This window comes from Clostridium sp. 1001270J_160509_D11, from assembly GCF_015667935.1.
In the GTDB taxonomy this organism is placed as follows: domain Bacteria; phylum Bacillota; class Clostridia; order Peptostreptococcales; family Peptostreptococcaceae; genus Intestinibacter.
The window spans coordinates 1-43505 of the sequence record NZ_JADPET010000004.1 but is presented as its reverse complement, the minus strand read 5'-3'; the positions used below and the strand labels follow the sequence as shown (position 1 = coordinate 43505).

Genomic DNA, 43505 nt, shown 5'->3' with positions numbered 1-43505 from the left:
TTTCTATAAATCTAAATTCTTGAGAACTCCACAGTATTAATTCTTCACTTAATCTACTTAAGTGCATCATTATTATTAAAAAATCCTCTCTGTGATATTTATCTAAAATAGATTTTTATCATAAAGAGGATTTTTTATTCTTTTAAAATATATTTATTTTTTATTAAAGTATATTTTCTGCTAGTCGTTTTAACATTTGTAAGTAACTTGCTTTTTCTATAGGCTTATTGTTTACAAGTTCTACTTCATCTACTAATTTATTATCTTGATAAATCATAGCTTTTCCTAATACAGTTCCTTTTTTTATAGGAAGTTTTATATCGTCGTTTATTTTTATCTTTTTAGTAAATTCTTTAGAATCTCCTTTTTTAATTAATATTCCTAAATCATCTTTTGCCACTAAATCGATATTTTCTTCATCTGCTTTTCTCATTTTTAATGTATATAGTTTTTCATCTTTAGAGCATATTTTTATACTTTCATAATTTGCAAATCCATAATCTAAAAGTGTAGATGCATCTTTAAATCGCTCTTGAGAAGTTTCTCCTCTCAATACGACTGCAACAAGGTGAGTTTTGCCTCGTTTTGCAGATGCTGATACACAGTATTTTGCAGCCCCTGTAAATCCAGTTTTTACTCCTGTTGCACCATTGTAGTATTTTATCATCTTATTTGTATTAGCAAGACCTATTTTCGCTTGTTTTTTACCTACAACAACGCTATCCATCCATGTAGTTAAATATTTTTCTATCATTTGATGTTTTAATAACTCTCTCGACATAAGTGCTATATCATATGCTGATGTATAGTGGTTATCTACTGGCAATCCATTTGTGTTAACGAAATTTGTATCCTTCATTCCAAGTTCTTTTGCTTTATTATTCATCATATCCACAAATTCTTCTACACTGCCACCTATATATTCAGCCATAGCTACACAAGCATCGTTTGCTGACGCTACAGCTATTCCTTTTAAAAGTGTATCTACAGTTTGAGTTTCATTTGGTTCTAAGAAAATTTGACTTCCGCCCATTGAAGATGCAGTCTCGCTTATTGTAACCTCATCTGTCAATTTTATTTTTCCACTTTCTATAGCTTCACATATAAGTAGCATAGTCATAACTTTTGTTACACTAGCAGGAGGTAGTTTTTCGTGACAATCTTTTTCATATAAGACTTGTCCACTTGTAACATCCATAAGGACAGCAGATTTACACTTTAGATTTAAGTTGGCTGAATTGTTATCTGCAAATACTAGAGTACTTTGGCTAATAATAAGTATTATTGCTAAAAATACGCCTATAAATTTCTTCATAATGTCACCTCTTCAAATGATTATTCTATATATAGTATATTTTCCAAAATCAGAAATTTATAATTAGTGTATTATTGGCAAGCAAAAAGGGATGCTAAAAATTAGCATCCCTTTAATCTATTTCTATACTTCCATTATGATCGGTAATATCATTGGATTTCTCTTAGTTTTTGTGTACAGATATTCTTTAAGATTTTCTTTTATATTATTTTTTAAATAAGCCCATTCTTTTATATTTTTTTCTTCACATTCATTTAAGACGTCTTTTATTACAGTTTTTGCTCCATCCATTAGATCTTCTGATTCTCTAACATATACAAATCCTCTTGAGATTATATCTGGACCTGCTAAAACTTTTCCGTCTTCTTTTGAAATAGTTACAACAACTATCATTAATCCATCTTCTGATAGATGTTTTCTATCTCTTAAAACTATATTTCCAACATCTCCAACACCTAAACCATCTACTAAAACATTTCCTATTGGAACTGTAGTAGTAACTTTCGCAGAATTTTTATCTAATTCTAGAACTTGGCCTGTTTGCATTACAAATATATTTTCTGCTGGCATTCCCACTTCTTGAGCTAGCTCAGAATGTCTTTTTAACATTCTGTACTCACCATGCACTGGCATAAAGAATTTAGGTTTTGCCATAACATTTATTAATTTTAATTCTTCTTGAGATGCATGACCAGAAACGTGTATATCAGCGATATCGTTGTATACTACTCTTGCACCTTTTTCGAATAATAAATTTATAACTTTTGAAATTAATTTTTCATTTCCTGGTATTGGATGAGCTGATATTATTACTAAATCCCCAGCTTTAATTTCTACTTTTTTGTGTTCGCTACTTGCCATTCTCGCAAGTGCAGACATAGGCTCTCCTTGAGTCCCTGTAGTTATAATTACAAGCTCACTATCATTATATTTAGATATATCGTTTAAATCAACTAACATTTCATCTTCTATATCTAAATACCCCAATTCTCTAGCAACACCTATCACGTTAACCATAGATCTACCTGATATAGCTACTTTTCTGTTGCATTTTTTAGCCATATCTATTATTTGTTGTAGTCTGTGTATATTAGAAGAGAATGTTGCTACTATTATTCTACTATCACCAGCTCTTCTAAATAAATCATCTAGTCCAGCTCCTACTGTTCTCTCTGACATAGTATATCCAGGTCTTTCAACATTAGTACTATCTGCTAGTAATAAAAGTACTCCTTCTTGACCTAATTCGCATATTCTATGTAAGTCCATAATATCTCCATCGATTGGAGTTAAATCTATTTTGAAATCCCCTGTATGGTATATAATACCTTGGTCTGTATGAACTGCTATAGAACATGCCCCTGGTATACTATGGTTGTTTTTAATAAACTCAACGCTCATATTTGCAAGTTTAATTATTTGTCTAGGAGTAACTACATTTAATTTAGCTGTACTTAATTTATGCTCCTTTAATTTAACTTGTATTAATCCTATACTAAGCATCGTCCCATATACAGGTACATCGATTTTCTTTAGGATGTATGGAAGAGCTCCTATATGATCCTCATGACCGTGTGTTATAAAAATACCTTTAATCTTGTCGCGGTTTTGAAGTAGGTAAGTGATATCTGGTATAACGATATCCACCCCTAGCATCTCGTCTTCTGGGAAACTAAGACCTGCATCGATTACAATTATCTCGTCTTTGTATTCGATTAAAGTCATGTTTTTACCTATCTCGTTAAGACCACCTAAAGCCATCACCTTTATCTTGTTGGTGTTTTTCTTAAACAATTGCATCCTCTCCTCTGTCTATTCAATTTTAAATTTACAAAAAAAAATAATATTAAATCACGTACACTTTTACCAGCTGATTTTATTGTATCATAAATTCGAAGATATTTTAACCCATAATCGTAATACATTTCTCTAATTATTATGACAAGACTTATAATCATTTAAATTTCAATCAATAAAATCTTTAATCTATAAAAATAAAAAATTATTTATTCTAAAATTACTCTAAAAAATTTTTAAGTTGTATGTTTTTAATTTATTAGTTTATATTTTATTTTCAAAAAATATAAGCCCCGTTCAGGACTTATATTTTTTGACAATCTTCACATATTCCGAAAAACTTAATATCATGGTCTGTAACATTGAATTTATATTGTTGACGGATTAACTCTTCTATTCCATCTAATAAATCCTCTTTTGTTTCTATAATCCTACCACATTTTTCGCATATTAAGTGATGATGATTATGTTTTTCGTCTTTATTAAGACGTATTTCATATCTTATGCATCCATCATCTAAATTTAATTTAGAAAGTAACCCTACTTCACTTAAAAGTTGTATTGTTCTATAAACGGTTGCTAGTCCTATTTCTGGACAAGAAACTCTTACCATGTCATATATCTCTTCACTACTTAAATGTTTATCGTCATTTTCTAATAGTATTTCTAATATAGCCCTTCTCTGTGGTGTAATTTTAAAACCAGTTTCCTTAAGTCTACCTTTTATGCTTTCTATTGATTCTTTCATAAACTCACCTATTTTCAACTGATAATCTCTTTTAATTATTTTACGATATTTTATTTATTTTGTCAACGTTTCATTTGATTTTAACTTCTGATAATTCAAGTAATTTCAACTATTGAAGATATTTATTTTTTGATATTAAATCTTATTTAAAACAAAAAATGAGGAGCATAAGCCCCCCATTTGTAATCAATTCTCAATTAGAATTGGTCGTCATTTAATCCTTCTTCGTCCATTAATGTATTGTAAACATCAACAACTATTTGATATTCTTCTTCATCTTCTAATGGAACTAATATATCTCCATTTTCATCAGAATCAATTCTAAATACTAATGCTACATCTTCATCATCGTCATAAGATTCTTCATCTAATGGTAATAATATAGCGTATTCTTTCCCTTCTGCTTCTAAAGTTAAGCATACTTCAAATTGAACCTCTTGGCCATCTTCATCTAATAATGTTATTATATTTTCGTTCATTTCGTTCATGTCTTTCTCCTTTTATAAATAAATTTATTGATATAATTTTTCATTTTTTATCATGATATATAATTATATATCATAAATAGAAATTTTAACATATTTTATTTAATATAATTTAAAATTTTGACTTGCTATCTAAATAACCTTGTAATATTATTACTGCAGCTAACATATCTATTACTTTTTTTCTCTTTTTACGGCTTACATCACCTTCTATAAGAGATCTTTCTGCTGCTACTGTTGTCAATCTTTCATCCCAAAAATCAATTTCTAATCCTGTTTCTTCTTTTATTAAATCACAGAATTTTAAAACTTTTTCTCCTTGTGGTCCTAAAGTACCATTCATATTTTTTGGAAGACCTGATACAATTTTATTTACTTGTCTTTCTTTTATTATGTTTTTTAATTCTTCGATGTCTTTTTTCTTAGACTCTCTTCTTATAGTTTTTACACCTTGTGCTGTTATACCCATTATATCACTTACAGCAACTCCTATTGTCTTGTCACCTATATCTAGGCCCATTATTCTTCCATCTAACATATTGTTCTCCTTAATCAATTAATTATTCGTATATTTAGTTTAGCTTTGTCTTAAAAAAATTAGTCAGGTTAATCCTGACTAATTTTTGATTTTCAGAAAAATTTATTCTGTATCTTTATTTTTATCAAATAAACTCATATTAATACTAATTATTATAAGAGGAATTAGTATATAAATCGCCGCTGTAGATGCAGCTACTATTCCTGAATCATTTACTAGTAATGTTACTATACATCCTACAAATGAAGCCATAAATCCTTTAAATATCATAGGATATCTGTCATGGATTTTTTTGAAGTATCCAGATGGTTTAAATATAAGAGCTCCAATTATAACAATACTTACAATTAGTATATTTACCCATACACTTGATTTAGCTAACTTCATATTCATTTGTATTTTTCTTCCAAATGTATTGATTATAGCTGCTGGACCTTCTTGAATTATTTGATTAGTAAATACTGATAAATGAGATTCACTTCCCATTAAGAAATCTAATCCTGCAAATGCTACAACAACTAATACTGTAGCTACTCCTATCATAATTATTTTCTTTAAGTCTAACTTAACATCAAATATAAGAAGTATAAATAATAAATAAGCTACACATTCTGATATAGCCCCTCCAACATTTGCTCCCATTGAAGGCATCGCACTAGTAACTAGTATAATTATAGATAATACGACTGCTAACCATTTAGGTATTTTTTTGTAGTTTAATAAAACAGCTAATGCAAATACAGCACTTGCGATAGTAACACCTTCATATTCGTTACCTACGCCATAATATCTAGCTCCATTTATAGCATCATAACTCATTATATTGCTCTTCATAAGTGGAGTTCCTATTATACAGTCAAGTATAATCAATCCTATTGTTAAAAACGCATAGAATCCCATTTGTTTAATATCATCCTTTTTAAATACTGTAGATCCTATTACGTAGTAGATAATTGTTGCTATTAATACTCCTGTTACTAATCCAGTTTGAGTTTTAAATTGGAATATTGGTGCAGTTAAAAATGCTAACGGCATTATAAGTCCTAATTTTATAAACTCTTTTAGAATTTTAAATATTTGGTCTCTACCTAGACCTTTTTCTTTTTTAGGTATTTTATTTTTAAATAATAATGCTATCATAGCTATAACCCATGATGCAGATACTATTCCTACATAAGTGTTTACAACTGATGCTCTTATGCTGTTTATTGAGACAATTCTCTTAAAGTCATTTGTCAGTTTTTCGATTCCATTTTCAGCTTGTACAGTTTTAAATGGTTTTCCTATCATTAACTCATTTTTTATTCCAAATTCATTTAAAATATCTACACCTATATCGATATTACTCACTATACCGTTATTTCTAGTTGTAGCTGATTCTAACAGGCCATATCCGTCTTTTGTAAACTTCATAACTGGCGCTAATCTTCTTTTATTTAGATTATCTAAGTTACTTTGGAATTCACTTACTATATATACAGTATCATTTTCACCTACCATATCAAAGACTTCTGTCAAGTAATCGCTAACTCTTTTATATATTTCGTCTTGCATAGATTTGTAAGTATTTTCGTTTAGATTTTTTCTAAACTCATCTAATCTGTATGTATCTCCAAGTTCAACAAAAGTAATATCACTGTTTTCATAATATTTTTTTGTCTCTTTTTTTAGTTTTTCATAGTCAGTTGAGATACCATATGGCATAGTATTATCATTTTTATTTATGTCGTCGACATTTCCAGATTTAACTCTACCATACTTATCCATACATGTTAAAGCTAGATTTCTTATCTTTTTAAGTTCACCGTTTTTGATTATATCACTATTTCCAAGAAGCGCAACTTTTAAACCATTTTCGTTTAATGTTGTTCCTAAAGTACCAAGAGTTGCACCATAACTTCCATAATCAGAGTTTTGATTTAAATCTCTATTTATTCTTAGATTATTGATAGCCCAAGGAGTTGCGCCTGTTACAGCTTTAAATTGTTCCTTTCCATCCTTATCTAAAGATTCAAATATTGTATAATCTTGGTCTAAAACATTAGCTCTTACACCTGCACCTATACTTGCAAAAGATTTTTGATCACTATTTGATCCATCACCACGAGTAGTCATAAGGGCAACATAACCACTATCAGATGTCTTTTTTTGTATTATAGGTATCTCAAGTAAATGTTCTAAGCTTGTTCTATTTAAACTAATATATATTATTTTTCCTTGTTGGTTGGTGTCAGCATATACACTAGACATAGAAAAACTTAAAATTACCATTAGTGATAATAAAAGTGATATTAATTTTTTCTTCATTAAGTCAACCTCTTTCTATCCTACCTTGTAAGGTAAGCTGTTCTATTCTTTTGATAGATAGCTTTTTAATAGTTCTTTTAATAACTCATCTCTTTCGTATTTTTTTATTATGCTTCTTGCATTTCTATTGCTTGTTATATAGCTTGAGTCCCCAGAAAGTATATATCCTATAATTTGGTCAATAGGGTCATAACGTTTCTTTTCTTCTAATGCTTCATAAACATATTGTAAAGTTTCTTTTATGCTCAGTTTTTCTTCTGATATACCCTCAAATTTCATTGTGTAATCTAAATTTCTATCCATACTTAAAGCCCTCCATTAGTTAAAATCCCCAAAAGCTCAAATTATATAAGAGCTTTTGGTTATTTATAGACTATTATTTTATTTGGCTTTTTATAACCTCACAAGCATAGCTTAGAGCTTCATCTATTTTTGTAGCGTCAGTTGCTCCAGCTTGAGCCATGTTAGGTCTTCCGCCACCTTTACCGCCTGCAATTTGTGCTATTTCTTTTACTATGTTTCCACTGTGAATTCCTTTTTCTATAACATCTTTAGTTGCTGTAACTACGAAGTTAACTTTAGAATCACTAACATTAGAGATAGCTACTACACCGCTTTGTAATTTATCTCTTAAATTATCTGCCATTTCTTTTAATGAATTCATATCCATATCTTCAAATTTTGCAGTAAGTAAGCTTACTCCATTTATATCAACTTTTGAATCCATAAGTTTGTCAGCTGATTGTAAACTCATTTTAGCTTTTACTTCATGAAGTTCTTTTGCTAAAGATTTATTTTCTTCTACTATAGCTTGTGCTCTATTTACTAAGTTATCTTCTTTAGTTTTTAATGCAGAGCATGCTTCTTCGATTAATTCATCTCTTGAATTTAAGTATTCATATACGCTTCTTCCTGTAATAGCTTCTATTCTTCTTACTCCAGCTGCTACTCCACCTTCAGATAATATTTTAAATAATCCTACTTGAGAAGTGTTTGTTAAGTGAGTACCACCACAAAGTTCTATAGAATAATCTCCCATAGATACAACTCTTACTTCATTTCCATATTTTTCACCAAATAGAGCCATTGCCCCTTTTTCTTTAGCTTCGTTTATTCCCATTACTTCACATTCTATATCAAGAGATTGTAAAATAACGTCATTTACTTTTCTTTCTATTATATCTAACTCTTCTTTTGATATTGGCTCAAAGTGAGTTATATCGAATCTTAATCTATCTGGAGTTACTAATGAACCAGCTTGGTTAACATGTTCTCCTAAAGTTTCTTTTAAAGCTTTGTGTAATAAGTGTGTAGCTGAATGGTTTCTAGCTGATGCCATTCTTATTTCTCTATTTACTAATGATTTTAATGCATCTTTAGTATTTATGCTACCTTTTTTAACAACACCTATGTGTTTTATTGTATTGTTTGCACCTTTTTTAGTAGTTATTACTTCAAATAATGCATTTTCGTTTTCTAATATACCAGAGTCACCTACTTGTCCCCCACCTTCAGCATAGAAAGTAGTTCTATCAAGTACTATTACTGCTTCATCACCTTCAGTTATAGTGTCTACTATTTCGTCACCTTTAACTATAGCAGTTACAACTCCTGTAGTAGATAAATGTTTATATCCTTCAAAAGTAGATGCTACTGAAGCGTCTAATGTAGAAAGTGGATCTTCTTTCCAGCTTTCACCTTCCATATTTCCTCTTGCACTTCTAGCTCTTTCTCTTTGTTTATCCATTTCTGCGTTGAATCCTTCTTCATCTAAATCAAATCCAACTTCTTCTAATATTTCTTGAGTTAAGTCCATTGGGAATCCATAAGTATCGTATAATTTGAATACTTTTTCTCCAGCTAATGTACTTTCGTTGTTTGCTTTTAATTCTTCTATATATCCGTTTAGTATTTCACTACCTTGGTCTATAGTTTCATTGAATTTTTCTTCTTCTATTTTTATAACTTTTTTGATGTAACCTTCTTTTTCTATAAGTTCTGGATAAGCTTCTCCACTTACTTCTTTAACTACATCAAATAAGTTGTATAAGTAATCTTCTTTTATTCCTAATAATTTACCGTGTCTTGCAGCTCTTCTTAATAATCTTCTAAGAACATATCCACGACCTTCGTTTGATGGAAGTATTCCATCAGCTATCATAAAGCTTGTTGCTCTTATGTGGTCAGTTATTATTCTTATTGATACATCACTTTTAGCATCTGAACCGTATTTAACACCTGATATTTTTTCTATTTCATCTATTATAGCTCTTATAGTGTCAACTTCGAATATATTGTCAACACCTTGCATTATACAACCTATTCTTTCAAGACCCATACCTGTATCTATATTTTTATGAGTAAGTTCTGGATAACTTCCATCTTCTTGTCTATCAAATTGAGTGAAAACTAAGTTCCAGAATTCTAAGTATCTATCACAGTCACATCCTGGTTTACAATCTGGATTATCACATCCGTATTCTTCACCTCTGTCATAGTATAATTCTGAACAAGGTCCACATGGTCCTAATCCTATTTCCCAGAAGTTATCGTCTTTTCCTAATCTAACTATTCTTTCTTGTGGTATAGTTGAGTATTTTAACCATAAGTCACGAGCTTCATCGTCATTTAAGTATACTGTAGCCCATATTTTTTCTTCTGGTATTTCTAAATGTTTAGTTACGAATTCCCAAGCCCATTTTATAGCATCTTCTTTGAAGTAATCTCCAAATGAGAAGTTACCCATCATTTCGAAGAATGTACCGTGTCTTGCAGTTTTACCTACGTTTTCTATATCTCCCGTTCTTATACATTTTTGAACTGTACTCATTCTATTTCTTGGTGGAACTTCAACTCCTGAGAAATAGTTTTTAAGTGGAGCCATCCCTGAGTTTATTAATAATAAACTTTTATCGTTTTTTGGTATTAAAGATGAACTCTTACCTACATAATGTCCTTTAGATTCGAAGAAATCTGTAAAAGATTTTCTAATCTCGTTGCAACCCATTTTTTTCATATTGCATTACCTCCTAAAATTTTCAAATATTATTTTCATAAAAAAAACCTCACGCCTATAAATAAATTATAGGGGCGAGGTATATTCGCGGTACCACCCTAATTACCACTAAAAAGTGGCATCTTCGGAAAACCTTAGCTATAACGTAACTACCGGCAATTCATACTAAGCTCCGAATTGCTACTCCAAGACTGCTTCAAATATCCTGTACTTAAAGGTTCTCACCATTTCCTTTTCTCTGTAAAGTCATATAAATATTTTACTACTTCTCTTCATTGTATTTTTATTTTATAAATTACTAATACTAATTTAAAGTATAAATCATATTTTGTCAATAAATAATTTACTTTTAAATTTGTCTTAATAAATTTGTCATCATAAATAATTATTTATGTCTTTTTATGTTAGAAACTACTTTCTATAATTCCTCCACCGACAACTTTATCTCCGTCATACATAACAACAGATTGTCCTTTTGTTATCGCTCTTTGAGCTTCGTCAAATACGATTTTTATTTTATCTTCAGCAACTTTATAAACTGTCGCATCAGCTGGTTTTGCTGCATATCTTACTTTTGCTTTTACTCTTATAGGTTCTTTTATATCTTCTATTGATATAAAGTTAACGTCTTTTGCGATTAAGTTGTATTGGAATAAGTCTGAGTTATCACCTAGGATAACTGTTTTGTTTTTAGCATTTATGTCTATTACAAACATAGGCTTACCAAATGCTATTCCTAGACCTTTTCTTTGGCCTATTGTGTAGTTTACTATTCCTTTATGTCTTCCTAAAACATTACCTTTAGTATCTACAAAATTACCTTCTTTTATACTTGTGTTTGAATGTCTTTTTACGTAGTTTGCATAGTCGTTGTCTTTTACGAAACATATTTCTTGACTATCTGGTTTATTGTGAACTACTAAGCCAAGTTCTTTAGCCATTTCTCTTACTTTTTCTTTTTCGAACTCACCTATTGGCAGTAGTGTATGTTCTAATTGATCTTGTGTTAGATTATATAGCGCATATGTTTGGTCTTTTTTATCTGTAACAGATTTAGTAAGAAGATATCTTCCTGTTTCTTCGTCTTTTTCTATTCTAGCGTAGTGACCTGTTGCTACATAATCACATCCTATTTGTCTAGCTCTTCTATATAAATCGTCAAATTTTATATGTTTATTACATGCTATACATGGATTTGGAGTTCTACCATTTATATATTCATCTATAAAATAATCGATTACTTTCTCTTTAAATACTTCTTTGAAGTTTAATACATAAAACGGTATGCCTAACTTTTGCGCAACGCTTCTAGCATCTTCTACGGCTTCTAAAGAGCAACATCCGCCATCATTTTCTATTAATTCGTACTCTTCATCATCTTGCCATAACTTCATAGTTACACCGATTACATCATATCCTTGTTCTTTTAATAAATAGGCAGCAACAGAACTATCTACTCCACCACTCATACCTATCATTACTTTCTTTTTCATATTTGTTTATCACCTCGTTTTTATATTATATCTATTTTGCAATAATTTTAAAAGCATTAAAACATTAATTATTAAAAAATCTATAAACAAGAAAAAATCTTTGAGATTATCCCAAAGATTTTTCTTATATTTATTTTAAAAATTTTCTTAGTCTTCGTCTTCTACTCCGTGGTCATGATCATGGTCATGGTCTGGTTCGAATCCTTCTAATTCTGGTATATCTATGTTATTTTTTTGAGCGTAGTCTACAAGTGCAGCTTTTATAGCTTGTTCTGCTAAAACTGAACAGTGCATTTTTACTGGTGGAAGTCCATCTAAAGCTTCTGCTACTGCTTTGTTAGTTAAAGCTAAAGCTTCATGTATACTTTTACCTTTTATAAGTTCTGTAGCCATTGATGAACTTGCTATTGCAGAACCGCATCCAAATGTTTGGAATTTAACGTCTTTTATTATATCATCTTCTACGTCTAAGAATATTTTCATTATATCCCCACATTTTGCGTTTCCTACTTCACCTACACCACTTGCATCTTCTATTTCTCCAACATTTCTTGGATGTAAGAAATGGTCCATTACTTTATCACTATATTGCATAATCTTAATCCTCCTAATTTTACTAATTTTTTATTTTTATCTATGAGTTAATATAAGTTAATTTCAATTTAAGCCCTATTTTGTGTATTTATTTTAATGTCATTTATTTCTTTTGTATATTTATTTTTTACCCATTATATCTATACATTAATCACTTATTTTTTTTCTTCTGGATGTTCTTTTATATATGTTTGATATAATGGAGATAATTCTCTAAGTCTAGCTATGATTGGTGGTAATGTTTCTAATACATAGTCTACATCTTCTTCAGTTGTAAAGTCACCAACTACAAGTCTTAAAGATCCATGAGCTAATTCATGTGGTAAACCTAAAGCCATAAGTACATGTGATGGATCTAATGAACCTGATGTACAAGCAGAACCTGAAGAACCAGCTATTCCAGCTTGGTCAAGAAGTAATAATATACCTTCACCTTCTATAAATTGGAATGATACATTTGCAGTACCTGGTAATCTATCTGTTTTATGACCGTTTATTCTTGTATGAGGTATTCTTTCTTGTAAACCATACATTAATTTATCTCTAAGTCTTGTAAGTTCTCTAACATGGTTTTCCATGTTGTTTTTAGCCATTTCAGCAGCTTTTCCATATCCTACTATTGCAGGAACATTTTCAGTACCAGCTCTTTTTCTTCTTTCTTGAGCTCCACCGTGCATGAAATTATGGATTTTTACACCTTTTTTGATGTATAAAGCTCCGATCCCTTTAGGTCCGTATATTTTATGTCCAGACATACTCATTAAGTCTACACCTAAATCTTTAACATCAACTGGTATATTACCACATGCTTGAACAGCATCTGTATGCATTAAAGCGCCATGTGCATGAGCTATTTCTGTTATTTCTTTTATAGGTTGTATAGTACCTATTTCGTTATTAGCATACATTACACTTACAAGTATTGTTTTGTCAGTTATAACGTTTTTTAATTGTTCTAAATCTACTTTACCATCAGCATCTACATCTAAGTATGTTACTTCAAATCCGTGAACTTTTTCTAAGTATTCACAAGTATGTAGTACTGCATGATGTTCTATTTTACTAGTTATTATATGATTTCCTTTATTTCTTCTAGCAAAAGCAGTTCCTTCTAAAGCCCAGTTATCACTTTCAGATCCACCGTTAGTGAAATATACTTCTCTTGGGTCTGCATTTATTAATGAAGCTACTTGAGCTCTCCCTTTATCTAAACCTTCTTTTGCTTCTCTACCGAATTGATGGAAACTTGAAGCATTTCCAAAGTAAGTAGTGTAATAAGGCATCATAGCCTCTAATACTTCAGACTTAACTGGAGTAGTTGCTGCATAGTCCATATATATTCTTCTTTTTTCCATGATTGTCATCTCCTATTTTTTTATTTCATTATTCATTAAACAATAAATATCATTCTCTAACCTATTTATATTATGAGTTTCATTATAATTGTTTACCATATCACAAAGTGTAATAGATTTCATAACATTGTCCATGGCATCTCTCATCTTTTCCCAGACTAATTTTGTTACACAACTGTCTGAGTTTTGACATGAGTCTTTATCTAGCAAACAATCAGATATTGATACAGGCCCTTCAAGTACAGTCAATATGTCATATACTGTTATTTCACTTGCTTTTCTAGATAATAGATACCCTCCTTGGGCACCTCTTACACTTTTTATTAAATTTGCTTTTTTTAGTTTTGAAAAAATCTGTTCTAAGTATTGCTCTGGTATATTTTGTTTGGCAGCAATATTTTTTATAGATACTGGCCCCTTACTATGATTAAGTGATAATTCAAACATAGCCTTGAGCCCATATCTACCTTTAGTTGATAGTTTCATTTTATCACCCTTTTTATTCCTACTTTTTTAGTAGGATTTATCTTACTGTTATAATTGTATTATACTCGAGTAATTTTGTCAACATTAATTTAGACTATTTTAGTCAGAATTAAATTATTTTTTCAATCTATTGAAATTACTGTATTTGAAGTACTATTTTTTTAATCTTTATAATATACTGTCCACTCATCTATTCTTTTAAACCCCAATTTTCGATATAGTTTTCCAGCTTCCTCATTGTCATAAAATAAACATGGCTTTATCCCTTCTTTTAAGAGTTCTTCGCATAATTTAATAAGACATTTTGTTGCTAGGCCTTGATTTCTATATTTGGGATGTGTTCCAACACCTATAATCATAGCTGTATTTTTATTTTCTGCAGTAGATTTTGCCATTGATATTATTTTTTTTCTATACTCAATGCAATAACCTCTACCGCTTTTTAAATTTGATCTTAAACCTTCTAAAGTCGTATTTTGAAATTCAGTTATTTGCTCATATAAATTCACTACTCTCTTTATATTAAATACATTTATTTTTTTTAATTTCAAATTACAATCAAGATCCTTATCCTCTTCATTTATCTCTTCAAGCTCACATAGATGTACTTTTCTATATTTTAATAATCCTAATTTTTCTGCAATTATATCGACACAACTGGATTTTCCACTTATCTCGCTAAATTCCATATCAGATATAAATTCACAAAATCCATCAACATCAAAGTCTTTATAAGCATAAAAAGTAAGATATTCAAAACATTTAAACAATATCCCTTTTATGTTCCCAAATTCATCTATGTCTGAATATATCTTATAAAATACATTTTCAAATCCATAATTCTGTATTTCTTGTAGGTTAAATGTATTAATCTCTTTTTCAAGATTTAAATATTCAATAACCTTCTTTTCATATTTTTTGTCTAATATTTTAATCATATGAATCCCCCAAATACGACTATCTCCAACCCCTGTCGTTTCATTTTATGTATTATAAATAAAGTTTTCTAACCTAATTATAAATATTACCATTTTTTTTATCAATAAATTCTCTAATAAAAAATAAATAAAAATTCACTGCGTTCATATCGCCAACAACTCCGTCCGTTGCTTTAATTAATAGGTTGGAAATTATACATTATCCACAAACCAGATAATGTATAATTTCCTTAGAATTAAAAAAGACAAACGTTATGTTTGTCTTTTAATTTATTTTTTTAAATTGTTCCAATATTGTTCATATGCCATTTCATTTTTATTATTTCCAGCTTTATAGTATTTTTTATCTTTGATAGCATCTGGGAGGTATTGTTGTTTTATATAGTTATTAAGATAATTGTGAGGATATTTATATTCAACACCTCTTCCTAATTTCGCCGCCCCTGCATAATGTGCATCTTTTAGATGATTCGGTATCTCACCTGTTTCTATATTGTCTAAATCGTATAATGCCATATCGATAGCCTCTGCTACTGAATTTGATTTCGGGCATCTTGCTAAATATACAGTAGCTTGTGCTAATGGCAATCTTGCCTCTGGAAATCCTAGTTTTAGTGCAGCTTCAACACATGCATTAGTTATTGTTATAGCTTGTGGCACAGCTAAACCTACATCTTCACTTGCAACACACAACAACCTTCTAATTATAGATTGGATATCTTGTGACTTTATAAGTCTAGCTAAATAATGTAGTGCCGCATTTTCATCAGAACCTCTGAGAGATTTATGAAAAGCTGATAATACAGAGTAGCTATCGTCACCTTTATTATCATAGTTTAATATTTTGACACTAGAACAATTTATAGTATCTTCTAATGTTATATTCACGCTATTTGTCCCTACATCAATTCCAATATTAAAAACTAACTCTAATTTATTTAATGCACTTCTCATATCGCCATTACAAGTCTCTGCTATATATCTAAGAGCTTCATCTTCTACATTTATATTTTCATATGTATACATTGGTTTTAATCTATTTACAGCTCTCTTTAAACCTAAGTATATATCTTGTTTTTGTATAGGCTTAAATTCAAATATAGTACTTCGACTTAGTATAGCTTTATAGACAACAAAATAAGGATTGTCTGCTGTGCTAGCAATTAAAGTAACAGAACCTTCTTCAATTACCTCCAACAATGCCTGCTGTTGTTTTTTATTTAGTGCTTGTATCTCATCTAGCATTAATATAATGCCGTTATATGAAAATAAATCTCTTTTACTATTATCTATAACTTCTTTTATTTCTTTTACACCACAATTTACTGCATTTAATTTTATATATTTTTTACCTGTAACATTAGCTATTATATTTGCCAATGTCGTCTTTCCTGTTCCTGGTGGTCCATATAAAATCATATTTGGAATAGTTTTATTTTCAATTAATCTATTTATTATCTTTCCCTTTCCAATAATATGAGATTGTCCTACCATATCTTCTATAGTCTCTGGTCTTAATTTATCTGCTAAAGGTTGCATGTTGCCTCCTTATCTACTAAATAGTATAAATTTTTTATATCAAAAAATCCTTCTTTATATAAAGAAGGATTCCTAAAATTAATTTTTAATTAATAATTATTTCTTACTTTTTTTAATTCAGGTATTAATTTATCGTTAAGTATTTTTATATGAGTTCCCTTCATACCTAATGATCTAGATTCTATAACCCCTGCACTCTCGAATTTTCTTAAAGCATTTACTATTACTGATCTTGTTATTCCAACTCTATCAGCTATTTTACTAGCTACTAATAGACCTTCATTTCCGTTTAATTCATTAAATATATGCTCTACAGCTTCAAGTTCAGAGTAAGAAAGCGTACCTATTGCCATTTGAACTACAGCTTTTTTACGCATTTCAACTTCTAATTCTTCACTTAAAGATTTTAATATTTCCATACCTATTACAGTAGCACTGTATTCTGATATAACTAAGTCATCATCGTTAAACACTTTGTCATATCTAGATAATACTAGTGATCCTAATCTTTGTCCACTTCCAAGTATAGGAACTATTGTAAGATATTTTTCACTTCTACTATGTTCATCTGGGAATAATTGAACTAATTTTTCTCCAGTTAAGTTATCTAGTGTTTCTGATATTTTAAGTAAGCTTTCGTTGTATTCAGTTGGGAATCTTTTTTGTTTAGTATCTTCATCTATTACAACTGAACTATCTTGTATATCTGTTAAATGTAATCCTAATACTTTCCCCTTTGTATTTAAAACATAAACATTGGCATCTAAAACTTCGCCTAATGTTTCTGCTAATCTGTCAAAAGATACTTTGCTTCCGCTGCTAGTTTGTAGAGTTTTATTAATTCTTCTCGTTTTTTGTAGTACTTCGCTTGCCATTTAATCCTCTCCTTAATTTAAGTCAATCTAAATATAAATCAAAATATAATAATGTTCATAATAACATTTATACAATGTAATCTTAACATATTTCTGTAATCAATTCAATAATATAATTAAATATTTCAAATTTTCACTCATTTTAGCAATATGATTGTTTGATAATACCTCTATTCTTCTTTAACAATACGTTCATGTTTACAATCCTTATTTGAACATACTATTTTAGTACCAGATTTAGAGTATTTCTCATACATATAAGATCCACATTCTTCACAAGGTTCTTCTACAGGTTTGTTCCAAGCGACAAAATCACACTCAGGATAGTTTGAACATCCGTAAAATACCTTTTTCTTTTTACTTTTTCTCATTATAATGTCCCCTTCTTTACATTTTGGACATTTAACACCTATTTTATTTACTATAGGTTTTGTATTTTTACATTCAGGATAATTTTTGCAAGCCATAAACTTTCCAAATCTACCGTATTTTATTACCATATTTGAGCCACAAAGTTCACAAATCTCGTCAGTTTCTTCATCCATATTTACTTTTTCTATATTTTCTAAGGCTGTTTTAATCGCTTCTTCTAGTGGTGAATAAAATTCCTCAACTACGTGTTTCCACTCAGCATTGCCTTCTTCAATTTGGTCTAACTGTGATTCCATATCAGCTGTAAAGTCAACTTCCATAAATTTGTGGAAATTCTCATCTAGTATTTTTGTCACTATTATACCTAACTCTGTTGGAAGTAAACTTGTACCTTCCTTTTCAACATATTCTCTATTTAGTATAGTTGTTATTGTAGGTGCATAAGTACTTGGTCTTCCTATTCCAAGCTCCTCTAAAGTTTTTACTAAACTAGCTTCAGTATATCTTGGTGGAGGAGATGTAAAGTGTTGTTGAGGGTCTTGTTTTTGTATTTTTAAACTCTCTCCTTCACTTAAACTTGGAAGTATTTTATCTTCTCTATCTGTAAAATTATAAATTTTCGTATATCCGTCAAATTTAAGTTTAGACCCAGTAGCTTTAAATACTAGATTTTCAATATTACATTCTACATTTAATACATCAAATATAGAATCTTCCATTTGACTTGCAACAAATCTTCTCCAAATTAAATTGTATAATTTATATTGATCTTTGCTTAAAGAATCTTTGATACTATCTGGAGTTCTCTCTACAGAAGTAGGTCTTATAGCCTCATGGGCATCTTGAACTTTCTTTTCTTTTTTGCCTTTACTGTCTTTTGTGTGGTCTTTGTAGTAGTTTTGACCTATTGAATCTACTATATAATCTTTTGCTTTTTCTCTCGCTTCTTCAGATATTCTCTTAGAGTCTGTTCTTATATAAGATATAAGACCTACTGTGCCTTCTCCCTTTATATCTATACCTTCATAAAGTTCTTGGGCAACCATCATAGTCTTTTTAGTCGTAAAGTTTAGTTTATTTGCAGCATCTTGTTGAAGCACACTTGTTGTAAATGGCTTTGGAGCTGATTTTCTACGACTTTTAGATTCTATTTTGCTTACAGTCAATTCTGCGTTGTTTATAATATCTAATATTTTATTTACTTGAGCTTCATTTTCTAAATCTATTTTCTTGCCGTCTTCTCCATAGAATTTTAATGTAAATTCTTCTCCGTCTTTATTTAAGACAACTAATTCTATAGTCCAATATTCTTTAGGTATAAAAGATTTAATTTCTTCTTCTCTTTCACATATTAATTTAGTTGTGACAGATTGAACTCTACCTGCACTTAAACCTTTTCTCACCTTTTGCCATAATATAGGACTTATTTGATATCCTAGTAATCTATCTAAAACCCTTCTCGCTTGTTGTGCATCTACTAAGTTTAAGTCTATATTTCTAGGATTTTTTATTGCATTTTTAATAGCGCCTTTTGTTATTTCATTAAATTCTATCCTACATTTTTCATCTTCATCTATATTTAAAATATAAGATAAGTGCCATGATATAGCTTCCCCTTCTCTATCAGGGTCGGTAGCTAGATAAACTTTTTTAGCTTTTTTAGCTTCCTTTTTTAGCTCTTTAATCACATCACCCTTACCTCTTATATTTATATATTTTGGTTCAAAATTATTTTCTATATCAACACCTAGTTGGCTCTTTGGTAGGTCTCTTACATGTCCTACTGAAGCCTTAACTGTGTAGTGACTTTTTCCCAAAAACTTTTCTATTGTTTTAGCCTTAGCTGGCGATTCGACAATTACTAATGCTTTCGCCATGTTTTTACACCCCCACTTTTTATGTTAAACATTAAATCCATAAGTCTTATTTTCCATTTCAATAATATAGTCATCTATTAATAGTTCATTTATATTTGAGTTTATTGTTTTTATATCAATTCCAGTATAATCACAAATATCATCTATTTTTATATTACCATTTTGTCGTATTGAGTTTAAAATTTCCTGTTTTTCATAATTTAAACTCTTAATATCATATTCTATACTATCTTTGCAATTATTTAAAGTACAAAATTTTTTCATATGGTCATAATATACGCGATGTTGTGTTATATCCTTTAACTCTCTTACTATTAATGCACCTTCAAAAAGTAAATCTAAACAACCTCTACTTTTAGGGTCATCTATTCTTCCAGGTATTACAAATACTTCCCTTCCTTCATTATTTGAGTATCTAGCAGTTGATAAAGCGCCACTCTTTTCAGCAGCTTCTATTATAAAAGTAGCTTCACTTATACCGCTTATAATTCTATTTCTCATAATAAAATTTAATGGAGTTACATCTGTGCCTAAAAAAAACTCTGATATTATTGCTCCACCATTTTCTAAAATCTTATTTGCTGTTTTTAAATTTACGGCAGGCCTTATATTATCAAGAGGACTTCCCAATATCGCAGCTGTTTTTCCATATTTACCTTCCATACATGCAAGATGAGATTCACAGTCTATCCCTATAGCAAGTCCACTTACAACATGCATACCACAATCAGATAATTCTTTTGTAAATTTTCTTACATATTTAAGACCGTATTTAGTCGGAGTCCTAGATCCAATAACTGATATAACGTTTCCCCCTTGTAAAAAAGAAATATCCCCTTTATAAAATAATATAGGCGGTGGCTTAGAAATATGTTTTAATCTCTCTGGATAATCATCATCTTCAATACATATGTAATGTATTTGCTGTTGTTGTAAAACCGCTTTTATTTTTTCTATTCTTTCAGGACTTCTATATTTTACTATATTTCGTGATAATTTTAAATTTATTTTTTTATTTTTCAAAATCTTATCTTTTTCTAAATACATTAAATTTATTAATTTTTCAAATTCATTTTTTAAAGAAATTATGTCTTCTTGGGTAATTCTATATATCGAACTTAAGAATAAATACATTTCCCTCTCTTCCATATTATCACCTCATTTAAAATATTTATAATATCCTTTTCTATATGAAAAAGCTTCTAATATATGATTTTTTTGTATTTCTTCACATACTTCTAAGTCTGCTATTGTTCTAGCAGTTTTAAGTAATTTTGTATAACTCCTATTGCTCAATTTATATTTATTAAATATTTTATTTGCTGTATTTTTACCTTCTTTATTTAACTTGCAGTAGTTGTTAATTTGATATGAGCTTATTTCATCATTGTTTTTTATATTGCTATTTTTAAAACGCTCTATTTGTATATCTTTAGCGTTTTGTACTCTATTTTTTATTGTTTCAGATGTCTCATTTAGATTATTTTCATTAAATTCTCCTATTTCAATTCGATCTACATCTAAAAATATATCAAATCTATCTAATAGTGGTCCTGATATTTTATTTTTATATCTCATTATTTCACTAGCACTACATTTACATTCTGTGTTAGACATAAAATACCCACATGGACAAGGATTCATAGCTGCTACAATCAAGGTATTGCATGGATATTTAATGTGAAACTTTAATCTAGATATACTTATTGTTCCGTCTTCTATCGGTTGCCTTAGCATGTCTAAAGTTTTTCTATTAAATTCAGCTAATTCATCTAAAAACAATACACCCCTATGAGCTAATACTATTTCCCCTGGGGTAGCTTTTGCCCCTCCTCCAAGCAGCGAAATATTTGTTGCACTGTGATGTGGAGCTCTAAATGGTCTTTTATTTATAATTCCTATATCGTTATTTATAAGTCCCGCTATACTGTATATTTTGCTTATTTCCATCATTTCATCTTTATCTAAATCCGGCATTATAGTTCTTATTCTTCTCGCCATCATTGTTTTGCCACACCCTGGTGGTCCCATTAAGATAACATTATGATTTCCCGCTGCTGCAATTTCAAGCCCCCTTTTTACAAAATAATTACCTCTTACATCAGAAAAATCTTCTTCATAGCCTTCATTTTCTGTATCGATATCATAAATTTTTAATATAGAAGTTAAATCAAATTTTTCTCTACTATTTATATATGATATACATTCTTTCAGATTTTTTATTGGTATTATCTCTATACCATCTACATATGAACTTTCTTTTAAATTATCATATGGAATAAATATTCTTTTATATCCATTTTGTTTTGCACTCAAAACTATAGGCAAAATACCTCTGACTTTTTTTAATGTTCCATCTAAAGATAATTCACCTACAAATATTGTCTCGTCAAAATATGATTTTTCTCTTTTTATATAATTTATAAGAAGTCCAATAGATATAGGTAAATCTAATAAAGACCCTTCTTTTTTTATATCTGCTGGTGATAAATTCACCACTATTCTCTTTGTTGGAAATTCAAAGTCGCTATTTATAATTGCTGATTTTACTCGTTCTTTTGCTTCTTTTATTTCAATACTAGCTAAGCCTACTATATTAAAACAAGGCATCCCTCTAGTAATGTCGACTTCTACATTTACAATAAAGCCATCTATTCCAATTAGATTACATGAATTCACTATACTTAACATAACTATCCTTTCTTAAAATGCATTTTCTATATGATTTATTTTTTCTTCAATAAAATAAATCTCAATCACATCAAATCTTATTTCATAGTTTTTTAAATTATTTGTGGAAATATAATATTTTGCAACAGAAGTTATTTTTGATGCCTTTTTATAATCAACTGCTTCACATGCAAGTCCATAATCTTTAGACATTCTAGACTTTACTTCCACAAATATTATTTTGTTTTCTAATTTTGCGATAATATCAATTTCACCAAATTTAGTTCTATAATTGCTACAGATTATAGTCATTCCTAGTGATATTAAATATTTTTTTGCTATATTTTCCCCTATTTTACCTTTTTTAACATTATCTAAATTTTTAATCATTTTATAAATTTCCATATATACCACCCAAAATCTTTTTTGTATTTTAGTCATAAAGGTTACAATATATACACTTTTACAAGTTTTAATTGAAAAATTTTACAAATAATTATACGATAAATATTATAAACATTTCTATTGGAGGGTAAAAATGGGAAGTAACAGAAATAAAAAGAAAAAAAAATCAAAAATTAATCGTAAAAATCTAACAATTGTATTAGCAGCTTTAGTAGTATTTTTAGTTGCTATTGTTGCTGGAGTTAAATCATTTAATAAAGGGGATAATGTTGCTAAAGTAAATAAAACTACTGAATTAACTTAATCACAAAATAATGAAACTTACAGCGCATCTCTAATTGCATGTGGTGATGTAATGGCTCATTCACCTCAACTTGATGCACAATATAATCCGAGCACAAAACAATATTCTTTTGAAAATAATTATAAATACGTAAAAGAATATGTCCAAAAAGCAGATTTAGCAATAGCTAACTTAGAAACTACACTTGCTGGTAATGATGTATATAATTACAGTTCTTATCCAACATTTAATACGCCAGATTCACTTGCAGATGCATTAAAAGATACTGGATTTGACTTATTATCAACTATCAATAATCATAGTTTTGATATGTCTAGCTTAGGTGTTGAACGTACTTTATCTACATTAAAATCAAAAGGATTTGATACTGTAGGTACTCGTCAAAAAACATCAGATGATGATTACATAATAGAAAATGTAAACAATATAAAACTTGGCATTACATCTTATACTTATGGAGAAATTAAAAATGGAACAAAATATTTAAATGGTATAAAAGTTTCTAGTGATAAAACTGATTTAATGAATGTATTTGATACTTCTGATGTAAATAAGGCATTTGATACAATTTATTCTACTGTTAAAAAATATCAAGATGATACAGATATGCAAATAGTTATAATTCACTGGGGAGATGAATATAGCAGAACACCTAATAATTTTCAAAAGAAATTAGCTCAAAAGTTATGTGATGCTGGAGTCGATATTATAATAGGATCTCATCCTCATGTTGTAGAACCTGTAGAGACAATAAAATCAACTGATGGTAAAAATGAAACACTTGTTATTTATTCTTTAGGAAATTATATATCTAACCAAAGAAGAGAATATATAAGCATGTATACAGAAGATGGTCTTATGGTAGATATAAATATCGAAAAACAAGGTAATAATGAAGCTAAAGTTAAAAAAGTTACTTGTATACCAACTTGGGTAAATAAATACGAATCTAGTGGCAAAAGCGTTTATGAAATAATACCTGTTGCCGATAATATATTAGAAAAAACAACATATATAGATCAAAGTTATCTAAAACAATCTTATAAAAATACATCTGAACTTATAAAAACAGATGATAAAATAAGCATTGTAAAGAGTCCATTTGAAAATTAAATAAACTAAATAAAAGCTAGGTAGATTCATATTCTACTTAGCTTTTTTAATTTCTACAAAATTCACTTCATTTATTTATCCACCGACTTTATCTATTGCTTATGATAATAAGTTTTAAATAATAAATTTATTCAAAATAAACAAATCCACCTTCATTTTTAGTAGTTTCAATCCATAAACTTAGATTTATTTTTTTTAATATTCCTTCATCACAAATTGTAATTTCTAATTTATCATCCAAGTTGCAATATAAAACACCTACTACCGTAACCCAATGCCATGCATCTAAGTTTTTTTCTTTGCCATTGTCTAAATTTAAAAATGCGATTGGATGGCCTTTTTCTAATGCTTCATCTAAAAATTTAAATACTTCTTTATTTGAAGGTCTTTCCTCAACTTTTTTCGGTATTTTTAAAAAATTGGATTTTATATTTTTATGTTGTCTCGAGTTTATATATTTTTCAAATCCTTCTAAAAATAATTCAATTGTATTTACTCCTCTTCCAATCTGAGGTGTTATAAACTCCCAAACATCATTCATTAATACTAAAAATTCTGATTTACTATAATGTTGAAATTTGTCTATATTATTTTTTATATCCTCATACATAATAATCGTTGAAGCAGTTGTAGGACCACATCCTGACATTCTTCTCCATTTTGTTTCAAACCACTCTTGATTTCCTCCAAAATAAGTATAATCTTCAATACTATCTTTTATTTTCAAAAGCTCTAAGTCTAATATTCTCTCCATTCTCACCCTTTTCACCCGCTTTTTATAGAATTGCCAAAATATAGATTAATCCCTATATATTATTTATATTATCATATTACTTAAATTGATATTGTTTTATTTTTAATATTATTTAAAAAAGAGGCTAAATAACGCCTCTTTTTACATATATTGATATTTTTTAATTTTTATTTACTAAATATTACTCTTTCATCTATATCAGCTATAGTAGCACATCCAGTAAGTCTCATAGTCGCCTCAAGCTCAGATATTATTTTATTTACATAAATCTCTACACCTTCAGTACCGCCACCAAAAGATGCTGTTACAAATGGTCTACCGATTAATACACCATCTGCTCCTAAAGCTATTAATTTTAATACATCAACACCTGTTCTAACTCCACCGTCAGCAAGTATTATAGTTTTCCCTTTTACAGCTTTTGCTATAGCAGGAAGTACATCAGCTGCTCCTGGAGTACAGTCTAGTACTCTACCACCATGATTAGATACAACTATTGCATCTACACCAGCTTCTGCCGCTAATATAGCTTCATCTACTGTCATAAGTCCTTTTAGTATAAAAGGTAGTTTTGTAGCTTTTTTTAATTCTTTTATTTTATCTAAAGTTTTTGGTTCTACATTTTTACCGTGAAGCGATAAAGTAACTAATCCACATGCATCTACATCTACACCAAGCGCAAATACACCTGCATCTTCTGCTAATTTCATTTTTGAAATTATAGCATCATTTTCCCATGGTTTTATAAATGCTATACCATCTGCATTTTTTTCTTTTAATACTTCTAAATTATCAGTCAAGAAAGTTTCTATTGCAGTATCTCCTACCATTGGATATATTCCAGCTTTTAAACATCCTTCTATTACCCATGATATATATTCTTTTTCAGTATATTTTCCACCCATATTTAAAGTAGTTCCTGATACTGGAGCTGCAAATATAGGAGCTTTCATTTTTTTGCCAAACATTTCTACTGATGTATCTGGATTTTTAACATTGTGTAAAACCCTCATATTTATTTTGACTTTTTCTAGACTTTTTATATTTTCAGTAAATGCTACACCTGTTCCTTTTCCACCCATTCCTGGGACCTCACCTGAACATGCTATACCATTACATACTTTACATACTTTACAACTTCCATTTAAGTTTTCTCTTGCACTCTTTAAGACACTTTTGTAATCCATATTTAATCCTCCCAAATAGTATTTTTAAATTTTTAGTTAATTTATCTTCTAATTCTCATAGTAATTATAACACATTCTTTAAGAAACTCTTTCTATGAATAGGAGTTATACCATATTTTTCAATAGCCTCATAATGCTCTTTTGTTCCATATCCTTTATGATGTTTAAATCCGTATTGTGGATATATTTCATCATATTTATACATAAGTCTATCTCTTGTAACTTTGGCAAGTATACTAGCGCCTGCTATAGATATTGATTTAGAATCCCCTTTTATTATCGGAAATTGTTTTATATCTAAATCAGGTATTGTAACTGCATCTAAAAGTAAATAATCTGGCTTTTTACTTAAGGCATTTATCGCTTTATTCATAGCCATATATGTAGCATTTAAGATATTATATTCATCTATTTCATCATTTTCTACAATGCCTATTCCATAATCTAATGCCTGTTCTTTTATTATGTCGAATAATTCATCCCTTTTTGCTTCAGAAAGCTTTTTAGAGTCATTTATGTACGGAATTTTTGTTCCTTTTTCAAATACTACTACACTGGCTACTACTGGTCCTGCTAAAGGCCCTCTTCCAGCTTCATCAACTCCTCCTATATATAAATATCCATTTGCATATCCTTCATTTTCAAATGTATTTATAAACTCAAGTCTCTCTTCTTCTTTTTTTATTTTTTCTAATTTTTTACCTAAGCTCTTAGCTATATTCTGAACTGATTTTCTATCATCTTGATTCAATAATTGTATATATTCTACATATTGATCTTCATTTAAATTATCTACTATCTCTTTTATTTCTTTTACACTTTTATTTTTCATAATACACCTCTTTTTTTATATATTAATATTTTTATAGTTATTATGTAATTTTTAATTAATTATTATTTTATTATACTTAGTATAATACAAAAAATCGCCAAGGAACTCAATATACATTAAATTCCTCGGCGATTTATATAAATAGTTTATATATTTTTATATATTAAACTGCAATTTCTTCTGAATCTTTATCTTGAACTTTTTTAGATGATTTTATAAAGAATCCTATAAGTCCACCTATTATTGCTGGCACTACCCAACAGAAACCTAAGTTTGCAAAAGGTAATAAATTTATAAAGTCAAAGTTCATACCTAAATCATTACCTGCCATAAGTATACCCATTAATAGCGCAACGTAAGTAGCACCTTTAACTACATTATCATTTTTAAAGTATTTATTAAATATAGTTACTACTATTAATACTATTGTTGCTGGATATATTAAACTAAGTATTGGAGCAGATATTTTTATTATAGTTCCAACTCCTAAAGTTGATATTACTAAACTTAATAAGCATACAGTTATTACTATATGTTCATATTTTAATTTATTTTTAGTTAAGCCTGAAAAATACTCTGCTGTAGCAGATGTTAAACCAATAGCTGTAGTTAAACATGCTAGTGTTACTATTAAAGATAAAACTACTTTTCCTGGAGTACCAAGTAAAGCAACTGTTATAGCAACTATTAATGCTGATTGCGATACATCTACTCCATATTGAGTTGATACTGTCGCTCCAAGATAAGTAAGACCTCCGTATACAAGCGCTAGACCTAACGCAGCTATAAATCCTGCTTTTAATAAAATATTAACTCTATCTTTTTCTTTTTTATATCCTTTTTGTACTAAACTTTTTATTAATACAGCCGATAAACATATCGCTCCTAATGCATCTAACGTTTGGTATCCTTGTAATATTCCTTCACTAAATACATTTTCTATGGCAGCATCATTTAAATTTCCTATTGGATTTATTATACCAATTACTATTAAAGCTAATAAGCAAACTAATAATGCTGGTGTTAAATACGAACCAATTATATCTACCACTTTAGATGGCTTTATTGTTAAAGCCAATGTTATAGCAAAGAATATTGTCGAAAATAATACTGCATTGAATCCCGGTATAAGTGGTATTATCCCCATTTCAAAAGTTGTAGCAGCTGTTCTTGGTATTGCAAGAAGTGGCCCTAAGCATATCATTATAGCAGAACCTAAAATTATCGCAAATAATTTACCCGCTCTACCAAATACTCTTCCCGTATCTCCATCAGATTTAGCTGATGCTAATATAGCAAGTAGTGATAAACCTACGTCAGCTAGTATAAACCCTAAAAATCCTATTAAGAATTTATCTCCTGTTATAACCCCTAAGTAAGGCGGGAATATTAAGTTTCCTGCTCCGAAGAACATAGCGAACAGGGCAAAACCAGTTACAATTATGTCTTTATTTTTTGTATTCATAATTATTCCTCCTAATATTGTTGTCTTACTGATTACTCTATTATACATACATTAGCTTTAATAGTCAATATAATTTAAATATATTTAAAATTTAAATTATACAGACAATTCAGAGTAATTTTTATTTTATTTTTATACATCTAAATACATATAATTATCATAATACAGCTTTAAAATATCATAAGAATTACTTTTTTAAAGCATAGTATTATTACTTTTTCTTTTCTATAATATATAAAAAAGCTGGTCTTGAATATTTAAGTTTAAGTATTCAAGACCAGCTTTATATATTTAATCAATTAATTTATGCTTCTTCTATATCTTCAGGCACTTCTAGAGTTATTTGACCTAATTTACCTTCTCTAAACTCATTTAGAACTGTTTTTGCTATTCTTGTATAGTCTAATTCATTTCTTCCTAAGATGAATCCTCTTTTTCTTCCTATCATCTCCATAGTTTCTAGTGGTTCTTCACCTAGAGAATCTAATTTATATCTAGCTTTTAACTTCTCTGGCTCTATCTCAGACATTTTTTCTATGAATTTTAGTCCTAAAGTATCTATATCTAGTATTTCGTCTTTTATAGCTCTTGTAAATGCTAAATTTAAAGCTATTTTTTGATCTTCAAATTTAGGCCATAATATACCTGGTGTATCTAATAACTCTAAGTTTCCTTTAAGTCTAACCCATTGTTTACCTTTTGTTACACCTGGTCTATCTCCTGTTTGAGTACTTTTTCTTCCTGTTAATTTATTTATAAGAGAAGATTTCCCTACATTTGGAACACCAACGATCATAACTCTTATCGCTCTTTCTTTTCTTCCCTTTTCTTTTAATGCATCCATTTTTTCTTTTGTAGCATTTTTACATTCTTCTACAATTTTATTTACTCCGTTACCTTTTAGAGTGTCTACTGGTATAGCTTTTATACCTTTACTTTGATAGTAGCTTATCCATTTATTTAATTTAGCTTTGTCAGATAAATCACTTTTATTTAAAACTACTACTCTAGGTTTATTTTGTGCTAATTTATCTATCTCAGGGTTTTTACTACTAAGTGGTATTCTAGCATCTAAAAGCTCTATAACAACGTCTACAAGCTTTAAGTTATTTTGTACCATTTCTTTAGTTTTTTTCATATGTCCTGGATACCAGTTTATATGTAGATTATCATCTTTTAAATATTCTTCGTAATCTCTTGTCATGTTCTCACTTCCTTTTTATTAGTTATATTTTATAAAACTCTCTTTATTTTAACATTTTTAAAGATGTATATTTTTATTTATATTATCTCTAATAATTTATGTATTTATTAGTTTATTTCTCCATATAAGACAAAAAGGAAAGCTCTTTCGAGATTTCCTTTTATTTTAATAAAGATTTATTATCTTTTAGTTCTAGCTTCTTTAACTTTAGCAGCTTTACCAGTTCTAGTTCTTAAGTAATTGATTTTAGCTCTTCTTACTTTACCTTTTCTAGTAACTTCTATTTTTTCTATTTTTGGTGAATGAACTGGGAATGTTCTTTCTACACCTACGTTGAAAGATATTTTTCTAACAGTGAAAGTTTCTCTGTTTCCTCCACCTTGTCTTTTTATTACAACACCTTCAAATACTTGTACTCTTTCTCTTTTTCCTTCTACTATTCTAACGTGTACTTTTACAGTGTCCCCAGGTCCAAAGTTAGGAACTTCGTTTTTTAATTGTTCTTGTTCTAATGATTTTATTAATTCGTTCATTTTTTTCCTCCTAGTATTCATAGACATTCTTAATTACTGACCAGTGTAACAGAGGAATGCCCGTAGTCTCGACTTTTCATATTATACTATAAAAAATTATTTCTTACAATACTTTTTATATAAATCTTTTCTTCTTTTTTTGGTAATTTCAATAGATTGTTCTTTTCTCCACGCCTCTATTTTTTGATGGTTTCCAGATAATAATACATCTGGTACACTTAGTCCCATAAATTCTCTCGGTCTAGTATAGTGTGGATATTCAAGCAGGTCATTTTCGAATGATTCATCTTCAAATGACTCATTTTGATTTAATACTCCTGGAATAAGCCTAGCTATAGCATCTACAAGTATAAGAGCTGGCAATTCTCCTCCAGTAAGTACATAATCTCCTATTGATATTTCGTCTGTAACTATTAAATCTATTATTCTTTGGTCTATACCTTCATAATGTCCACAAAGCAGTATAATGTCTTCTTCTTTTGAGAATCCTTTTACAATACCTTGTCTCAATGTTTTTCCTTTAGGAGTTAAGTATATAACTCTTGGATTTTCTATATTATGAGTATCTACTATGTGCTTATATGTATCATAAATAGGTTGAGGAGTCATAAGCATACCTGCCCCACCTCCAAAAGGATAATCATCTACTTTTTTATGTTTGTTAGTAGAGAAATCTCTTATATTGTATACAAACACTTCAATAATTCCCTTTTCTATAGCTCTTTTCATTATACTTTCTCCAAAGTATGAATTAAATATCTCTGGAAAAAGTGTCATTATATGAAATCTCATCTTGCCACCTAATCAAGCATTCCTTTTATAGGATCTATTATCATTTTATTTTGATCTAAATCAATAGTTGGTACGAATTTTTCAATTGATGGTATTAAGTATTCTTTTTCTCCAGATGAAACTACATATACATCATTTATAGCATGTTGCAATACATCTTTAAGAACACCTACTTTTTCTCCGTCCACAGTGAAAACATCTAATCCAATTAAATCAGATACGAAAAATTCACCCTCTTCTAATTCTCTACCTTGTTCTCTTCCGATATACATATTTTTAGTTTTTAATTTTTCCGCTAATTCTATAGAGTCGATATCTTTTATTTTCATTATGACCATGTTACCTTTGTATCTAACTCTTTCAACTTCGTATTTATTATTTAAATTTTTATCTATATAAAAATACTCTAATTCATCAAAACGGTTTATATCGTCAGTATATGGGTAAACACGAACTTCACCCTTTAAACCTTGTGTATTTACTATTTGTCCTATTCTAAAGACAGTTAATTTTTCAGTCATTTTGTCACCTCTTTTTACATTTTTAGTATATACAAAAAGGATTAGGCATATACCTAATCCTTTTTATACTATCTCAAGAGAAACCTTAAGGTGCTCTTTATTTCCAGCAGATTTTAATACAGTTCTAATAGCTTTAGCTATTCTCCCTTGTTTTCCTATAACCTTGCCCATATCTTCTTGAGAAACTGAAAGTTTAAGGATTATTTCACCTTTTTTTCTTGTTTCCTCAACTGTCACCTCATCAGGATTATCAACTAGAGCCTTAACTATATCGATAACTAGCTCTTTCATATTTTCCATCTCCTAAAATGTTTCAATAAAATAAGTTACGTTTCTTATTTTGCTATTATTTCTTGGCTTTGTAATAATTTTTTAACAGTTTCAGTAGGTTGTGCACCAACACCTAACCATTTTTTAGCTTTTTCATCGTTTATTTTTATTTGTTTTGGTTCAGAAACTGGATTGTAGTATCCTATTTCTTCTATGAATCTACCATCTCTTGGAGCTCTTGAATCTGCTACCACTATTCTGTAGAAAGGTTTTTTATTTGAACCCATTCTTTTTAATCTTATTTTAACTGCCATTTGGCCACCTCCGAAATTTTTTTCTATTTTAGTTTTTAATTTATTTATTTAAAGAAAGGAAGTCCGGGAAAACCGCCTCTTTTCTTCATACCTTTACTATTAGAAGTAAACATCTTCATCATTTTTTTCATTTCATTTAATTGTTTTATTAGTTTATTTACTTCTTGTACACTTGTCCCACTACCTTTTGCTATTCTTCTTTTTCTAGATGCATTAAGTATTTGTGGATTTCTTCTTTCTTCAATCGTCATAGATTGTATTATGGCTTTTACTCTGTTCATTTCTTTGCCATTCATATCTACGTCGCCTAATTGATTTTTTATATCTCCCATTCCTGGAATCATTCCAAGAATCTTGTCCATAGAACCCATCTTTTGGATTTGTTCCATTTGATCTAAGAAATCTTCAAAATCAAATTCTTGTTTTTTAAGCTTAGCACCTAGTGCTTTTGCTTTTTCCATGTCCATAGTTTCTTGAGCTTTTTCAATTAAACTTAAGACATCACCCATTCCTAAAATTCTAGAAGCCATTCTGTCTGGATGGAAAGGTTCTAAATCATATAATTTTTCACCCATACCTATGAATTTTATAGGTTTTTGTGTTACAGCTCTTATCGAAAGTGCTGCCCCACCTCTAGTGTCACCATCTAGTTTAGTAAGTACAACTCCATCTATACCTAAAGCATTGTCAAAACTTTCAGCTACGTTAACTGCATCTTGACCTGTCATTGAGTCGACTACTAAAAGTATTTCATGTGGTTTGACTTCTGATTTAATAGATTTTAATTCATCCATTAATTCTTCATCTATATGAAGTCTACCTGCTGTATCTATTATAACTAAATCGTTGTTGTTTTTCATAGCATGACTAAGTCCTGCTTTTGCTATATTAACTGGGTTTTCTTTATCGCCCATGTTAAATACTTCTATGCCTAAGCTTGAACCTACAACTTCTAATTGTTTTATCGCTGCTGGTCTATAAACGTCACAAGCTACAAGTAATGGTTTCTTTCCTTGTTTCTTGAAATATCCGCCAAGCTTTCCTGATGTTGTCGTCTTACCTGCCCCTTGTAAACCTACCATCATGATTATTGTTGGTGGTTTTGAAGATATTGTTATTTTACTTTGAACATCTCCCATTAAAGCAGTAAGTTCTTCATTTACTATCTTTATAACATGTTGTGCTGGAGTTAAACTTTCCATAACTTCTTGTCCAACACATCTTTCTTGCACTTTTTTTACAAAATCTTTTACGACTTTAAAGTTTACATCGGCTTCAAGTAATGCAAGTTTTACTTCTCTCATAGCAGCCTTTACATCTTTTTCAGTAAGTTTTCCTTTTGATTTTAACTTACTAAAGGCACCTTGCAATTTATCAGATAAACCTTCAAATATCATTTTAACAACTCCCTACATATTTCTTCTATATTTTCTAGCTTAGGGATTAAATCAGCACAATCTCTATTGTGCAATAAATCTTCTTTTATGTCAATAATTTTCTCCCTAATAGATTTAAGGAATTTTTCTTGGTCTTTTAACTTAGCTACTAAATGTAGTTTACTTTCGTATTCTCTAAGTATTTTCTCTGAACGCTTCAATGTGTCGTAAACTCCTTGTCGTGATACACCTAAGTTTTCACTTATCTCTCCTAATGAATAATCTTCTTCATAGTAAAGAGATACCATTTCTCGTTGTTTGTCAGTCAATAGCTCTTTGTATTGCTCAAACAACAATCCAATCTCAACCATTTTTTCTATGTTCATAACAATCACTTCCAAGACCTTACTGTAAAGGTTCTTTACTTTACACATTGTATTTTATATCAAATAAATACTCTTGTCAACATTTATTTTATGCTAAGTTTAACCGAATAGAGCATCTACAAACGATTTAGAGTCAAAATCTTGTAAATCTTCCATTTGTTCCCCTACACCTATCAATTTAACAGGTACATCTACTTCTGATTTAACAGCTAAAACAACTCCACCTTTTGCTGTTCCGTCTAGTTTCGTCAGAACTAATCCTGTTATATCACATACTTCTTTAAAGCTTTTAGCTTGTGATACTGCATTTTGTCCAGTAGTCGCATCAACTACTAGTAAAACTTCTTTTTTAGCTTCTGGATATTCTCTATCTACTATTTTAAATACTTTACCTAATTCATTCATTAAGTTTGATTTATTGTGAAGACGTCCTGCTGTATCACAGATTAATACGTCTACCCCTCTTGATTTAGATGCTTTTATAGCATCAAATATTACAGCTCCTGGGTCTGCACCTTCTTGATGTTTTATTATATCTACATTACATCTATTTGCCCATACTTCTAATTGGTCTATAGCAGCTGCTCTGAATGTATCTCCTGCAGCAAGTAATACTTTTTTACCTTCTGACTTATATCTATGAGCTAATTTACCTATTGTTGTAGTTTTTCCTACACCATTTACCCCTACCATTAATATTATAGTTGGACTGTGTGATGCATCTAACTTAGTATCATCTTTAGATAAAATATCTTCTATTATTAATTTTAATTCTTCTCTTACGTCTTGTGGATCTGTTATCTTCTTACGTCTTATAGCATCTTCTAATTTTTTGATTATATCCATAGTAGTATTAACGCCAACATCAGCAGTTATTAAAACTTCTTCTAAGTCTTCTAAAAGTTCTTCATCTACTTTTGTGTATGCTTTTAATACTTCATCTACTCTATCTGTTATACCTTGTTTAGCTTTTGTTAAACCTTGTTTTAATCTGTCAAACAGACTTACTTTTTTAGGCTTTTCTTCTATTGTTTCTGTTTCTTCAATTTCCTCTACAAACTCATCTTCTTGTTCTATATCTTCTTCTATTTCTTGAGATTGTTGAGCTTCTTCAGCTTCTTCTACTTCTTCAGATTCTTCTATTTCTTGAGCTAATTCTTCTTTTATTTCTTCAATTTCTTCATCTGAAGTTTCTAATTCTTTTTCTTCTGCGACAACATCTACAGCTTTTTCTTCATCTTGTGATTTTTCATTAATTATTTCTTCTTGTTTTTCATATTCTGTAGATATTTCGTCTTCATCTGCACTTTGAACTTCAATATCTTCTGCTTGTTCTTCAATTTCTTCTTTTAAATCATCAGAGTCATTTTGAGCTTCTTCTAATTCAGAATTATCATCTTCTTCAACTTGTATTTCTTCTACTGATTCTTCTTGTATTTCTTCTTTTTTCTTTTTCCCAAAACCAAAAAGTTTTTTAAACATACTATTTCCTCCATTTTATACTATATCTGTCATTTTATGTGCTTCATGAAGGTCTAAGCTAATTACTTTTGATATAGCTTTTTGCTCCATTGTAACACCATAAATATAATCGGCTGCTTCCATTGTACCTCTTCTATGTGTTACTGCTATAAACTGAGTATCTTCTGATAATTCTTTTAAATACTCTCCAAATCTAAATATATTGGCATCATCTAGTGGCGCCTCAATTTCATCTAAGATACAAAACGGCGTAGGTTTAGCTAATATTATTGCAAATAAGATACTTATAGCTGTTAATGCCTTTTCTCCACCTGATAGTAAGTTTAGATTTTTCATCTTTTTACCTGGTGGCTTAGCAGTTATTTGAATATCACTTTCAAGTATATTATCTTCGTCTAATATTGTAAGCTCTCCTTCTCCACCTCCAAATAGTCTTTTATATACGTATTTGAAGTTTTCGTTTACTTGAGTAAATTGTTCTTTAAATTGAACTTTCATATTCACTTCAAGCTCCTCTATGATTTTTTCTATTGCATTTATAGATTCTTCTAAATCTGTTTTTTGCTCGCTATAGAAATCATATCTCTCTTTAGTTTCTTTGTATTCATTTATAGAATCTATATTTATATTTCCAAGACTTGCAATTTCTCTTTTTATAGATTCAAGTATTTTTTTATTTATTTCAATAGAATCATCTCTAAATTCTAAAGCTTTTACATAGCTTAAGTCATAATCTTCAAATAATCTAGTTGTATAACTTTCTTTATTTGCCGATAATCTCTCCATTTTTGATTCTATTTTAAATTCACTTTGTCTAAGCTCCATGCTCTCTCTTTCAAAAGCCTTTAATTTTTTATTTAAATCATTTATATTTTCTTTAAATTTATTTTTAGCTTGTTGAGCATTATCCATCTCTTTATTTTTCTTTAAAAGTTCTTTATTTAAATTTTCGCTCTCTCTTTTTTGGATTTGAGCTTCATTGCCTAGACTTTCTATATCTTTTTGTAGATTTTCTATAGAATTTTTATTTTCGATAATTTTCTTATTAGTATCATCTACCTCTTCTTTAATTCTATTTATCTCAGCATCTGTAGATTTAAATATTTCGCTTTTTTGAACAAAATCTAATTTTAAACTTTCAATTTGCTTTTTATCTTTATCGAAATCTTCATTTTGAGACTCTTGCATTTTGCTAAGTTCTTCAATTTGCTTTTTATTTTCAATTTCTTTTAATTCTATTTGTTTTATATTTTGTTCTATATTTTCTATTTTATTAGATGTATAGTCTAAATTTGATTTTAGACCATTTTTTTCTTTTTGAAGCTTTTCAATATTTTGATTTAATGAGTCTATTTCATATTCCATTGATTTTAATTTAGTATTTTGTCTTACGATTTCTTTTTCTAAATTATTTATATCAATTTCATATTTTTCTATTTCTTTTTTAGTATTTGAAATAGATTCAATAACTCTTTGTTTATTTTCTAGATGTTTTTCATTTTCTATTTTTATACTTTGTATCTTTTCCTCAAAGTCATTTATAAGTCTTTTTCTAGATAATATGTTTGTAGTAGTTTTTAAACTTCCTCCTGTTAAAGACCCACCTGGATTTAATATATCTCCATCTAAAGTGACTACTTTAAATCTATGGTTAGTTTCATTTGCAAACTTTATACCTTCATCCATATTATCAATTACTATAGTTCTACCTAATATACTTTCAATTATATCTCTATATTTTTCATCAAAAGAAACTAAATCACTTGCTACTTTTATATATTTTGTCTTTGCATTTATAGTTTTTTCATCTATTCTCTTAGATTTTATAACATTCATAGGAAGAAAAGTTACTCTACCCATATTATTTTTCTTCAGATAATTTATTGCATTTTTCGCTGCATATTGATCTGTAGTTATAATATTTTGCATATAAGCTCCTAGGGCAGCTTCTATTGCCTTTTCATAAGCTTCTTCAGTAGTTATAACTTGTCCTAATGCTCCACATATACCGGATAAGTTTTTATTTTTTAATACTTCTTTAACACCTCTATTGAAGCCTTCATTGTGTTTTTCCATGTCTATGTATATTTGTAGTTTAGAAGAGTATTCTTTGTGAGAATAGTTGTTGTTTTGTATTTTTAAATCTATATCTTTATTTTTAAGTCTATAATTTTCTAAATTATTTTTTAAATTATTTAAAGATATAGTTTTATCTTTTAGATCTTTTCTAATCTCACTTATTTTTTCTACTTTTTCTATATAAATAGATTTCTTTTCTTCTAATGAAGTATTTATATCTAAAATATTATTTTCTATTGCTTCATTTCTAGAATTTATATTTTCAATATTTGCACCTAACATAGATAAACTATTACTTAAATCTCTTTTTTCATTTAAATAAGTTATTATATTATCTTTTAAGTTCTCTAAATTTTTAGTTAAGTCATTTAATTTAGCTTCTTTTTGACTAGTCTTTTGTTCTATATCGTAAATATCTTTTTCTAATATAGATATAGCTTCTTTATCTACTTGTCTTTTACTTTGTAATGAAGCTAATTTTTCATTGTCTTGTTTTAACTTAAGTTCAAATTCTTCTAAAGTCTTATTATTATTTTCTATATTAACTTTTGAGTTAATTATTCTTTCATTTATAAGAGAGATGTGAGAATCATTTTGATTTATTACATCTTTTATAGAGTCTATGTATTCGCCAAGTTTTGATATATTTTGTTCTAGTTTTTCTATCTCCTCATTAGCTAGTTCTACATTTTTGTCCATTTTTTCTCTTAATTCTTCTTTTTCATTTAACTCTTTTGCAAGTATTGTCTTTTGCTTTGTTATTTCTGATAACTCTAAATCTATTTTTTTAATTTCTCTTATATAGTTATTTACTTCTAGTTTTTTTAGACTTTCTCTAAGTTCTAAATATTTAAGAGCCTTTTTTTGTTGAGTGAAAAGAGGTTTTATCCTATTTTCAATTTCTATATATATATCTTCTATTCTCTCTAAATTTTCTTTAGTATTTTTTAGATTTTTTTCAGCTTCAATTTTTTTATATCTGTATTTTGATATACCGCATGCTTCATCAAAGACTTTTCTTCTATTAGCTGGGTTATTGCTTAATATTTCATCTACTTTCCCCTGCTCTATAATAGAGTATCCATCTTTACCTATTCCTGTATCTAGTAGTAATTCCTTTATATCTTTTAATCTACAAGCTTTGTCATTTAAAAAGAATCCACTCTCTCCATTTCTATAGGCCCTTCTCTTTATAGTAACTTCACTAAAGTCGATATTTAACTTTTGATCGCTATTATCTATAGTTAAAGCTACTTCACAGTAATTCATAGGTTTTTTATCTACTGTACCAGCAAATATAACGTCTTCTAGCTTATCTCCTCTAAGACTTTTTATACTTTGCTCTCCTAAAACCCATCTAACTGCATCAGATATATTACTTTTTCCACTACCATTTGGTCCTACAATCGCTGTTATTCCTTCGTTAAAATTTATCTCTGTCTTTGTTGGAAAGGATTTAAATCCCTTTAATTCTAATCTCTTTAAATGCACTGTTTCATCTCCCTTCAAAACTAAAGGTTATATATCTCTAATAATTTAGCATAAACTTCATTCATATTTACACTAAAGCTGCCTTTTGATGATGATATTACTAACTCATCTATTTGTAAATCTGTAGGCATTGTTTTAAGGTTTATATTGTGTTTTTCTTTCATATATATTTTATTTGATTTTTTATTTCCTACTATTTTAGAAATATTTTTGTTATTTGTATTTACTATAAGCTCTTTTTCTATATTATTTTCTTTTACGATATAGTCTAAGTAGTCTTTTATCATCTCAGCTTCTGCTAACTCTCTAAATGCAGGATGGTATGGCCCTGCGACAACACCTTTTCCAAGTTGTATATCGTCAGTAGCTTGAAGACCAACTCTTATTACGTTTATATCGTTAATATAAAATAAAACTAATAATTTTTTAACTATATTTACACATTCTTCTAAAGAAAATGGAGTGTATTCTCCTCTTTCTAAAAGAGTTTCAAGCCCCGTATCTTTAACTACTAATGTAGGGTATATTCTTACACAATCAGGTTGTAATGATATAAACTTTCTCGCAGTTTCTATACATTTTTCTTCTGTGTCAGAAGGAAGTCCTACCATCATCTGTAGACCTAATTTTATATCGTGTTTTTTAATTAATTTTGCACTTTTTATTACTGATTCTATATCATGTCCCCTTACACTGTCTATAAGTACTTTAGCGTCCATAGATTGAACACCTAGCTCTATAATGCTTGCATCATATTTTTTAAGTCTTTCTAATATAGGGTCACTTATACAGTCAGGTCTTGTAGACATTCTTATTTCGTGGACTAACCCCTTATCTACATATTCTTTTGCAACTGATAATAATTCATTTTGACATTCTTCTTCGATTGCAGTAAAGCTTCCTCCGAAAAATGCTATCTCTACATTTGTATCTTTATCTATAGTTTCTAGACATTCTTCTATTATATTTCTAGCATCTTGTGCTGTAACTTCAGTACTTACTCCTGTTATTTTCTTTTGATTGCAAAATATACAATCATGAGGGCATCCTCTGTGTGGAACAAATATAGGTATTATTCTTTTTTTCATTTAAATAGACCACCTTACATTTTTTTGTCTAGTGCGCATTTTGCAGCAACTTGCTCTGCGTCTTTTTTACTTTTACCTTCTCCTACGCCTAATACTGTATCATTTATGCCGACTTCCATAACAAATCGTTTGTTGTGATCTGGTCCTTTTTCTTCGATTAATTTATACCAGATATTATTTTCGCCGTTGCTTTGAAGTACTTCTTGAAGGCAAGTTTTATAATCTCTAAATATTTTTCCTTTTATAGAGTCATTTATTATTTTATCCATATAAGTTAATATGAATTCTCTAGCTTTATCTAATCCACCATCTAAATAAATAGCTGCTATAACTGCCTCTAGAGCATCTGCAAGTATAGATATTCTCTCTCTACCACCTGTAGCTTCTTCTCCTTTACCTAAAAGCATATATTTACCTAGGTGTATATCTTTAGATACTTCACTTAAAGATTCTTCACAAACTATATTGGCTCTTATTTTTGTAAGCTCCCCTTCTGGAAGTTTTGTTTCTTTTTTGAATAAGTAATCACTTATTACTATACTTAAGACAGAGTCTCCTAAAAACTCTAATCTTTCATTAAAAGCATAGTTTTTATTTTCATTTGAATAAGAACTATGTGTTAAAGCTTCTAATATATATTCTTTATTTGTAAATTCATAATTTATATTTTCTTCAAATAACGATATGTTATTTAATATCCTTTTATTAATTTTCATTAAACATCCTCCAAATTAATTGTTTTGTTAGATCAATCTCAATATAATTAAAACATATTTACTTTAAAAAACCTATGAAGATTTAAACTTCATAGGCGCTTTTTAAACCAAACATTCATTGTTAAAAATTACAACTGTTATTCATTATCTTCTTCGTGTATTTCTACACCACAACCACAGCATCCACCTTCATCATCACAATCACCACACTCATCATCTTCAGATGATAATATAACTGCGTGACAACTTGGGCAAACAACATCTACTGAGTCGTCAAATAATAATTCTTCATCAATTTCTACGATTTCAGAACAATTTGGACACTCCATTTCTATGAAACTTAATTCTTCGTCGTCCTCTTCTTCTTCGTCATCGTATTCATCGTAGTCGTCTTCATCATCGTAGTCTTCATCTTCGTCATAAAGCCACTCTTCTAAATCTTCTACGTCTTGTTGTAATTCTTCTACTTCGTATTGTAATTCTTCTACTTGATCTTCTAAGTCTACTACTGAATATTCTAATTCTTCTACAGTATCGGCAAAACTTCCTAATATCTCTACTATTTTGCTAATCATTTTGCCTTCTTTACTCTTATCATCGATATCTAATCCTTCAGCTAAACCTTTTAAATATGCAACTTCTTCACCTAGTTTTTTCATGATAAACCTCTCCTTTTGCATTTTTTATATCTTGTAGAAAATCATTATTAAAATTTTTTAAAGTAGATTTTCATTAAGATAGATTTTTAACACGTTACCAAAAATCGTATGTATTATAATTTCTAAGGAATACAATTTAATTCCTTTAAAAAATTTTATTTTGTGCTTATTAAAGTAAGTAAATTGTATTTTTCTTATTTATTAAGCATTATTTATCTTTAGTATGTGTTATAAAAAAGCTCATATACCATTAATATTGGATATATAAGCTTTTTTTATGCTAAAATATTAAACTCTTGATAAATATTCTCCAGTTCTAGTATCTATTTTTATTTTATCTCCTTCATTTATGAATAAAGGTACTTGAACTACTGCTCCAGTTTCTACTGTAGCTGATTTAGTAACGTTACTTGCTGTATCACCTTTTATACCTGGTTCAGTTTCAGTTACTTCTAATTCTGCAAAGTTTGGTGCTTCTACTTGGAATGGTTGTCCTTGGTAGAATCTTATTGTAGCTGCTTCATTTTCTTTTAAGAATTTTATAGCATCTTCAACTTGCTCATAGTTTAGTGGTATTTGGTCGAAAGTTTCTTCGTCCATGAAGTAGTATAATTCACCATCATTGTATAAATATTGCATTTGTTTTGTTTCTATTATTGCTTTTGGGAATTTATCACTTGGGTTGAAAGCTTCTTCTCTTATAGCTCCTGTTTTTAAGTTTTTGTATTTAGTTCTTACGAAAGCTGCACCTTTACCTGGTTTAACGTGTTGGAAATCAACTACTAAACATGGTTGACCATCCTTTTCGAAAGTTACACCTTTTCTAAAATCTCCTGCTGTTACCATTGTTATTCCTCCATCTAAATAAATTTCTAATGTTTTATCAGTTTTATTATATATATGTTATTCAGATTGTCAAGTTTTTATATAAATTAACAATCTCATATACTATAATATCATAAATTATCTCGAGTAAACAAGGTTTTAACTGTCTTTAGTTTATTATATTTTGTTTCTATATTATAATTTTGACTTTCTATATAATATTTATTCAACGTTTACAATAAAATCTTTAGTCAAAATTCTTTCAAAACACATATTTCCTTAAAATTTACAATAAATAAAATCCTTCCCAAATTATATATATAAAAGGAAGGATTTTTTGTATTAATTATTTATTTTTTCTTTTTATAAAGTCGTCAATTTGCTTACTACTTCTTCTGCTATAACATGTATAGGCTTATTATTTGTATCTACTACTATATCTGCTATAGATTCATATCTATCTTTGCGTTTTTCCATTAAATCTTTTATATATTCAACATTCATATTCCCATTTAATAGGGGTCTTTCATTACTATATTTTACTCTTTCATATATAGTCTCTGGTGATGCTGTAAGTAGTACTATTTTTCCGTTTTTTTTCATTAATTCGACATTTTCATCTTTCATAGGCATTCCACCTCCACAAGAAATTATAATTCCCTGTCTAGTTTCTAATTCTCTCAATGCATTATTTTCACATCTTCTAAAATACTCTTCTCCTTTTCTTTGGAATATTTCATTTATAGTCATATCTTCTCTTTTAACTATAAACTCATCAGTTTCTAAGTCCTGCATTTCAAGTATATGGCTTAAATATTTTGCTATAGTAGATTTCCCAGATCCCATAAATCCAATCAACATTATATTATATGGAAATAAATTTTTAGCTTGATATTTTTTTGCATTCTTTACAACATATCTAAATATGTTCATAATTTCATCTTGATATTTATTATCTTTTAATTTTTTACATAGTGCTATTTCTTTTTTACCTTCATATTCTGGTTGTAGTATAGGCATACCTTTTTCTTTTTTGTATTCCATTATTTCATCTATACAATCCATTCTTTTTGACAAAATTTTTATAATTTCATCATCATACATACTTATTTTTGCTCTTACTTTGTCTATATTATCCATATATATACCCACCCTATCTAATTGTATTTTTACTAAATTATAGCAATATGTTAATAAATTTTCAACAAAACCTGCAATTTAAAAGTCTTTTTTTCAAATTTTCTTTATTTTTTAATTTTTAGTTTTTATAATAGAAATTTTATTTCATTTTTTAATATTTTTAT

At 28.9% G+C, this 43505-nt stretch carries 40 protein-coding genes and 1 other annotated feature; of the genes, 2 read left to right on the top strand and 38 right to left on the bottom strand.

Annotated features, from left to right (window positions below; genetic code table 11):
- Window positions 1–163: 163 nt before the first annotated feature.
- The 19 genes from I4U58_RS01120 to I4U58_RS01030 all read right to left on the bottom strand — a co-directional run bounded on the left by I4U58_RS01120 (window position 164) and on the right by I4U58_RS01030 (window position 22810).
- Complete coding sequence (locus tag I4U58_RS01120) at window positions 164–1315, bottom strand: D-alanyl-D-alanine carboxypeptidase family protein (protein ID WP_195929108.1); 1152 nt, start codon at window positions 1313–1315, stop codon at window positions 164–166.
- A 123-nt stretch (window positions 1316–1438) separates the two neighbouring features.
- Window positions 1439–3115 carry a ribonuclease J gene (locus I4U58_RS01115; RefSeq protein ID WP_195929106.1) on the bottom strand — a complete coding sequence of 559 codons (1677 nt, stop codon included), beginning with the start codon at window positions 3113–3115 and terminating at the stop codon, window positions 1439–1441.
- 301 nt (window positions 3116–3416) lie between these two features.
- Window positions 3417–3860, bottom strand: coding sequence for a Fur family transcriptional regulator (locus I4U58_RS01110; protein ID WP_195929104.1), 444 nt, complete (start codon window positions 3858–3860; stop codon window positions 3417–3419).
- A gap of 197 nt (window positions 3861–4057) precedes the next feature.
- A complete protein-coding gene (locus I4U58_RS01105) occupies window positions 4058–4348 on the bottom strand; it encodes a DUF1292 domain-containing protein (RefSeq protein ID WP_330593176.1) in 291 nt (96 codons plus the stop codon).
- 109 nt (window positions 4349–4457) lie between these two features.
- Window positions 4458–4883, bottom strand: coding sequence for a Holliday junction resolvase RuvX (gene ruvX / locus I4U58_RS01100; RefSeq protein WP_195929102.1), 426 nt, complete (start codon window positions 4881–4883; stop codon window positions 4458–4460).
- A 102-nt stretch (window positions 4884–4985) separates the two neighbouring features.
- Window positions 4986–7190 (bottom strand): hypothetical protein, encoded by a 2205-nt coding sequence (locus I4U58_RS01095; RefSeq protein ID WP_195929100.1) that lies wholly within the window; start codon window positions 7188–7190, stop codon window positions 4986–4988.
- Window positions 7191–7232: 42 nt separating this feature from the next.
- The gene (locus I4U58_RS01090; RefSeq protein WP_195929098.1) at window positions 7233–7493 is read right to left on the bottom strand and encodes an IreB family regulatory phosphoprotein; all 261 of its coding nucleotides are present in this window, start codon (window positions 7491–7493) and stop codon (window positions 7233–7235) included.
- A gap of 73 nt (window positions 7494–7566) precedes the next feature.
- Window positions 7567–10206, bottom strand: coding sequence for an alanine--tRNA ligase (alaS, locus tag I4U58_RS01085; RefSeq protein ID WP_195929096.1), 2640 nt, complete (start codon window positions 10204–10206; stop codon window positions 7567–7569).
- Between the two features lie 67 nt (window positions 10207–10273).
- Window positions 10274–10491: a binding site (T-box leader), on the bottom strand.
- A gap of 119 nt (window positions 10492–10610) precedes the next feature.
- On the bottom strand, window positions 10611–11699 hold the full coding sequence (gene mnmA / locus I4U58_RS01080; RefSeq protein ID WP_195929094.1) for a tRNA 2-thiouridine(34) synthase MnmA: 1089 nt from the start codon (window positions 11697–11699) through the stop codon (window positions 10611–10613).
- A gap of 147 nt (window positions 11700–11846) precedes the next feature.
- Complete coding sequence (gene nifU, locus I4U58_RS01075; RefSeq protein ID WP_195929092.1) at window positions 11847–12293, bottom strand: Fe-S cluster assembly scaffold protein NifU; 447 nt, start codon at window positions 12291–12293, stop codon at window positions 11847–11849.
- A 155-nt stretch (window positions 12294–12448) separates the two neighbouring features.
- Window positions 12449–13648 carry a cysteine desulfurase NifS gene (gene nifS / locus I4U58_RS01070; RefSeq protein WP_195929090.1) on the bottom strand — a complete coding sequence of 400 codons (1200 nt, stop codon included), beginning with the start codon at window positions 13646–13648 and terminating at the stop codon, window positions 12449–12451.
- A 12-nt stretch (window positions 13649–13660) separates the two neighbouring features.
- Window positions 13661–14134, bottom strand: coding sequence for an Rrf2 family transcriptional regulator (locus I4U58_RS01065; RefSeq protein WP_195929088.1), 474 nt, complete (start codon window positions 14132–14134; stop codon window positions 13661–13663).
- 161 nt (window positions 14135–14295) lie between these two features.
- Window positions 14296–15072, bottom strand: a complete 777-nt coding sequence (locus I4U58_RS01060; protein ID WP_195929086.1) for a GNAT family N-acetyltransferase — start codon at window positions 15070–15072, stop codon at window positions 14296–14298.
- 270 nt (window positions 15073–15342) lie between these two features.
- Complete coding sequence (locus I4U58_RS01055) at window positions 15343–16611, bottom strand: replication-associated recombination protein A (RefSeq protein ID WP_195929084.1); 1269 nt, start codon at window positions 16609–16611, stop codon at window positions 15343–15345.
- An 89-nt stretch (window positions 16612–16700) separates the two neighbouring features.
- Window positions 16701–17486: a GTP-sensing pleiotropic transcriptional regulator CodY gene (codY, locus tag I4U58_RS01050; RefSeq protein ID WP_195929082.1), complete on the bottom strand. Its 786-nt coding sequence runs from the start codon at window positions 17484–17486 to the stop codon at window positions 16701–16703.
- 170 nt (window positions 17487–17656) lie between these two features.
- Window positions 17657–19735 carry a type I DNA topoisomerase gene (gene topA, locus I4U58_RS01045; protein WP_195929080.1) on the bottom strand — a complete coding sequence of 693 codons (2079 nt, stop codon included), beginning with the start codon at window positions 19733–19735 and terminating at the stop codon, window positions 17657–17659.
- Window positions 19736–19759: 24 nt separating this feature from the next.
- Entirely contained in the window at window positions 19760–20884 is a 1125-nt protein-coding gene (gene dprA / locus I4U58_RS01040) for a DNA-processing protein DprA (protein WP_195929078.1), read from the bottom strand.
- Window positions 20885–20893: 9 nt separating this feature from the next.
- Window positions 20894–22426: a YifB family Mg chelatase-like AAA ATPase gene (locus I4U58_RS01035; protein ID WP_195929076.1), complete on the bottom strand. Its 1533-nt coding sequence runs from the start codon at window positions 22424–22426 to the stop codon at window positions 20894–20896.
- Between the two features lie 12 nt (window positions 22427–22438).
- Complete coding sequence (locus I4U58_RS01030) at window positions 22439–22810, bottom strand: YraN family protein (RefSeq protein WP_195929074.1); 372 nt, start codon at window positions 22808–22810, stop codon at window positions 22439–22441.
- A 133-nt stretch (window positions 22811–22943) separates the two neighbouring features.
- Between I4U58_RS01030 and I4U58_RS14020 the strand changes: the two genes are divergently transcribed.
- Window positions 22944–23114, top strand: coding sequence for a hypothetical protein (locus I4U58_RS14020; protein WP_243269525.1), 171 nt, complete (start codon window positions 22944–22946; stop codon window positions 23112–23114).
- 33 nt (window positions 23115–23147) lie between these two features.
- Entirely contained in the window at window positions 23148–24227 is a 1080-nt protein-coding gene (locus I4U58_RS01025) for a CapA family protein (RefSeq protein ID WP_307993770.1), read from the top strand.
- Window positions 24228–24354: 127 nt separating this feature from the next.
- On the opposite strand, the gene I4U58_RS01020 is transcribed toward I4U58_RS01025, so the two are convergent.
- From I4U58_RS01020 to I4U58_RS00930, 19 genes are all read right to left on the bottom strand, one after another.
- On the bottom strand, window positions 24355–24981 hold the full coding sequence (locus tag I4U58_RS01020; RefSeq protein ID WP_195929072.1) for a hypothetical protein: 627 nt from the start codon (window positions 24979–24981) through the stop codon (window positions 24355–24357).
- A 167-nt stretch (window positions 24982–25148) separates the two neighbouring features.
- Window positions 25149–26168, bottom strand: coding sequence for an alpha-hydroxy-acid oxidizing protein (locus I4U58_RS01015; RefSeq protein ID WP_195929070.1), 1020 nt, complete (start codon window positions 26166–26168; stop codon window positions 25149–25151).
- 64 nt (window positions 26169–26232) lie between these two features.
- Window positions 26233–27000 (bottom strand): ribonuclease HII, encoded by a 768-nt coding sequence (locus I4U58_RS01010; protein ID WP_195929068.1) that lies wholly within the window; start codon window positions 26998–27000, stop codon window positions 26233–26235.
- A 163-nt stretch (window positions 27001–27163) separates the two neighbouring features.
- A complete protein-coding gene (gene brnQ / locus I4U58_RS01005) occupies window positions 27164–28465 on the bottom strand; it encodes a branched-chain amino acid transport system II carrier protein (RefSeq protein ID WP_195929066.1) in 1302 nt (433 codons plus the stop codon).
- 304 nt (window positions 28466–28769) lie between these two features.
- Window positions 28770–29669, bottom strand: a complete 900-nt coding sequence (ylqF, locus tag I4U58_RS01000; RefSeq protein ID WP_195929064.1) for a ribosome biogenesis GTPase YlqF — start codon at window positions 29667–29669, stop codon at window positions 28770–28772.
- Window positions 29670–29848: 179 nt separating this feature from the next.
- Window positions 29849–30202: a 50S ribosomal protein L19 gene (rplS, locus tag I4U58_RS00995; RefSeq protein WP_195929062.1), complete on the bottom strand. Its 354-nt coding sequence runs from the start codon at window positions 30200–30202 to the stop codon at window positions 29849–29851.
- A 96-nt stretch (window positions 30203–30298) separates the two neighbouring features.
- Window positions 30299–30994 carry a tRNA (guanosine(37)-N1)-methyltransferase TrmD gene (gene trmD / locus I4U58_RS00990; protein WP_195929060.1) on the bottom strand — a complete coding sequence of 232 codons (696 nt, stop codon included), beginning with the start codon at window positions 30992–30994 and terminating at the stop codon, window positions 30299–30301.
- Window positions 30995–31002: 8 nt separating this feature from the next.
- The gene (rimM, locus tag I4U58_RS00985) at window positions 31003–31515 is read right to left on the bottom strand and encodes a ribosome maturation factor RimM (protein ID WP_195929058.1); all 513 of its coding nucleotides are present in this window, start codon (window positions 31513–31515) and stop codon (window positions 31003–31005) included.
- Between the two features lie 63 nt (window positions 31516–31578).
- A complete protein-coding gene (locus tag I4U58_RS00980) occupies window positions 31579–31806 on the bottom strand; it encodes a KH domain-containing protein (protein ID WP_195929056.1) in 228 nt (75 codons plus the stop codon).
- Window positions 31807–31850: 44 nt separating this feature from the next.
- Window positions 31851–32099, bottom strand: a complete 249-nt coding sequence (rpsP, locus tag I4U58_RS00975; protein ID WP_195929054.1) for a 30S ribosomal protein S16 — start codon at window positions 32097–32099, stop codon at window positions 31851–31853.
- 44 nt (window positions 32100–32143) lie between these two features.
- Window positions 32144–33496, bottom strand: coding sequence for a signal recognition particle protein (gene ffh / locus I4U58_RS00970; RefSeq protein WP_195929052.1), 1353 nt, complete (start codon window positions 33494–33496; stop codon window positions 32144–32146).
- Window positions 33493–33861 carry a YlxM family DNA-binding protein gene (gene ylxM / locus I4U58_RS00965; protein ID WP_195929050.1) on the bottom strand — a complete coding sequence of 123 codons (369 nt, stop codon included), beginning with the start codon at window positions 33859–33861 and terminating at the stop codon, window positions 33493–33495. Before ylxM ends, ffh begins: the two co-directional genes overlap by 4 nt.
- Before the next feature lie 99 nt (window positions 33862–33960).
- Window positions 33961–34890, bottom strand: a complete 930-nt coding sequence (gene ftsY / locus I4U58_RS00960) for a signal recognition particle-docking protein FtsY (protein WP_347708154.1) — start codon at window positions 34888–34890, stop codon at window positions 33961–33963.
- 468 nt (window positions 34891–35358) lie between these two features.
- Window positions 35359–38913, bottom strand: a complete 3555-nt coding sequence (gene smc / locus I4U58_RS00955) for a chromosome segregation protein SMC (RefSeq protein WP_195929047.1) — start codon at window positions 38911–38913, stop codon at window positions 35359–35361.
- Between the two features lie 20 nt (window positions 38914–38933).
- Window positions 38934–40001: a radical SAM protein gene (locus I4U58_RS00950; protein ID WP_195929045.1), complete on the bottom strand. Its 1068-nt coding sequence runs from the start codon at window positions 39999–40001 to the stop codon at window positions 38934–38936.
- A 14-nt stretch (window positions 40002–40015) separates the two neighbouring features.
- Window positions 40016–40717, bottom strand: a complete 702-nt coding sequence (rnc, locus tag I4U58_RS00945) for a ribonuclease III (protein WP_195929043.1) — start codon at window positions 40715–40717, stop codon at window positions 40016–40018.
- Between the two features lie 137 nt (window positions 40718–40854).
- Window positions 40855–41376 (bottom strand): CD1247 N-terminal domain-containing protein, encoded by a 522-nt coding sequence (locus tag I4U58_RS00940; protein WP_195929042.1) that lies wholly within the window; start codon window positions 41374–41376, stop codon window positions 40855–40857.
- Window positions 41377–41664: 288 nt separating this feature from the next.
- Window positions 41665–42222 carry an elongation factor P gene (efp, locus tag I4U58_RS00935; RefSeq protein ID WP_195929040.1) on the bottom strand — a complete coding sequence of 186 codons (558 nt, stop codon included), beginning with the start codon at window positions 42220–42222 and terminating at the stop codon, window positions 41665–41667.
- A 342-nt stretch (window positions 42223–42564) separates the two neighbouring features.
- A complete protein-coding gene (locus I4U58_RS00930) occupies window positions 42565–43341 on the bottom strand; it encodes a shikimate kinase (RefSeq protein ID WP_195929038.1) in 777 nt (258 codons plus the stop codon).
- Window positions 43342–43505: the final 164 nt, after the last annotated feature.

Coding starts and splice junctions, on each gene's coding strand:
- I4U58_RS01035 (WP_195929076.1), bottom strand. CDS start 22,426: ATGTTAAGTATAGTGAATTCATGTAATCTAATTGGAATAGATGGCTTT.
- I4U58_RS00940 (WP_195929042.1), bottom strand. CDS start 41,376: ATGAAAAAACTAGGTGAAGAAGTTGCATATTTAAAAGGTTTAGCTGAA.
- rimM (WP_195929058.1), bottom strand. CDS start 31,515: ATGACTGAAAAATTAACTGTCTTTAGAATAGGACAAATAGTAAATACA.
- I4U58_RS01020 (WP_195929072.1), bottom strand. CDS start 24,981: ATGGAGAGAATATTAGACTTAGAGCTTTTGAAAATAAAAGATAGTATT.
- alaS (WP_195929096.1), bottom strand. CDS start 10,206: ATGAAAAAAATGGGTTGCAACGAGATTAGAAAATCTTTTACAGATTTC.
- ylxM (WP_195929050.1), bottom strand. CDS start 33,861: ATGAACATAGAAAAAATGGTTGAGATTGGATTGTTGTTTGAGCAATAC.
- I4U58_RS00950 (WP_195929045.1), bottom strand. CDS start 40,001: ATGAAAAAAAGAATAATACCTATATTTGTTCCACACAGAGGATGCCCT.
- I4U58_RS01030 (WP_195929074.1), bottom strand. CDS start 22,810: ATGGAAATTTATAAAATGATTAAAAATTTAGATAATGTTAAAAAAGGT.
- ylqF (WP_195929064.1), bottom strand. CDS start 29,669: ATGACAAGAGATTACGAAGAATATTTAAAAGATGATAATCTACATATA.
- I4U58_RS01110 (WP_195929104.1), bottom strand. CDS start 3,860: ATGAAAGAATCAATAGAAAGCATAAAAGGTAGACTTAAGGAAACTGGT.
- rnc (WP_195929043.1), bottom strand. CDS start 40,717: ATGAAAATTAATAAAAGGATATTAAATAACATATCGTTATTTGAAGAA.
- codY (WP_195929082.1), bottom strand. CDS start 17,486: ATGGCAAGCGAAGTACTACAAAAAACGAGAAGAATTAATAAAACTCTA.
- I4U58_RS01090 (WP_195929098.1), bottom strand. CDS start 7,493: ATGGATAGAAATTTAGATTACACAATGAAATTTGAGGGTATATCAGAA.
- I4U58_RS01105 (WP_330593176.1), bottom strand. CDS start 4,348: ATGAACGAAATGAACGAAAATATAATAACATTATTAGATGAAGATGGC.
- trmD (WP_195929060.1), bottom strand. CDS start 30,994: ATGAGATTTCATATAATGACACTTTTTCCAGAGATATTTAATTCATAC.
- dprA (WP_195929078.1), bottom strand. CDS start 20,884: ATGGAAGAGAGGGAAATGTATTTATTCTTAAGTTCGATATATAGAATT.
- I4U58_RS01120 (WP_195929108.1), bottom strand. CDS start 1,315: ATGAAGAAATTTATAGGCGTATTTTTAGCAATAATACTTATTATTAGC.
- I4U58_RS01015 (WP_195929070.1), bottom strand. CDS start 26,168: ATGGATTACAAAAGTGTCTTAAAGAGTGCAAGAGAAAACTTAAATGGA.
- rpsP (WP_195929054.1), bottom strand. CDS start 32,099: ATGGCAGTTAAAATAAGATTAAAAAGAATGGGTTCAAATAAAAAACCT.
- I4U58_RS01055 (WP_195929084.1), bottom strand. CDS start 16,611: ATGCAACCTTTAGCAGATAAATTAAGACCAGAGACTATAGAAGATATG.
- nifU (WP_195929092.1), bottom strand. CDS start 12,293: ATGCAATATAGTGATAAAGTAATGGACCATTTCTTACATCCAAGAAAT.
- topA (WP_195929080.1), bottom strand. CDS start 19,735: ATGGCGAAAGCATTAGTAATTGTCGAATCGCCAGCTAAGGCTAAAACA.
- I4U58_RS14020 (WP_243269525.1), top strand. CDS start 22,944: ATGGGAAGTAACAGAAATAAAAAGAAAAAAAAATCAAAAATTAATCGT.
- mnmA (WP_195929094.1), bottom strand. CDS start 11,699: ATGAAAAAGAAAGTAATGATAGGTATGAGTGGTGGAGTAGATAGTTCT.
- I4U58_RS00980 (WP_195929056.1), bottom strand. CDS start 31,806: ATGAAAGAGCTAGTTATCGATATAGTTAAGGCTCTAGTTGATAATCCT.
- I4U58_RS01065 (WP_195929088.1), bottom strand. CDS start 14,134: ATGAAACTATCAACTAAAGGTAGATATGGGCTCAAGGCTATGTTTGAA.
- rplS (WP_195929062.1), bottom strand. CDS start 30,202: ATGAACGAATTAATAAAATCATTAGAACAAGAACAATTAAAAAACGAA.
- brnQ (WP_195929066.1), bottom strand. CDS start 28,465: ATGAATACAAAAAATAAAGACATAATTGTAACTGGTTTTGCCCTGTTC.
- I4U58_RS01095 (WP_195929100.1), bottom strand. CDS start 7,190: ATGAAGAAAAAATTAATATCACTTTTATTATCACTAATGGTAATTTTA.
- ruvX (WP_195929102.1), bottom strand. CDS start 4,883: ATGTTAGATGGAAGAATAATGGGCCTAGATATAGGTGACAAGACAATA.
- nifS (WP_195929090.1), bottom strand. CDS start 13,648: ATGGAAAAAAGAAGAATATATATGGACTATGCAGCAACTACTCCAGTT.
- efp (WP_195929040.1), bottom strand. CDS start 42,222: ATGGTAACAGCAGGAGATTTTAGAAAAGGTGTAACTTTCGAAAAGGAT.
- I4U58_RS01010 (WP_195929068.1), bottom strand. CDS start 27,000: ATGAAAAATAAAAGTGTAAAAGAAATAAAAGAGATAGTAGATAATTTA.
- ffh (WP_195929052.1), bottom strand. CDS start 33,496: ATGATATTTGAAGGTTTATCTGATAAATTGCAAGGTGCCTTTAGTAAG.
- I4U58_RS01060 (WP_195929086.1), bottom strand. CDS start 15,072: ATGATTAAAATATTAGACAAAAAATATGAAAAGAAGGTTATTGAATAT.
- I4U58_RS01115 (WP_195929106.1), bottom strand. CDS start 3,115: ATGCAATTGTTTAAGAAAAACACCAACAAGATAAAGGTGATGGCTTTA.
- I4U58_RS00930 (WP_195929038.1), bottom strand. CDS start 43,341: ATGGATAATATAGACAAAGTAAGAGCAAAAATAAGTATGTATGATGAT.